This is a genomic window from Pilibacter termitis, assembly GCF_900167335.1.
Lineage (GTDB): Bacteria > Bacillota > Bacilli > Lactobacillales > Streptococcaceae > Pilibacter > Pilibacter termitis.
This window is the reverse complement of the sequence record NZ_FUXI01000008.1, coordinates 1-44,649: the sequence shown is the minus strand read 5'-3', so window position 1 is coordinate 44,649 and position 44,649 is coordinate 1. Positions and strand designations below refer to the sequence as shown.

43 protein-coding genes are annotated in these 44,649 nt (G+C 38.7%); 33 read left to right on the top strand and 10 right to left on the bottom strand.

Annotated features, from left to right (window positions below; genetic code table 11):
- The 3 genes from B5D30_RS13495 to B5D30_RS04660 all read right to left on the bottom strand — a co-directional run.
- Nucleotides 1–182 (bottom strand): hypothetical protein (locus B5D30_RS13495; RefSeq protein ID WP_159443206.1); only part of this gene is annotated, 182 nt, incomplete at its 3' end.
- Between the two features lie 33 nt (nucleotides 183–215).
- Nucleotides 216–500 carry a hypothetical protein gene (locus tag B5D30_RS04665; RefSeq protein ID WP_078806873.1) on the bottom strand — a complete coding sequence of 95 codons (285 nt, stop codon included), beginning with the start codon at nucleotides 498–500 and terminating at the stop codon, nucleotides 216–218.
- Nucleotides 500–1,606, bottom strand: coding sequence for an aminopeptidase P family protein (locus B5D30_RS04660; RefSeq protein WP_078806872.1), 1,107 nt, complete (start codon nucleotides 1,604–1,606; stop codon nucleotides 500–502). Before B5D30_RS04660 ends, B5D30_RS04665 begins: the two co-directional genes overlap by 1 nt.
- Nucleotides 1,607–1,989: 383 nt before the next feature.
- On the opposite strand from B5D30_RS04660, the gene ccpA reads away from it, so the two are divergent.
- From ccpA to ileS, 12 genes are all read left to right on the top strand, one after another.
- Entirely contained in the window at nucleotides 1,990–2,991 is a 1,002-nt protein-coding gene (gene ccpA / locus B5D30_RS04655) for a catabolite control protein A (RefSeq protein ID WP_078806871.1), read from the top strand.
- A 186-nt stretch (nucleotides 2,992–3,177) separates the two neighbouring features.
- Nucleotides 3,178–4,557: a UDP-N-acetylmuramoyl-L-alanine--D-glutamate ligase gene (gene murD / locus B5D30_RS04650; protein WP_078806923.1), complete on the top strand. Its 1,380-nt coding sequence runs from the start codon at nucleotides 3,178–3,180 to the stop codon at nucleotides 4,555–4,557.
- Nucleotides 4,557–5,657 (top strand): undecaprenyldiphospho-muramoylpentapeptide beta-N-acetylglucosaminyltransferase, encoded by a 1,101-nt coding sequence (murG, locus tag B5D30_RS04645; protein WP_078806870.1) that lies wholly within the window; start codon nucleotides 4,557–4,559, stop codon nucleotides 5,655–5,657. Before murD ends, murG begins: the two co-directional genes overlap by 1 nt.
- Nucleotides 5,658–6,695, top strand: a complete 1,038-nt coding sequence (locus tag B5D30_RS04640) for a cell division protein FtsQ/DivIB (protein WP_078806869.1) — start codon at nucleotides 5,658–5,660, stop codon at nucleotides 6,693–6,695.
- A 197-nt stretch (nucleotides 6,696–6,892) separates the two neighbouring features.
- Nucleotides 6,893–8,287, top strand: coding sequence for a cell division protein FtsA (ftsA, locus tag B5D30_RS04635; RefSeq protein WP_078806868.1), 1,395 nt, complete (start codon nucleotides 6,893–6,895; stop codon nucleotides 8,285–8,287).
- Nucleotides 8,288–8,307: 20 nt separating this feature from the next.
- Nucleotides 8,308–9,594, top strand: coding sequence for a cell division protein FtsZ (gene ftsZ / locus B5D30_RS04630; RefSeq protein WP_078806867.1), 1,287 nt, complete (start codon nucleotides 8,308–8,310; stop codon nucleotides 9,592–9,594).
- 1 nt (nucleotide 9,595) lies between these two features.
- Complete coding sequence (locus tag B5D30_RS04625) at nucleotides 9,596–10,294, top strand: YggS family pyridoxal phosphate-dependent enzyme (protein WP_078806866.1); 699 nt, start codon at nucleotides 9,596–9,598, stop codon at nucleotides 10,292–10,294.
- The gene (gene sepF / locus B5D30_RS04620; RefSeq protein ID WP_078806865.1) at nucleotides 10,278–10,970 is read left to right on the top strand and encodes a cell division protein SepF; all 693 of its coding nucleotides are present in this window, start codon (nucleotides 10,278–10,280) and stop codon (nucleotides 10,968–10,970) included. Before B5D30_RS04625 ends, sepF begins: the two co-directional genes overlap by 17 nt.
- 18 nt (nucleotides 10,971–10,988) lie before the next feature.
- Complete coding sequence (locus tag B5D30_RS04615) at nucleotides 10,989–11,267, top strand: YggT family protein (RefSeq protein WP_078806864.1); 279 nt, start codon at nucleotides 10,989–10,991, stop codon at nucleotides 11,265–11,267.
- A 33-nt stretch (nucleotides 11,268–11,300) separates the two neighbouring features.
- Complete coding sequence (locus tag B5D30_RS04610; RefSeq protein ID WP_078806863.1) at nucleotides 11,301–12,083, top strand: YlmH family RNA-binding protein; 783 nt, start codon at nucleotides 11,301–11,303, stop codon at nucleotides 12,081–12,083.
- A 16-nt stretch (nucleotides 12,084–12,099) separates the two neighbouring features.
- Complete coding sequence (locus B5D30_RS04605) at nucleotides 12,100–12,843, top strand: DivIVA domain-containing protein (protein WP_078806862.1); 744 nt, start codon at nucleotides 12,100–12,102, stop codon at nucleotides 12,841–12,843.
- Between the two features lie 619 nt (nucleotides 12,844–13,462).
- Nucleotides 13,463–16,249 (top strand): isoleucine--tRNA ligase, encoded by a 2,787-nt coding sequence (ileS, locus tag B5D30_RS04600; protein ID WP_078806861.1) that lies wholly within the window; start codon nucleotides 13,463–13,465, stop codon nucleotides 16,247–16,249.
- A gap of 52 nt (nucleotides 16,250–16,301) precedes the next feature.
- Here ileS and B5D30_RS04595 read toward each other — a convergent pair whose 3' ends face one another.
- Nucleotides 16,302–17,186 carry a PocR ligand-binding domain-containing protein gene (locus tag B5D30_RS04595; protein WP_078806860.1) on the bottom strand — a complete coding sequence of 295 codons (885 nt, stop codon included), beginning with the start codon at nucleotides 17,184–17,186 and terminating at the stop codon, nucleotides 16,302–16,304.
- 406 nt (nucleotides 17,187–17,592) lie between these two features.
- On the opposite strand from B5D30_RS04595, the gene B5D30_RS04590 reads away from it, so the two are divergent.
- The 6 genes from B5D30_RS04590 (at nucleotide 17,593) to B5D30_RS04565 (ending at nucleotide 24,252) form a co-directional block, all read left to right on the top strand.
- Nucleotides 17,593–18,357 (top strand): WxL domain-containing protein, encoded by a 765-nt coding sequence (locus tag B5D30_RS04590; RefSeq protein ID WP_078806859.1) that lies wholly within the window; start codon nucleotides 17,593–17,595, stop codon nucleotides 18,355–18,357.
- An 86-nt stretch (nucleotides 18,358–18,443) separates the two neighbouring features.
- Nucleotides 18,444–19,148: a WxL domain-containing protein gene (locus tag B5D30_RS04585; RefSeq protein WP_078806858.1), complete on the top strand. Its 705-nt coding sequence runs from the start codon at nucleotides 18,444–18,446 to the stop codon at nucleotides 19,146–19,148.
- An 83-nt stretch (nucleotides 19,149–19,231) separates the two neighbouring features.
- Complete coding sequence (locus tag B5D30_RS04580) at nucleotides 19,232–20,281, top strand: WxLIP family cell surface protein (RefSeq protein ID WP_078806857.1); 1,050 nt, start codon at nucleotides 19,232–19,234, stop codon at nucleotides 20,279–20,281.
- A gap of 1 nt (nucleotide 20,282) precedes the next feature.
- Nucleotides 20,283–20,624 (top strand): LPXTG cell wall anchor domain-containing protein, encoded by a 342-nt coding sequence (locus B5D30_RS04575; protein ID WP_078806856.1) that lies wholly within the window; start codon nucleotides 20,283–20,285, stop codon nucleotides 20,622–20,624.
- Nucleotides 20,615–21,703 carry a DUF916 domain-containing protein gene (locus tag B5D30_RS04570; protein ID WP_078806855.1) on the top strand — a complete coding sequence of 363 codons (1,089 nt, stop codon included), beginning with the start codon at nucleotides 20,615–20,617 and terminating at the stop codon, nucleotides 21,701–21,703. Before B5D30_RS04575 ends, B5D30_RS04570 begins: the two co-directional genes overlap by 10 nt.
- Nucleotides 21,649–24,252: an InlB B-repeat-containing protein gene (locus B5D30_RS04565; RefSeq protein WP_078806854.1), complete on the top strand. Its 2,604-nt coding sequence runs from the start codon at nucleotides 21,649–21,651 to the stop codon at nucleotides 24,250–24,252. Before B5D30_RS04570 ends, B5D30_RS04565 begins: the two co-directional genes overlap by 55 nt.
- A gap of 302 nt (nucleotides 24,253–24,554) precedes the next feature.
- Here the strand turns inward: B5D30_RS04565 and mscL are convergent, their stop codons facing one another.
- Nucleotides 24,555–24,962, bottom strand: coding sequence for a large conductance mechanosensitive channel protein MscL (gene mscL, locus B5D30_RS04560; protein ID WP_078806853.1), 408 nt, complete (start codon nucleotides 24,960–24,962; stop codon nucleotides 24,555–24,557).
- Between the two features lie 229 nt (nucleotides 24,963–25,191).
- On the opposite strand from mscL, the gene yfmF reads away from it, so the two are divergent.
- The 5 genes from yfmF (at nucleotide 25,192) to pgsA (ending at nucleotide 30,798) form a co-directional block, all read left to right on the top strand.
- A complete protein-coding gene (gene yfmF / locus B5D30_RS04555) occupies nucleotides 25,192–26,469 on the top strand; it encodes an EF-P 5-aminopentanol modification-associated protein YfmF (RefSeq protein WP_078806852.1) in 1,278 nt (425 codons plus the stop codon).
- Nucleotides 26,459–27,757 carry an EF-P 5-aminopentanol modification-associated protein YfmH gene (yfmH, locus tag B5D30_RS04550; RefSeq protein WP_078806851.1) on the top strand — a complete coding sequence of 433 codons (1,299 nt, stop codon included), beginning with the start codon at nucleotides 26,459–26,461 and terminating at the stop codon, nucleotides 27,755–27,757. The genes yfmF and yfmH overlap by 11 nt, the downstream gene beginning before the upstream one ends.
- A complete protein-coding gene (gene ymfI, locus B5D30_RS04545) occupies nucleotides 27,754–28,473 on the top strand; it encodes an elongation factor P 5-aminopentanone reductase (protein ID WP_078806850.1) in 720 nt (239 codons plus the stop codon). The genes yfmH and ymfI overlap by 4 nt, the downstream gene beginning before the upstream one ends.
- A gap of 39 nt (nucleotides 28,474–28,512) precedes the next feature.
- Complete coding sequence (locus B5D30_RS04540) at nucleotides 28,513–29,457, top strand: helix-turn-helix domain-containing protein (protein ID WP_078806849.1); 945 nt, start codon at nucleotides 28,513–28,515, stop codon at nucleotides 29,455–29,457.
- A 789-nt stretch (nucleotides 29,458–30,246) separates the two neighbouring features.
- The gene (pgsA, locus tag B5D30_RS04535; protein WP_078806848.1) at nucleotides 30,247–30,798 is read left to right on the top strand and encodes a CDP-diacylglycerol--glycerol-3-phosphate 3-phosphatidyltransferase; all 552 of its coding nucleotides are present in this window, start codon (nucleotides 30,247–30,249) and stop codon (nucleotides 30,796–30,798) included.
- A 142-nt stretch (nucleotides 30,799–30,940) separates the two neighbouring features.
- Here the strand turns inward: pgsA and B5D30_RS13490 are convergent, their stop codons facing one another.
- Nucleotides 30,941–31,078, bottom strand: coding sequence for a hypothetical protein (locus B5D30_RS13490; protein WP_159443205.1), 138 nt, complete (start codon nucleotides 31,076–31,078; stop codon nucleotides 30,941–30,943).
- 78 nt (nucleotides 31,079–31,156) lie between these two features.
- Entirely contained in the window at nucleotides 31,157–32,086 is a 930-nt protein-coding gene (locus B5D30_RS04530) for an alpha/beta hydrolase (RefSeq protein ID WP_078806847.1), read from the bottom strand.
- A gap of 209 nt (nucleotides 32,087–32,295) precedes the next feature.
- Here B5D30_RS04530 and B5D30_RS04525 point away from each other — a divergent pair, with 209 nt between their 5' ends.
- From B5D30_RS04525 to B5D30_RS04490, 8 genes are all read left to right on the top strand, one after another.
- Entirely contained in the window at nucleotides 32,296–32,445 is a 150-nt protein-coding gene (locus B5D30_RS04525) for a TetR family transcriptional regulator (RefSeq protein WP_078806846.1), read from the top strand.
- 12 nt (nucleotides 32,446–32,457) lie between these two features.
- On the top strand, nucleotides 32,458–33,123 hold the full coding sequence (locus B5D30_RS04520) for a TetR/AcrR family transcriptional regulator (protein ID WP_078806845.1): 666 nt from the start codon (nucleotides 32,458–32,460) through the stop codon (nucleotides 33,121–33,123).
- A complete protein-coding gene (locus tag B5D30_RS04515) occupies nucleotides 33,074–33,850 on the top strand; it encodes an SDR family NAD(P)-dependent oxidoreductase (RefSeq protein ID WP_078806844.1) in 777 nt (258 codons plus the stop codon). The genes B5D30_RS04520 and B5D30_RS04515 overlap by 50 nt, the downstream gene beginning before the upstream one ends.
- Before the next feature lie 41 nt (nucleotides 33,851–33,891).
- Nucleotides 33,892–34,539: a hypothetical protein gene (locus B5D30_RS14060; RefSeq protein ID WP_078806843.1), complete on the top strand. Its 648-nt coding sequence runs from the start codon at nucleotides 33,892–33,894 to the stop codon at nucleotides 34,537–34,539.
- Nucleotides 34,540–34,722: 183 nt separating this feature from the next.
- The gene (rplM, locus tag B5D30_RS04505) at nucleotides 34,723–35,169 is read left to right on the top strand and encodes a 50S ribosomal protein L13 (RefSeq protein WP_144399487.1); all 447 of its coding nucleotides are present in this window, start codon (nucleotides 34,723–34,725) and stop codon (nucleotides 35,167–35,169) included.
- A 16-nt stretch (nucleotides 35,170–35,185) separates the two neighbouring features.
- Nucleotides 35,186–35,578: a 30S ribosomal protein S9 gene (rpsI, locus tag B5D30_RS04500; RefSeq protein WP_078806842.1), complete on the top strand. Its 393-nt coding sequence runs from the start codon at nucleotides 35,186–35,188 to the stop codon at nucleotides 35,576–35,578.
- Between the two features lie 219 nt (nucleotides 35,579–35,797).
- Complete coding sequence (locus B5D30_RS04495; RefSeq protein ID WP_078806841.1) at nucleotides 35,798–36,586, top strand: TOTE conflict system archaeo-eukaryotic primase domain-containing protein; 789 nt, start codon at nucleotides 35,798–35,800, stop codon at nucleotides 36,584–36,586.
- Between the two features lie 32 nt (nucleotides 36,587–36,618).
- Nucleotides 36,619–38,580, top strand: a complete 1,962-nt coding sequence (locus B5D30_RS04490) for a DEAD/DEAH box helicase family protein (RefSeq protein ID WP_144399486.1) — start codon at nucleotides 36,619–36,621, stop codon at nucleotides 38,578–38,580.
- 79 nt (nucleotides 38,581–38,659) lie between these two features.
- On the opposite strand, the gene B5D30_RS04485 is transcribed toward B5D30_RS04490, so the two are convergent.
- Genes B5D30_RS04485 through B5D30_RS04475 form a run of 3 tightly spaced genes read right to left on the bottom strand, consistent with a single transcriptional unit; the run spans nucleotide 38,660 to nucleotide 42,335 of the window.
- Nucleotides 38,660–40,147, bottom strand: coding sequence for a PASTA domain-containing protein (locus tag B5D30_RS04485; RefSeq protein WP_078806839.1), 1,488 nt, complete (start codon nucleotides 40,145–40,147; stop codon nucleotides 38,660–38,662).
- Nucleotides 40,140–40,811, bottom strand: a complete 672-nt coding sequence (locus tag B5D30_RS04480) for an ABC transporter ATP-binding protein (RefSeq protein ID WP_078806838.1) — start codon at nucleotides 40,809–40,811, stop codon at nucleotides 40,140–40,142. Before B5D30_RS04480 ends, B5D30_RS04485 begins: the two co-directional genes overlap by 8 nt.
- Before the next feature lie 48 nt (nucleotides 40,812–40,859).
- Entirely contained in the window at nucleotides 40,860–42,335 is a 1,476-nt protein-coding gene (locus tag B5D30_RS04475) for an ABC transporter permease (RefSeq protein WP_078806837.1), read from the bottom strand.
- 753 nt (nucleotides 42,336–43,088) lie between these two features.
- Here B5D30_RS04475 and B5D30_RS14055 point away from each other — a divergent pair.
- A complete protein-coding gene (locus B5D30_RS14055) occupies nucleotides 43,089–43,844 on the top strand; it encodes a family 20 glycosylhydrolase (protein WP_159443204.1) in 756 nt (251 codons plus the stop codon).
- Nucleotides 43,747–44,499, top strand: a complete 753-nt coding sequence (locus B5D30_RS04465; protein ID WP_234984621.1) for a family 20 glycosylhydrolase — start codon at nucleotides 43,747–43,749, stop codon at nucleotides 44,497–44,499. The genes B5D30_RS14055 and B5D30_RS04465 overlap by 98 nt, the downstream gene beginning before the upstream one ends.
- The last annotated feature ends 150 nt before the right edge of the window (nucleotides 44,500–44,649 follow it).

The window sequence follows — 44,649 nt, the reverse complement described above, 5'->3', positions numbered from 1 at the left end:
GCAACTGTTCGCAATGCCACTTGAAACTTCGTTTCAAGCAAGTGAATGGCATGGCTCACTGTTGCAAACTTCAGACCGCCCCACTTCGCTTTTCTGTGTCTAGCTACGAAGTGCTGAAGTCTGGTCGCTGTTCGCAATGCCACCTGAAGCTCTGCTTCAGGCAAGTAAATGGCAAGGCTCACTGCGACAATCCCCTAACCGCCCTCTCCGCTTTTCTAATTCCCCAATATAAAGAGTGCCATTACTACCAAAATGCTCCCACTTCCAAGTAAAGAGATAAGGCAAATCAGAAAACGGATAGTAAAAACGTGTGTGTTGTCAAGGAAATACATTTTTGAAAATCGTTTTCCTTTATAGGAAAATACAGCCACTAGTGCAAATAAAAACATAACAATTTGAGCAATGAACAGTCCTAGATTTCCCAAAAGTTCTGGCACTTGCCAAAAACTGTAAATGAAAAATGACCCTATTCCTGCAAGGATTGCTAGTAAAACTGCCACTAAATAATCACCTGCAATTCTTTTGTTGTATTCGTAAACGGTAGACAGCCATTTTTCGTCACGTGAACGCAATCTTCGATACGCACGCCAACTTTTTCAGGAATATAAATTCCCGGTTCAATAGAAAAGCACATTCCTTCCTCAATCACCAAATCATTTCCCTCAACGAGCGACGGAAACTCATGAACGGTTGTGCCAATCCCATGCCCTAGGCGGTGATTGAAATATTCTCCGTAACCATAGCCAGTAATGACATCACGAGCCACTTTGTCAATTTCTTCTGCAGTTACCCCTGGTTTTACAAAATCCTGAGCAGCAAGTTGAGCCTCAAGGACAATTTGATAAATTTTTTCATCAAATTCAGTTGGTTGGTGGAAGGAAATTGTTCGAGTCGCATCAGAATTGTATCCATTCCAAACAACGCCAAGGTCAAAGAGTACAAGTTCGTGCTTTTGAATTTTGCTAAGTCCTGGCTCACCGTGCGGACTTGCAGCATTTTTCCCTGTAAGCACCATTGTGTCAAAACTCATTTGGCTAACGCCACGTTTTTTCAATTCATATTCGATTTCAGCGATGACTTCTTGCTCGCTTGCCCCCTCGTGAACGGCTTTAAAACCAGTTTCAAAAGCAACATCAGCCCACGTGCCAGCCTCATATAATTTCTTAATTTCGTCTTCCGTTTTGATAAGTTGCAAACGTTGAACGAGTGGTGTCAAATCTTTTGAAAACTCCATGTTTGGGAAAGCAGAACGCATTTCTTCCATACGTTCCACAACTAAATGTCCTTTTTCTACGGCAAAATTTTTCGCAGAAACAGGCAAACGTTTCTTCAAAATCTCAGCAATTTTCTCCCAAGGATTTTCGCTATCGAGATAGCCAAATACATCTCCGCTCCAAGAAGAATTTTGTGCATCCTCTACTTCAAGAGCAGGAGTGAAAAGAAACGCCTCCGCCTCAAGTGGAATAAATAACGCAAGCACACGCTCATGTGGGTCGCTCGCATATCCTGTAAAATAAGCGATATGTGTCGTGTCAGACAAATACGCACAATCTACTTGTTGAGTTTCCATCCATTTTTTTAGTTCAACTAATTTTGTTTTATTCATTCTTTTTTCCTCGTTTTCGTGAATTTCATTGATTTCGTACTTTGCTACAATTCTACACTTTTCCTAGGAAAAAGTCTAAGAGTGGAAGTAGAATTTTTTCGGTAAATTGTGTTTTTTTATAAAAATACGAGCATATTTTTTAAGTAAATGATAAGATAAAGTTAAGTAAGGGAGTCATTTTCAGAAAACAAAGCATTTCTCTTGAAAAGAAATTGAAAACTTGTTATCATATCAATGTTGAAAACGCTCTTTCAAAATGAAAGTATGAGAGACTGAAAAAAACGTTCGCAGTCACCATCATATAAGCAAAAGTGTATGGTGTGTCAAGGAGTTTGTCACTGAGTGAAACTTCGGCACTGTATAGCTAGAAAAAGGAGAAAAAAATGGACAAACAAACAATTACAATTTACGACGTGGCACGTGAGGCAAACGTGTCAATGGCAACTGTTTCACGTGTTGTCAATGGCAATCAAAATGTAAAGCCAGTTACACGAAAAAAAGTATTGGAAGTAATCGAACGCTTAGATTATCGCCCAAATGCCGTGGCACGAGGACTTGCCTCTAAGAAAACAACAACGGTTGGGGTAATTATACCCGACATTTCAAATGTTTACTTCTCAAGCCTTGCTCGTGGGATTGATGACGTGGCAACCATGTATAAATACAACATCATCTTGGCAAATTCAGACGGCGATGATGTGAAAGAAATCAATGTATTAAACACACTATTTGCGAAACAAGTTGACGGCGTTATTTTTATGGGGCATAGAATTACCGATCGAATCCGTGCGGAATTTTCACGTAGCAGAACACCGATTGTACTAGCTGGCTCTATTGATCCAGACGAACAAGTTGGGTCTGTAAATATCGACTACAAACAAGCAACAAAAGATGCAATCAATCTTTTAGCAAAAAATGGCAATAAAAAAATCGCCTTTTTAACAGGAGCATTGCTTGACCCAATCAACGGTCAAGCACGTTTGCAAGGGTACCGTGAAGCACTTGAAGAAAATGGGATTGAGTACAACGAAGGACTTGTGTTTGAGTCGCATTATAGCTTTGAAGAAGGGTTGAAAATTACAGAACGTGTGAAAACAAGTGGAGCAACCGCAGCATTTGTGGTTAATGATGATTTAGCGGTAGGTTTACTTGACGGTTTACTTGATTTAGGTGTCAAAGTGCCGAGCGAATTTGAAATCGTAACGAGCAACAATTCACAAATTACGAATATGGTTCGCCCACGTTTAACTTCTGTTTCTCAACCATTATACGATTTAGGGGCAGTTGCTATGCGTTTGCTTACGAAAATGATGAACCACGAAGAAATCGAAGAAAAAAACATCATCTTACCATTCGGGATTGATGAGAAAGATTCAACGAAATAAAAATGAAAGCCTCATGCACAAGTGTGAGGTTTTTTTGTGACAAATCGCTTACAAATATGTTGTCTATATGATTTTTTTTATAAAATTCAGCCTGAAAATTGAAATTTCCCTCCATAAGTGGTATTTTTAAAGAGTGTGTAGATATGGGCAACCATATACTGATAGAGAAGAAAATGGTGAATGAACTTGAAAAAGATTTCTGATTATGAGAATAAAAAGGTATTGGTGCTAGGTTTAGCACGAAGTGGGGTAAGTGCAGCACGTCTTTTGGACAAACTTGGTGCAATTGTTACAGTCAATGATTTTAAAAATTTCGATGAAAATCCTGAGGCACAACTTCTTTTAGATGAAGGGATTCGTGTGATTACAGGAGGACATCCTGTGGAACTTTTAGATGAAGATTTTGAGCTTATCGTGAAAAATCCCGGGATTTTGTATTCTAATCCAATGCTTGTAGCAGCTGTAAATAAACAAATTCCAATTATTACCGAAGTGGAGCTTGCTTATCAAATTAGTGAGGCGGATATTATCGGTATTACGGGAACAAATGGCAAGACGACCACGACAACAATGATTGCTGAAATGTTAAATTACACTCGTGAAAATAATGGAAAAGCCTATCTTGCAGGAAATATCGGATTTCCAGCAAGTAGCGTTGCTCAAGAGGCAACAAGCGAAGATGAGCTTGTAACGGAACTTTCGAGTTTTCAGCTTTTAGGCATTCGCACTTTCCGTCCAAAAATTGCGGTGATTACCAATATCTATTCCGCACATTTGGACTACCATGGCTCACGTGAGGAATATGTGAAGGCAAAATGGCGTATTCAGGAAAATATGACGAGCGAAGATATTTTAATTCTTAACGGAAACCAAGCGGAACTACGTGAATTAGCACAAAACACGAAAGCTCATGTAGTCACCTTTTCCACGGAAGAAAAAACAAATGGTGCTTACCTTTTGGAGAATACGATTTTTTATGGCGAAGAGATGATTCTTTCCATTGATGAAATGGCGATTGTGGGAATGCACAATGTGGAAAATGCGTTGGCAGCAGTGACCGCAGCGAAATTGCGTGGCGTAGAGAATGAGGCGATTTGCGAAGTGTTGAGGAATTTCCACGGTGTTGAACATCGGACACAATTTGTCGGAAGTATCAACGAGCGAAAATTTTATAACGACTCAAAAGCGACCAATATTTTGGCAACGAAAATGGCATTGTCTGGTTTTGAAAACGATCGTGTGATTTTATTAGCAGGTGGTTTGGATCGTGGCAATGATTTTGATGAATTGCTCCCTGCTATTTACGGACTAAAGGGCATGGTGACGTTTGGCGAAACAGCTGAAAAACTCATGCTGACTGCTGAAGAGGCGAACGTTGGTGAAGTGTTGATGACGGAAAACGCAGAAGTTGCGGTGCGTTTGGCATATGAAATGAGTAGTGCGGGAGATGTTATTTTACTTTCGCCAGCAAATGCCTCGTGGGATCAGTATCCAAATTTTGAAGTTCGTGGGGAAAAATTTGTGCAAGCGGTGAAACAGTTGGCTGAGGAAGTAGGTGCAGAGTAATGCGTGTTGTCGTAACAGGTGGTGGAACAGGCGGACATATCTACCCAGCTCTTGCGTTCGTCCGTTATTTAAAGGAAATTCAGCCAGATACTCAAGTGCTTTATATTGGAAGTAAAAGAGGTCTTGAGGGTAAAATAGTGCCACAGGCAAATATTCCATTTGAGGCAATTGAAATACAAGGTTTTAAACGTTCACTTTCGCTGGAGAATTTGAAAACAGTCAAATTGTTTTTACAATCTATTCGCAAGGCGAAACGATTACTCCGTGACTTTCAGCCGGATGTGGTGATTGGTACAGGCGGATATGTTTCTGGAAGTGTCGTTTATGCGGCAGCAAAGATGAACATTCCGACACTCGTTCACGAGCAAAATAGTGTGCCGGGTGTCACGAATAAATTTTTATCACGATATGCCAATGTGGTGGCAACGAGTTTTCACGGGGTGGAAAAATATTTCCCAAAAGCAAAAGTCGTCTATACAGGCAATCCACGAGCTCAAGAAGTAGCGGAAATCGAGCAAAGCGATATTTTATCAAATTATGGTTTGAAGTTGCACACTCCGACAGCTGTGGTATTTGGCGGTAGTCAAGGAGCGTTGAAAATTAATCAGGCAATGCTTGAGGCACTTCCATTGTTCAAGGAGAAAGACTATCAAGTATTGTATGCTTCAGGTGTGCGTTACTTTGAAAAATACGAGAAAGAATTTATCAAGGCACAAAAAGAAATGGAGAATGTTCGTGTTTTTCCATATATTAATGAAATGCCAGAAGTATTAGCAAGTGCAACATTATTGGTTGGAAGAAGTGGTGCCACGAGTTTGGCGGAAATGACGGCGTTAGGTTTGCCTGCTATTTTAATTCCAAGCCCGTATGTTACCAATGACCACCAAACGAAAAACGCTCAAACCCTTGTAGAAGTTGGAGCGGCAGAATTGGTTGCAGATGTTGATTTGACAGGCGAGTTGTTGGTGAAAAAAATGGATGAGATTTTACTCAACCGTAAGCACTTGAGCGAAATGAGTGCGGCATCTCTAAAAGAAGGCGTGCCAGATGCGAGCGTTCGCTTGTTGCATTTGGTTGAAGAAATCACAAGAGGAAAATAAATGAATAAAGACACAGAAGAAAAATTGACCCCTTGGGAGAAAAATAATCGAGCCTACTTGGCACAGCAAGAAGCGGAAACTCAGGCGAGCGAAGAGGTGCAAACAAGTGTGGACGCAGACGGCGACCCTGTTTTCCAAAATCATCGTCCGAGACAGGAAGATGAGGAGGAATATTTGGAAACTGAGCTAGAAGAGGCAGAAGAAGAATTTCCAGAGGTTGAATATAAAAGTTTTTCAACGGAATTACCAAAGTTGAAAAAGCAGCGAAATAAATTATTAATGCGTCGCCTTGCGGTGATTAGTGGGATTGCTTTAACAGCGATTTTGATATTGGTTTACTGGGTTTCTCCGCTAAGCAAATTAGAGGCAATCAAAATTGTCGGAGGAGAACATCTCAAAAAAGAAACCATTCTCAAGACAAGTGGATTGAAGTTGGGCGATACACTTTGGGAGCAATATTTTTCCCGTAAGACAAATGAAAAAAATATCATAACCAAAAATGAGCGGGTGAAAAGTGTGGATATTACCTTGAACGGGATCAATACTTTTCAAATTCAAATCAAAGAATTTCCGATTGTCGCCTATGAGCTAGAGGAGACGAAATATCTTCCTATTTTGGAAAGTGGCGTTTGTCTGACGAATGAAGAAGAAAAAAATCCGAACAAGAGTTTCCCGATTCTTGAAAAATTCACCAAGCATGAAAAGCAAATGATGAATTTGATTCAAGAATATGAAAAACTTGAAGAAGGAATGAAAAGTGCGATTACAAGATTTACGCTCACACCTAGTAAGAGCAATCCAGATTTGGTGACAATTGCGATGAACGACGGAAATTTTGTCAAAATTTCTATCGAAGATATACCAAGCAAACTTCCACTTTATCCACAAGTAAGCAAGGAAATGAAAGAAAAAGGAATTGTTGACATGGAAGTGGGTGTTTACAGCTATCCATTTTCACTAGAAAAAGAAGAACAGGAGAAAAAAGAGAAAGAAAAAACTTCTGAAACTTCTACAACAACGACTTCTTCTTCAGAGTAAAGAGTAGAAAAAACTAAATTTCCTTTAGATTTTCGTTTGAAAATGGTAGAAGGTTAAAGTTTTTTTGAAAAAGTTGTGAACGAATCAAAAAAATCGTTTATGAAATTCATGATTTGTGTTAGACTAAAATGAGTTGAAATATTTTATAAGCGAAATGAATGAAATAATAGAAAAAATATTAGGAGGGACTTCCTTTCATGGACAAAACAAAGACGAAAACAGGTCTTTACGCCGCCCTTGATATCGGAACGACATCAATAAAAGTCGTAGTAGCCGAGTATGTTGACGGTCAGATGAACGTTATTGGAGTAGGTAACGCAAAATCCGAAGGACTGAAAAAAGGATTTATCATTAATATTGACAAAGCAGTAGAATCAATCAAACGTGCCGTTTCGCAAGCAGAGGAGAAAGCAGGGATTCAAATTCGCAACGTGAATGTTGGGATTCCTGCCAATCAGCTTGACGTAGAAGTATGTCAAGGAATGATTGCGATTCATGCACAGGCAAAAGAAATCACAGATGAAGATGTGCATAATGTAGCAAGTGCTGCACTTGTGCGTGCAATCTTGCCAGAACGTCAAATTATTAGTGTCGTTCCGCAAAATTTTGTAGTGGACGGCTTTGATTCGATTCAAGACCCACGTGGTATGATCGGAGTGAGACTTGAAATGACAGGTCTTCTCTACACAGGACCAAAAACAATTATTCACAATATCCAATCAGCCGTTGAAAAAGCGGGACTTGTGATTGATGATTTTGTTGTTTTACCACTTGCACTTGGGGAAAACATTTTAGGTGAAGGGCAAAGTTCATTTGGAACAGTTGTCGTTGACCTTGGTGGAGGACAAACAACTACTTCTGTCTTTAGTAACGGAGAATTGCACTTGACATTTGTTGACCCTGAAGGTGGAGAAAATGTGACAGGTGACATTTCAAATTACTTGAAAACATCACAAAAAAATGCAGAGGCATTGAAAATTAACTACGGACTTGCAGATTCTACGAGAGCCAGCGAATATGAAAAATTCCCAGTAGACGTGATTGGACAAGCAGAGCCAGTAGAAGTTGACGAGCATTACCTTTCTCAAATCATCGAGGCAAGATACGCTCAAATTTTCCAAAACTCACGTGAATTTTTAGCCAATCATGATGCTCTTGATTTACAAGGTGGGATTGTGTTAACAGGCGGAGCATCAAGTGTTCCAAGTGTGAAAGATTTAGCAAGCGAAGTTTATGGAAACAATGTCCCAGTTGAGCAATATGTACCAAATCAAATGGGGTTGAGAAATCCAGTATTCTCAAATGTAATTGCTATTGCAGAATATGCAGCTGGACTTGATGAAATTTATGGCATTGCAAAAGGTGCAATTTATGGCGGAGAATATATGCCAAGCCGTATGCCAGAAGTGCCACAGCAATCGAGCGGGTTCTTTGGTGGTAAAACACAAGAGCTTCCGCCAATGCAACAAGTAGAAATGCAAAAACCAGATTATGAAGATGATTACTACTACGATGACGAGCCAAAAGCAAAAGGCAAAGGCAAGGGAATACTTGGCAAAGCACGTGGTCTAATCAATGAAATGTTCGATTAATTAGAGGAGGATACAAAGATATGACAACAAAGATGTCATTTGACACAAATTTTAAATCTGGTGCTGTGATTAAAGTAATCGGCGTCGGTGGCGGTGGTGGCAATGCAATCAACCGCATGATTGAAGAAGGCGTGCAAGGTGTGGAATTTATCGCTGCAAATACAGATGTTCAAGCACTTGAGGCAAGCCAAGCAGAAACGATTATTCAACTTGGACCTAAATTAACAGGTGGACTAGGTGCAGGTGCAAAACCAGAGATTGGAAAAAAAGCAGCTGAAGAAAGTGAACCAGAAATTACCGAGGCACTAAAAGGTGCAGATATGGTATTCGTTACCGCAGGTATGGGTGGCGGAACGGGTACTGGTGCGGCACCTGTTGTAGCAGGAATTTCTCGGAGCATGGGAGCATTGACCGTAGGTGTCGTGACTCGTCCATTCTCATTTGAAGGACCACAGCGTGGACTTTCTGCCAGCGAAGGAATTAGCGAATTAAAAGAAAATGTAGATACATTGCTCATTATTTCTAACAACAACTTATTGCAAATCGTTGACAAACGTACGCCGATGATTGAGGCATTACACGAGGCGGATAACGTCTTACGTCAAGGTGTACAAGGAATTACTGACTTGATTACTCGTCCGGGATTGATCAACCTTGACTTTGCGGATGTGAAAACAATCATGGAAAACCAAGGTGATGCTCTTATGGGTATCGGTACAGCAAGCGGTGAAGATCGTGTAATCGAGGCAACTCGTCGTGCAATTGCCTCCCCTCTTCTTGAAACACAAATTGAGGGAGCAAGCAATGTGCTATTAAACGTAACAGGTGGATACGACATGGGTCTTACAGAGGCACAAGATGCCTCAGAGATTGTTATGGCAGCAGCTGGAACAGATGTCAACATTATTCTTGGTACAAACTTTGATGAAAACATGGGAGACGAAATTCGTGTGACAGTCGTTGCAACAGGTTTGAGCAGCACTCAACAAGGGAAAAAATCGAACCGTGGTGGAAACCGTACTTCTGCACAATCTCGCACGACACAAACAAGTGTGAAACGTGATTTAATTCAACAACAAACACGTACGTTTGAGCCAGTAGAAGAAGCAACCCCTCAACCTGAAGAAAATGACGCATTTGGTAAATGGGATATTCGCCGTGAACCAAGCGTTCGTCAGCCGATTGAGGAGTCAACTCTAACTGCACCTGACAACGCACATTTGGATCGTTTCCAAAGAGTTGATACGTCAAAAGCGTTGGAAGACGAGCCACAAACGCCACCGTTCTTCCGCCGTTCAAAACGATAAGATGTTAGAGAAAAATATTCAACAAATTCAAGAGCAGGTAAAAAATGCTCTTGAAAAAGCTGGAAGAGAAGCAAATGAAGCAGTGATTGTTTGCGTAAGCAAATATGTGGATACAAAAACGGTCAAGGAATTAGTCGCAAGAGGCGTTCGACATTTTGGTGAAAATCGACTGCCAAGTTTTCTTGAAAAACATTCTGCGATAGAAGAAAAAGTAGTTTGGCACTTTATTGGCAATTTGCAAACGAAAAAAGTTCGGAAAGTAATCAACGAAATTGATTATTTTCACGCACTTGATAGTTTGAAATTGGCAAGCGAGATAGACAAACGTCGCACAAGTCCGTTAAAATGTTTTGTAGAAGTCAACATTACTGGTGAAGAAAGTAAACATGGACTTTTGCCAGAAGATGTGCTACCCTTTTTAAAGGAAATTAGCGACTTCAAAAATATTCTCGTGGTAGGACTTATGACAATGGCAGAAAAAAATGCCAACGAAGAAGAACTACACACCACATTTCGCAAACTTTATGAGCTTACACAGCAACTAAAAAAAGAAAATATTCCCAATGCCCCACTAAATGAAATGAGTGCGGGAATGAGTCAGGACTTTTCTATTGCCCTTGAAGAAGGCTCTACTTTTGTACGAATAGGTTCTGCTTTTTTCAAAGAACATGAGGAGGATTTCGATGGGCTTACTAGATAAAATAAATTTTTCAAGTTTTTTCGGCTTGAATGATGATGATTATGACGACTACGAGGATGGTGTCTCTACACAAGAGGCTCCTGCTATGCAAAAGCAAGCACCCGTACAGCAACAACCACAACAGCAATCACCATCCTCACAAACTCAAATGCGTGCAATGAGAAGCAACCCCGCACCAACGAGTAGTCAAATGCAACAAAGAGCACCACAAACAAGAACAAATTATTCACAACCAAGAGCATATGTAGCACCAACTGCCTCTTCGCCAACGGTAAACAATACTTACGCACGTGTGGAACGTCCGAAACAGGAACGACCAAGACCTACACAAACTCGCAAAGAGGAAAAAGTGGTGAGCATGAATCAAGGAATGCAAAAATCGCAAAAACGTCCACCGTCCTCACAAAAAATTGCCATTAAAGAGCCACGAGTGTACTCTGAGGCAATGGATATTGGTCGCTTATTGCTTGCAGGCGAAGCAGTATTGATTAACTTTCACCTAATGGAAGAATCTGCTGCACGTCGTGTGATTGATTTCTTGACAGGAATTGTCTTTGCAAGTGACGGAGACATTCAGCGTGTGGGAAATGAAATTTTCCTTTGCACACCGTCAAACTTAATTATTGACGGAGATACAGCACGCAGTCTATTACATCAGCACAATTTTGATTTTTAATGAAAGATAGGTGAATAAATGTTCTTACTCGTTTATCAAATAGGAGACAAGTTTTTTCAAATTTATTCGCTTGTCTGCTTGGTTTACTGTCTGCTAAGTTGGATGCCAAATGCCTACAACACGACATTTGGACGACTTATCATCAAACTGGCAGAGCCGTATATGTCAAAATTTAGCAAATTACCTCTACAATTTTTTGGCATTGATTTTTCTCCGTGGATTGCAATTTTCGTCTTGCAACTTGCACGCCAAGGATTTGAAATTGTAATAATGAATTTGTTATATATGATGTACTAACAGAAAAACTTTAGATTAAAGGAGCGAGGAATCATGAATGAAAATGTTTATCAACATTTCAGGAGGGAGGAACGCTCTTTTATTGACATGGTAAGTGAAAAAATGGAGCGAGCGGAAACCTACTATGCTCCAGAACTTACCGAATTTCTTGATCCAAGAGAGTGTTATATCCTAGAAGTGCTTGTCAGGAAAAATGGGGATTTAAATTATCAATTTTTTGGTGGCTACGAAACAGCTGAACGAAAACGAGCGATGATTTATCCTGCTTACTATTCTCCGAGACAAGAGGATTTTGAAATTTCGATTTTTGAGATTCACTATCCGATAAAATTTGCTACACTTTCACATAGTAAGATTTTAGGCACACTTCTTTCTATTGGTGTAAAACGTGAATACTTTGGAGATATTATAACAGACGGAGAACGTTGGCAAATTTTTCTTGCAAATGAAACAAAACATTATGTAGCAACGCAAATTGAACAAATCGGTAAAATTTCTGTTCGACTAACGGAGCAGGATTACACCCAACTTCTTCTTCCTAAGGAAGACTGGGAAGAAGAGATGACGACACTTAGTAGCTTACGTTTGGATAATTTTATTTCAAACGTGTATAATATTTCTAGGACACGTGCAAAGCAGTTGGTTGATTCAGGGAAGGTGAAACTCAACTGGAGCGAAGAGTCTCGAAGTGATACACAAATTGAGCTTATGGACGTGATAAGTGTACGTGGTCATGGTAGAATACAATTAAGAGGAATTGAGGGAAAGACGAAAAAAGAAAAAATTCGTGTGACGCTCGGAGTATTAAGAAAATAAGAGAGGATTGTGGAATATGACATTAACATCACTAGACATTCAAAACAAAACATTTCAAAAGAAAAAATTCGGAGGATTTGACCCTGATGAAGTAGATGACTTCTTGGATCAAATTGTTCATGATTATGAAGATGTAATACAAAAAAATCGTGAATTAGAGAAAGATTTAAAACACTCTCGTGAAAAATTGGGCTATTTTGATGAATTGAAAGATTCATTGAACGAGTCAATTATCGTTGCCCAAGATACAGCCAATAAAGTGAAATCAAATGCGTCAAACGAGGCAGAAGTCATTGTGAAATCAGCTAACCAGCACGCAGAAGAAACCATTACTGCCGCTCAAGCAAAAGCAGATAGAATTTTGGCTGACGCTAGAAGTAAGGCGACAGAAATGATTACAGAATCAGCAAATAATGCCAAGCAATTAGCACGTGAAACAGAAGATTTGAAGAAAAAAACACGTGGTTTCCACCAACGCTTGAGCTTAATGTTAGAAAGTCAACTTCAAACAGTCAAATCAAACGAATGGGACGACTTGCTCAAACCATTCTCAAGTTATGTTGACGAGCATACAGTTTTAAAAGAAGTCTTGAAAGAAAATGACACGCAAGAAACTGTTGAAAAAGAACTAGAGAGCATAGTAGAGCCAGAAATACAAGCAGAACCATTAGACCCAATTGCCAAAGCACAAGCAATTTTTGATGCGGCACCAAAATTGGAAGATGAAATCACTTCAGACGCACTTTCTACTGAAGGGTAAAAATACATTCATTAGTATAGACCAAAAAAGCCTTATGATATATTTCAAGCGAGCGAAAGACAGTGCAAGTTTCGCATTCCCTACCATAAGGAAAAATCAGCTATACTCATAATGAACGGTTGATGTCGATATTCATCTTAGAGGCATATTGTTTTTATGCAAAGCTAAGGTGGCACCACGAAAAAAATTCGTCCCTAGTCCTATGACTAGGGTTTTTGTTTATATTAGAAAAAAATAAAAGCGTAGAGGGGCGTTCAGGAGTTTGCGACAGCGAACCACGTCGTTTATTTACTCGAAACGTCAGTTTCGAGCGACGTTGAGAGCAGGCGCCCAACTCCTGCCCCTCATAGCTAGACAAATAAAAGCGTAATGGTGCGTTCTGAAGTCTGCAACAGTGAGCCACAGCATTTACTTGCTGGAAACGTAAGTTTCCAGTGCTGTTGCGAACAGTTGCCAGACTTCAGCACCATGTAGCTAGAAAAATAAAAGCGTAGAGGGGCGTTCAGGAGTTTGCGACAGCGAACTATGTCGTTCATTCACTTGAAGCGTTAGCTTCAAGCGACATTGCGAGCAGTCGCCCAACTCCTGCCCCTCGTAGCTAGAAAAAGGAGAACAAATCATGAAAATGAAAGAAACACTCAATCTAGGAAAAACAGCTTTTCCAATGCGTGCAAATTTACCAAATAGAGAAGTTGCATGGCAAGAGGAATGGGAAACGTCAGAAGTTTACGCGAAACGTCAACAATTAAACGAAGGGAAACCAACATTTATCCTGCATGACGGCCCTCCATACGCAAATGGGAATATTCATTTAGGTCATTCGTTGAACAAAATCTCAAAAGACATTATTGTTCGTAGCAAATCTATGTCAGGTTTCCGCACTCCTTACGTGCCGGGGTGGGATACACACGGTTTGCCAATTGAACAAGTGTTGACCAACAAAAAAATTAACCGCAAAGAAATGGAGCTTTCAGCGTATCTGGAAGAATGTAGAAAATACGCTCTTTCACAAGTTGACACACAACGTGCAGATTTTAAACGTCTAGGTGTGACAGGTGATTGGGAAAATCCATACATCACCCTCAACCCAGAATATGAGGCGGCTCAAATTCGTGTGTTTGGGAAAATGGCTGAAAATGGCTATATTTATAAAGGATTGAAACCAATTTATTGGTCGCCGTCATCTGAAAGTTCGCTTGCCGAGGCAGAGATCGAGTACAAGGACGTGAAAAGCCCAAGTATCTACGTTGCTTTCAAAGTGGTAGACGGAAAAGGCATTTTGTCTGATGATGTTGAAATGGTCATCTGGACGACAACACCGTGGACATTGCCTGCAAATCTTGGTATTTCAGTAAATCCTGATTTTGACTATGCCGTAGTTAAAGTAGACAACCGCAAATTCGTCATTGCACAAGTTATGCTAGAAAAAGTAGCAAACGAGATTGGCTGGACGGAATTTGAAATTGTTCAAACACTCAAAGGTCTTGACATGGAATACATGACAGCTCAACATCCGTTTTACGACCGTACAAGTCTTGTAATGGTGGGAGATCACGTGACAGACGAGGCAGGTACTGGACTTGTGCATACAGCACCGGGGCATGGTGAGGACGACTATCATGTAGGGAAAAAATATGGCTTAGCTATTCTTTCTCCTGTTGATTCACGTGGAGTTTACACCGATGAAGCACCATTGTTTACAGGAATGTTTTATGACAAAGCAAATCCAATGATTACAGAAATGCTAGAGAAGTCTGGAGCGTTGCTCAAGCTAGATTTCTTCACGCATAGCTATCCACACGATTGGCGGACGAAAAAACCTGTTATTTTTAGAGCGACACCGCAGTGGTTTGCCTCTATTGACAAATTCCGTCAAAATATTTTAGACGAAGTGGAAAAAGTGGACTGGATTATCCCTTGGGGGAAAACTCGCCTCTACAACATGGTACGTGACCGTGGTGATTGGGTGATTTCTCGTCAACGTGCGTGGGGTGTGCCACTTCCGATTTTTTACGCTGAAAATGGGGAAGAAATTATCACCCCAGAAACAATTGCTCACGTTGCACAACTGTTTAGCGAGCATGGTTCGATTATTTGGTGGAATCGTGAAGCGAAAGATTTATTGCCAGAAGGCTTTACTCACGCAGGTAGCCCAAATGGAATTTTTACCAAAGAAAAAGACATCATGGACGTTTGGTTTGACTCTGGAAGTAGTCATGAGGCAGTGTTACGTCAGCGTGAAGAATTAAGTTTCCCAGCTGATTTGTACCTTGAGGGAAGTGACCAATACCGTGGTTGGTTCAACTCAAGTATCACAACAAGTGTCGCAATTAACGGTGTGGCACCATACAAGGCAGTTCTTTCACAAGGATTTGTCCTTGACGGTGAAGGTCGCAAAATGAGTAAATCACTAGGCAACGTCATTTTGCCAGAAAAAGTGGTCAAACAATTTGGAGCAGACATTTTACGTCTTTGGGTGGCAAGTGTGGATAGCGAGGCAGATGTGCGTGTATCTATGGATATTTTGACACAAGTTGCTGAAGTTTACCGCAAAATCCGCAATACAATGCGTTTCTTGATTGCCAACACAAGTGACTTCACACCAAACACGAATGCCGTTCCTTTTGAAGAATTGCGTTCAGTTGACAAATACATGATGATTCGCTTAAACGAAGTTATTCGCTCCGTTCGTGAAAAAGGGTATGACAAATACAACTTTATTCACATTTACAAAACAATTGTCAACTTCCTCACCGTTGACTTGTCACAATTCTACTTGGATTTCGCAAAAGATGTGGTTTACATCGAGGCGGAAAACGCACATTCTCGCCGTGCAATGCAGACAGTCATGTACGAAACGTTGGTTGCCTTGACAAAATTACTTGCACCAATTTTGCCACACACCGCAGAGGAAATCTGGAAAGAGACGAAAGAAGAGGAAGAATTTGTTCAGCTTTCTGAATTTCCAACAGCTCGCTCGTTTGCAGATGAACAAGCAATTTTGGAACAATGGAATGCTTTCCTTGATTTTCGTGATGATGTCCTAAAAGGGCTAGAAAACGCACGAAACGAAAAAGTTATCGGGAAATCTCTTGAGGCGAAAGTGACAGTTTTTGCCACAGAAGCTCAAAAAGTCTTGCTTGAAAGTCTCAATGCTGATATTGCTCAATTATTGATTGTCTCAGAGTTTGAATTGTCAACAGATGCAAACAATGATACTCAAACATTTGGCGATACAAAACTAAGCGTTACACACGCAACAGGTGAAGTTTGTGTTCGCTGTCGTGCAACAAGTACAACAGTAGGAGACGACGAAAATCCGCATTTGAAAGACGTTTGCCATAAATGTGCAGAGATTTTAAAAGAAAACTTTGCAGAAGAAGTAATGTCTGGCTTTGAAGAATAATAGTTAAGAGTACCTAAAAAGCTCGCATGATGATTTCATGCGAGTTTTTTAGCTATGCAAATGGTCGATTCTTTTTCATACAATACTTACTCCGATAAGCACTCGGGGTCAATCCAGTTTCCTGCTTAAACACTTTACAAAAGCGAGCATTATCCACAAATCCCAAGTATTCGCTAATTTTCGTTACAGGATAATCCGTCGTCACAAGCAAATGATTTGCTTGCTGCACTTTTATCCTTTGATAATACGGCACAAAAGTCGAATTTCGATACTTCTTGATTACTCTGCTAATTTCTTTCTTTTTCCGTTTAAAAATTTGCTCAAGATCGTCCAAGTTAAAATAATATTTCGCTTCATTTTTTAGTTGTAAATCAATCAAATTCATCAATTCATCATCTGAAATATGATTTGTTACACTTTGATTGAGATTTTTTATCTCGTCTTCCGTGATTCTCTCGCCAATCGCCTCTGCAAATAATTCTAGTATCGGCATAATGTTGTCTATATGCTCTTGATCAACGATTGGCACTTTTTCATATAATTTTTCAAATTCCTTATCAGGAAAACCTCCCGCTTTTTTTGTAAGATACGGCAATTCACTCTCATATTCTTTTGACACACGTCGTTGCCCTGCAAATAAAATAGCAATCAAATGGTCATTTTGGTCCAAAATTGGAATAGCCACACTCACCATACCAAACGGACAAAGATAGCGAATCGGCGTGCGGTTAAAATGAAAATGGGTAATCGCAAGCAGTCGATTCCACTGACAGCCCAACCCAATATGGAGTTGCGACTGCATTTTCGTACAAAATTCTGTTGAAATTTCACCGGGCAACAAAATACTTCCGTCATTTAAAATAATAGAAATTGTCACCCCAGTGAGTTTTGATAATTCTTTTTCCCATTTTTCTAATAGTACAATTTTTTTATTCATCTCTTCTTTTTCTCCCAACTTAAAGTTAAATTGATTATATATATAAAATCAACAATTAATAATATAAATGAATAAACATTGATTATCAAGAGAAAAATTTGTTTTTATAATTTTTTTAACATCAAAATCAGAAAAAGACAATGGTTTCGGTAAAAAATGACAACTGAAAAACAAAAAAAACAACGGTACGACAAAAAATAGGCAATGTTTTTTCATGCATTTTGAATTATACTTATCACAAGTTAAGAAACACCTGTTCTTAGCGAAGTTATGGGGTTTAAAAGGGTTTCAATATCAAGGGTTATTAGGAAGAGGAGAAGCTAAAAATTTAGCTCATAGCTAAACCTTGAGTTTAAGCGTAAATTCAAGGTTTAGGTATGTACAAGTTAGGAGGACGTAAAAAGAGATGAAGAAAGTATTTTTGGGGCTACTAGTCCTTCCATTAATTCAAGCAACCGTTGTAAGTGCAAATACAGACGAAACAACGAATGAAGTAAATGTTAGCTTTGCAATTGATAGGACACCCACTAAGCCTGTAAATCCAGAAAATCCATCTCAGCCATTTGAGGACAATGGAAAAAAAGTCGAATTTTCTCCAGAAAGCGACAGAGGAAAAGCTGATAAAGACAAACCAATACTAATCGGCACAGGCAACAAAGGCCCTTTTGCTTTGGATCATGTCATCACAGAATTTGACTTTGGTGATGTTACAGAAAAGGACGGAATTGATACTTATACTGTAATCGGAAATCCAGCATTTTACGAGCAAGAGAAAATGTTCGTGCAATTGACTGACAATCGTAGCAGTCGTGATACAGGCTGGAAATTGCAAGCACAGTTTATAGACAAACTCGTCAGTACAGATGAGGAAAAACATCAATTAGTAGGTGTAAAACTTCTTTTGCCAAAAGGAATTGCAAGAAATTCCTTAACAGACAATCCAGCACAAGAAGATACAAAGAATATCGCAACATTTGCTCAAGGAATTAATGACGAAGCACCTACAACAATTGCTGAAACGATCGCAAGTGATCGCTTGCGAGGTAAAGGAGTCAGCACAATTACTTGGGCAACAAAAGATATTTCATTACAAGTGCCAGCTCAATTAGCCAAGGAAAAAAATTATTCCTTTGCGATTCGCTGGACATTGGTCACACAGCCCGACAAGTAGAGGGCGGAAAATTTATTATCCATTTGGTTTTCCCTAGATTGAATATCTAGTAGAAAATATAAAAAAACTTAGGAGGAGTAATCCAAATGAAAAAATCAACATTATTTTCAGCAGTCGCACTTCTTAGCTTAGGCGTAACACTTAGTGCGAGCGTAGCAAACGCAGCAGTAACTTCAACAGACTCACAAGTGAATGCGAAATTCACAACAAACAACGGTCCAGTAGTACCTCCTGGTCCTGGTCCTGGCCCTGGCCCAATCAACCCACCACTTGCAAATGAATTAGGATTTTACCGTGGATTGAACGACTTTGACTTTGAAGCTCAAATCGACGCTTCACATGACCGTAATGGTTTGAAAGTAAAAGCTACACCAAAAACTGGTGCTTTGGCTGAAGCAGACCGTTACCTTATCGTTTATGACGGACGTTTGTCAGCAACAGGTGAAAACTGGAAAGTATCAGCTCAAGCAACTCAACTTTCTGGTAACACAACAGCTACACCAAGCACTACAAAATCTTACGTTGGTGCACAGCTTAACTTGCCAGCAGCAACTATTGCTTTAGATGATACAGCACCTAACGCAAAAGTTACTGACAAAAACCAAACAATTAAAATGGACGGCGTAGCAGCAGACTTAATCGGTGTAGAAGCAGGGAACGTTGCGAAATTGTTCTCAACTTACCAAATTAAAGAAGCTGACGTTGAGTTAGAAGTACCTGCTCAATCATTTGAAGAAGGAACTTACAGCTCTACTATTACGTTCACTTTATCACCAAGCGTATTACCGTAACAAAAAAATAGACAACATTAGTGGAGGCGACTTCCCCTTTTGGCTCCACTAATGTTGTTGATTACATAATCGGAGGAAGAAAATTGAAACTACTGAAAATCGGCGTTATTTTTACACTATTATTTGGGAGTGCTTTGACGGCTCAAGGAACACGAGCAGATGAAAAGCAAATGGGTGGCTACTCAGTAACGAAAGGGAAAGCTGGCGAAGAAATCAATCCGAAAACAGGATATTATGATTTAAAAATGACACCGGGTGAAACGAGAGAAATTACGGTAATCTTAAAAAACAATACCGACAAGGAAATCGGCGTAAATCAGTCAATTTTCACCTCTCACACGAATACAAATGGTGAGGCAGATTATACCTCACTTGCAAAAGAATATGATAAAAGTTTGAAAGTGAAATTGCATGAAATCATCACTTTGAAAGAAGAGGGAAAAGTTAAACTTGACAAACAAAGTGAGAAAGAATTGACAGCAACAATAAAATTACCAAAAGATGTGCCAACAGGTATTCTACTTGGCTCATGGTATTTTCTAAAAGACGATCAAGTAGCGAAATCTACTAAAAAAGGAATGGGTGTAAAAACACAAATCGCTTTTTCATTGCCAATCAAAATCACGGTAGGAAATGAAATTCCCGAACCCAATCTGAATTTAGTTGACATACAAGCGGGTATGGATTACTTTAAAAAGTCTTATCTAGGACGAGTACAAAATGATCAACCTGCATTGATGACGAAGTTGACCTTTTTAGCGAAAGTAACGAAAAAAGGGAGCGACGAGGTGCTATTTAAAAACGAAATGTCTGGAAGAAGCATGGCACCTAATTCTAACTACCAATTTCCAGTACATCTAAACGAAAAGCAAGCCCAAGCAGGTGAGTACACGTATAGTTTAGAAGTGATAAGCGAAGATCCTAAATGGGAAAGCAAAAATTGGCGTTGGGAAAAGGACTTCACCATTACAAAAGAGGAAGCGGAGAAGATAAACAAAGAAAGTTTGAATGATCCAAAACCAGAGGAAACGATTCCGGTGTGGCTGATTGTACTATTAACCGTATTTGGTTTAGGATTTGTTTCTTTACTTGTTTACATTATAGTATCCAAGAAACGAAAACGGAGGGAATAAAATGAAAAAAGTGTTGAAAACCATAGGTTTGATTGGACTTGCATTTTGTTTATTTTGGGGTGTAACACAAACAAATGCAGAAACGACACCGGGGAATATCACATTTAAAAGCACGTTAAAACCGGACAAACCAAAACTTCCACAAACAAACAATTCCGGAGGAAATACGTCAAGCTCGAGTAGCACCACATCAAGTGGAGGAAACACAGCGTCATCTGGAAAAAATTTACCTAGCACAGGTGAAACGAGAAGATTGGTCTTAACAATTGTCGGTGTGGTGATTCTCTTTATTGTCTTTTTAGTTTATATAAGTAGGAAGAAGAACAAGGAAAAATGTTTATAAAACGAAAGTCTTCGTTTATGCTGGTGCTAGTGTTTCTTATATTCGGGTCGATGATTTTTCGCCCGAGTATCACACTAGCCAATAAACAAGCAATGTTCACCATTCGCAAAGCGGAAGCAGGCGAAGAGGTAAATGAAGAAGAAGGGTATTTTGATTTATTAATGTCTCCGGAGGAGAAAAGAGAAATTAAGCTAGAATTATTCAATCCCGCAAAGGAAGACCTTCATTTAACGAGTGAATTTTTCACCGCCTACACCAATCGCAATGGTGAAATAGAATACAATGCGAACGCAGAAAGTTATGATGAAAGTTTAAAGGTTAAGCTGACGGACGTTATAAAAACTTCTTCAAAAGAAGTCAAAATTCCTAAAGAATCTAAGGTGGTTGTAGCTGCTGAAATTACTTTGCCAAAAGACATTCCAAGCGGAGAAATTTTGGGGAGCTGGCAGTTTAAAGTTCGCTCGAAAAAGAAACAAGAAGGCATTGGCTCGATCTATACGATTACACAAGGAATCAAGATTACCGTTGACGAGAAATGCGAAGAAGTGAATGTAAACTTGCTAGACGTTTGGTTAAATCCTACTTATCCAGAAGGTGTGATTGCAAAGGTTCAAAATGACCAGCCTATGATAGTCGAAGACGTGGAATATGAGGGGTATATAACGAAAAAAGATAGCCAAGAGCCTCTCTATCAGATTAGCCAAAAGAAAAAACGACTTGCCCCTAATTCATATTATGATTTATTGCTCAAGCTAGATGAACAGCTAACTGAGGGGGTTTACACGTATAACCTCAAAGTAACAACACCTAGCAATGAGGAAGAAAGAAAAGAATGGACATTTACAAAGGATTTTGTAGTTTATAAGAAAAAAGAAAAAACAAAAAAGGAGGTGGACGAACGTAAATCTCCGAATAAAACGAAAAAAAGTCAAATTCTTTATCCAATTGTTTTAGGAATAGGGATATTTTCTTTCCTGCTATTCATAGTAGGAAGAATAAAAAAACGTAAGGAGAGTGAAAGAAAATGTGGAGCTACAAAAGGGAAAGGGAAAAGAAGATACAAACGGGAAAGAAGATAGGAGCAGTTCTGTTCTTCTCACTGTTGTTGAATATCTTTTTATTCGCAAAATCAACGAGCGTACAAGCTGACGATTTAGCCACTCCGCCAGTGCAAGAAATTGGTCAAACAGAACAGCTAACGCTTGCTGAGCAGTTAATGGCTCAAGAAGAACCGCAAATAATTGGACCAAAGAAAGACAGAGCCATGCGACCTCGTCCGAGAGCGATGAGTGGAGATTTTTGGGTACTTTACTATGCAGAAGATAGAAATGGGAATGTCTTGCACCGTGCTGAGCAACATGAACAATTGAGTATAAATGGTGTTACTCCTGCTATCGGATCAAGTTATGTCTTACAAACTTACCCTAGTAATAAGGCTCCAGCAGGTCAAAAATTCTCTCATTGGTCATTGCCTTCTGGACTTGCTTCATGGGTTAAACTTCAGGACGGGGAAACCATTTACTATGACTACAATATGGATAGAGGTAGAGGGGTAGACTTCTATATTGATAAACAAATGTTTCACCCAGATTCATTTAAAGGTTATACCAACGGTAGTACGGCTGCACAATTGGTAAATCCTCATAATCGTCAAAGTGTTATTGTTCTTATGGCGAAATTTAGAGGGATAAACGACCCGACTCGAATTACCTATGATGCCAATGGTGGTTCAGGAAATGGGCCGACAGGACCGACAACGGCAAACTATGGTCAAAACTTTACTCCACCGATGAATACTTTCACCCCACCAGCTGGGAAATATTTCAAACGTTGGGCGACTGAAAGTAACGATAGAGGATATTATTTTGAGCAAAACCAAACGGTAAGTTTCCCAATGACACAGGATACGGTAACGCTCTATGCGATTTGGAGTAACAATCCACCGCCAACGACTAGAGTAACTTTTGACGGAAATGGACAGACTTCTGGGAATGCACCGTCTGCTCAAACGGCAACGCTCAATTCATCCTTTACTTTCCCAAATCAAGGGAGTCTAGTGAAAGATGGCTATCAATTTGACGGCTGGAATACAAATAATGCTGGAACAGGAACAAATTATTCTGCTGGTAGCTCGATTATATGGACAAATAGTAGTTCTGCCGTTACACTTTATGCGAAGTGGAAACCAGTAGTAAGTAATATCACGTATGACCTCAACGGCGGGACAGGAAGGACACCGACCGCTCCAAGTTCAGCGACATATGGTTCAATCTTTGTGTCGCCAAATAGCAACAATATCAGTAAGACAGGTTATACTCTCACCGGTTGGAATACGGCAAGAGACGGTAGCGGTAGAAACTATCAAGCTGCTCAACAAGCGACATGGCAAGAGAAAGCAGGAAATGTAACGCTCTATGCCCAGTGGGCACCAGTGAGAAGTGCTATCACGTATGACCTCAACGGTGGTTCAGGAAACGCACCGACCAATCCAAACACAGCGACATTTGGCTCAATCTTTGTTTCACCAAGTGGTTCACCAAGTTGGAGTAAAACAGGTTACAATTTCACTGGTTGGAATACGGCAAGAGACGGCAGTGGTAGAAGTTATCAAGCAGGTCAACAAGCGACATGGCAAGAGACTGCGACAAATGTAACACTTTATGCAGTCTGGACACCAATTCAAGTGCTGATTAAGTATCACGGAAATAATGCAACTTCAGGAAATGCTCCTGCAGATCAGCAAATAAGCTATGGAACGACTTATACTATGGCAGGTCAAGGGACTTTGCAAAGAACAGGATACACATTCGTTTGTTGGAACACTCAAGCTAACGGGTCAGGTCAAGACTATCTTCCAAATCAGCAATACACCATGAACAATAGCACTCCCGGGACAATGGATCTTTATGCAAAATGGAAAGTGACAACGGGTGAAGTTAGAGTACACTTTATTGATGAATTAGGAAATGACTTGCACGCTCCAATTAAGATTACTCATAAAGTTGGGGATAGAATCAGCATGAAGAATGCCAACAATGATTCCAATGTTGATATTTCTCAAACTGTAAACCGCATTGTCAATCAATATTACAGAGTGCCAGTCTTTAAAGACGGAGCAAATCTTTCTGCCAACACCTTAGATGAAAATCTAGTAGAAGTCTTACCAAATTATAGAGACGTTTATTACATTTTCCAAGGGGCATTGACGATTAAAGAAGTACCGACTTTTGACTTTGGGACAGTTGAAGTAAGTGCGGCGAAAGTGAAAGCACCAATTGATACAATCAAAGATAACTTAATTATTAGTGATACACAAATTAATACACGAGGATGGAATTTGACCGTTTCGTTGAGCAAGAAATTTACCAATAATAGAGGGAAAGAACTATCTCCAACGCTCGTTTTAACGAATAGTTCAAATCAGGAAGTAGACATTCAGTATGGAAATTCTAAAGTGCTAGAAAGCACTAGATGGAGCACAACTACTCCGCCACAAAATGAATGGAACTTATCAAATCTTTGGAAGAACAACAAAAACACTTTCCGTATGGAATTTGACGGTAGAACTCTACCTGAATACGGAGATTATCAAGGAGAGCTTGAGTGGCATTTGAATATAGTGCCGTAAGGTATAAATGCCAGTGACAAGCTGGGTATTGTGTTGGGCAATAAAATGGGGTTAGAGAGCAGATGAAAGTCTGCTCTCTATGTATTTGAAAAGAAAGTAGGAACCGTTTGTTTTTTCATGCTCTGCTAAAAAAGAAAATGCAAGAAATTCATTGAGAGGTAGCATTCGGAAATCGAAAAGAGCATGATTACCCATGCTCCGATGAAAAAAGAAAACGCAGGAAGTTCTGCGTTTTTCCTTGTATACTGCAATTGCTCCACAATTTGCAGAACTTCAAGATATTCTTAGTTTTAGAAGTATCCTTAATCTTTTTTCTCTATATTTTGTGCGAGTAAATCACGAATTTCTTCTAAGTAGTCTAGTTCATTGCGAGCAAGTGTTGCCTCTTCTTCTTCCTTGCTTGAGAGAGCTTTGAGTTTGTTGATAGATTTCACAATGAAAAATAAAACAATTCCTGTAATCAAAAATGTAAGAATGGCACTTACCACACTTCCAAAATTAAAATCAATTCCATTTATTTTCACATTCAAACCAGTAAAATTCGTATCTTTACTACCTGTAAATGCTTTGATAACAAGAGCGACAAGCGGTGTAATCAATCCGTCCACAATAGATTTCACAATGGCTGTAAAAGCACCACCAATGACCACCCCAATTGCCAAGTCAACGACATTTCCACGCATAATAAATTCTTTAAACTCTTTAATCATTTGAATACCTCCAAAATATTGGTAGAGAAGGATTAAAAACCCTCCGTTTATTTTCTAGCTAATTCTATTATATAAAACATTTTCCTCAGAGAAAAATATTATGAATTTCTTCCCCTTAGAATGTGTTTTTTGAGGAAAAAACAGTATAATGAATAAAGAGGTTCTCTAAAAAATTATTTCAGAAGAACCATATGAAAAGGACAAGAGCATTCTTGAGAGGCGTGAAATTATGAGTATTCAATTAAGAAATGGAATTTATTTATCGGTTGTGCCGACACAAAAATTTAAAACGATTCGTATTTTACTTCGTTTTCAAACGAAATTGACGGAAGAAGTGGTGAGCAAGCGTGCGTTATTGACAAGTTTGCTTGAAACGAATAGCAAAAATTACCCTACACAGACGGCGATTGCTCAAAAGTTATCATCGCTATACGGTGCGAGTATCAATATGTACGTGACTAGAAAAGGTCAATTGCATTTTTTCAACGTAGCATTATCTGTTGTCAATGATAAATATTTGGAAGAAAAAGGTGTATTGGAAGATGCTCTTGCATTTTTGCAAGAATTACTTTTCAAACCGAACGCATATAATGGAAAATTTGACGAAAAAACTTTTGAAATTGAAAAGCAAAACTTAATGCAATATTTGGATTCCATGCGTGAGGACAAGCAATATTTCGCCAGTCTCAAACTTAACGAGCTATTTTTTCACAATGCAGGCGAGCAGGCAATGTCAAGTATTGGCAGAAGTGAAGATTTGGAAAAATTGACGAGTGAGGAGATGTTTTCTTACTATCGTGAAATGCTCTCCACAGATGAGGTGGATATTATTGTCGCAGGTGACGTCGAAGAAAATGAGATGATTCAAGCATTTTCCAAAATGCCTTTTGTTGACCGTTTGCTCACACCAGTGTCTCTTTATTTTTCGCCAGAAGAGAGCAATATCATACGTGAAGGGGCAAAGCAAGAAAAACTTTCACAAAGCAAACTCAATCTTGCCTATCGTATGCCTGTCAAATTTGACAGCAAGGAGTATTATGCTCTACAAGTGTTTAACGGGATTTTTGGCGGTTTCGCACATTCTAGGTTGTTTTTAAATATTCGTGAAAAAGAGAGCATGGCGTACTATGCAAGCTCGAGTTTTGACAGTTTCCGTGGTTTATTTACCATTCAAACGGGAATTGACGGGAAAAATCGGAAAAAGGTGCTACATCTCATTCACAAAGAACTTGAGAGCATCAAACTTGGAAATGTTGGCGACCTTGAATTATTGCAGACAAAGGAAATGCTAAAAAATGCCTTTTTACTCAGTCAAGACTCGTCTTCAACATTGATAGAAGAAGCATTTATGAAGAGAAAAATGCCGTTTGTCAATCGAGAGAAAGAACAATGGCTAACGCAAATTGATGCGGTAAGTAAAGAAATGGTTGTTGAAATCGCAAGAGCATTGAAATTATCAGCGATATTCTTTTTAGAAGGAAGTGAGGGCGAAGGACTTGGAGAGTAAGAGTTATAAAAAAATTAATGAGGTATTATTCGTAGAAAAATTTGAGAATGGGTTGCAAGTGTATTTCTTGCCAAAACGTGATTTTCACAAGGTTTATGCGGTATTCACGACAAATTATGGATCAATTGACAATGAATTTGTGCCACTTACTTCAACGGAAATGGAACGTGTACCAGACGGAATTGCACATTTTTTGGAGCATAAGTTATTTGAAAAAGAGGACGGAGATGTTTTCCAAAAATTTTCCATGCAAGGAGCGAGCAGCAATGCGTTTACAACGTTCTCAAAAACGAGCTATTTGTTCCATGCTACGAGCAATGTCTATGAAAATTTGAAGCTATTGTTGGATTTTGTGCAAACTCCTTATTTTACGAAAGAAAGTGTGGATAAGGAAAAAGGAATTATTGCACAAGAAATTCAAATGTATCAAGATGATGCAAACTGGCGATTATTTTTTGGCTTATTGCAAAATCTTTATCCAGAAACGTCGATTTCCATTGATATTGCAGGAACCGTTGCAAGTATTCAAGAAATTACAGCTGATGATTTGTATAAATGCTATGAAACATTTTACCACCCAAGCAACATGACGTTGTTTGTCGTAGGGAATTTTGATGAAAACGAAATGCTCCATTTCATTCGTGAAAATCAAGCGGAAAAATCATTTATTCAGCAGAAAGAAATTTTGCGTAGTGAGATAAATGAAACGAGCGAAGTTCTTTCTCATCGTGAAATTGAAATGGAAGTCGTTCGTCCTAAGTTTATTTTCGGGCAAAAAGGTGTGGATAATCTGCCAGAATGTGAACGAGAACTTTTGAAGTACAAACTTTCGATTTCAGCGATTGGGCAATTGCTTTTCAGCCATTCTTCCGAGCATTATTTACATCTTTACGAGGCGGGGATTATTGATGATACGTTTGATGAAGAATTTAGCCTAGATAGAGGGTTTCATTTCTTTTCTGTATCAGGCGATAGCGAAAATTATCACAAAGCAATCCAAGAAGTGCAGAGAATTTTTGAGCATTTTGACGAAAGTCCAGAATTTACCGAGGAAAAATTGGCTCTTTTGAAGAAAAGGATGTTAGGGAAATATTTCCAATCACTTAATTCGCTTGAGTTTATCGCCAACCAATTTTCACAAAGCCTTTTTGGTGAAATTACGCTTTTTGATTTGCCAGAAGTTATCGAAGAATTGACGCTTGCAGACGTGGAAAAATATGGAAAAGCCTTTTTAAATCCAGAGTATTTCACGAGTTTTGTAATATTGCCACGAGGTGATAGAAAATGAAAACAGCACTCGTCATGGGGGCAAGTGGAGACATAGGAAGTGCGATTGTTCGTAAATTTGCTCACCAAGGATACTCGGTTGTTCTGCATTATCGTCGTAACGAAAAAAAAGTTTTAAAAATCATTGAAGAAGTTCAAAAGAAGTACCCCAAACAAGACTTTTTTATGGTATGCTTAGATATGTGTAATGAAGAAGAAATAGCAGGATTTTTAAGCCACCTTTTTCAAGTGGATGTACTTGTATTTGCAAGTGGATGCACGCATTACAATTTGTTGCAAAATGTGACAAGTGACCAAATGAATGAGTTGTGGCAGGTGCATTTGAAAACACCTATGCTACTATGCCAAAAGTTAGAGGACAAACTTGCTCAAAATGGGTCGGGAAGAATTGTTTTCATCGGGAGTATTTACGGCAGCAAGGGAAGTGCAATGGAGACGGTATATAGTGCGATGAAAGCGGGACAGTCTGGATTTGCCAAAAGCTATGCCAAAGAAATTGCCTCACGGAATATTACCGTAAATGTTGTGGCAGCTGGTGCAGTTGCAACGAAGATGAATGAAGAATTTACAGAAGAAGAAATACATGAGTTGAAAATGGAAATCCCAAAGGGGCGATTAGCAAAAGCAGAAGAAATTGCCTCGTTGGTCTATTTTTTAACGACAGATGATGCCGAGTATATTACAGGAGCGACATTGGACATCAATGGTGGATGGTAATGTTCCCTGTGTGGAAAATAGATAAGAGAGTGTGAGAACGTGAGAAATAATCTTACTGTGGGAGAAAGATTACAACAAGCACGCTTAGAGCGTGGTATGTCGCTGATGGAAGTTCAGCAAATTTCAAAAGTACAAGTACGCTTTTTAGAGGCGTTGGAAATAGATGATTATGATGCGTTGCCGGGGTTGTTTTATGCCAAGGCATTTATCCGACAATACGCCAATGCCGTAGGGCTTAACGCTCAAGAAATGGTAGATATTTTTGAAGGAAAAGCTCCAGAGAGAGAAGTAGAAGAAATAGCTGAGGAAGAGCCTGTTTTCCAAGAAGTAACCACAAAACGTGGAGGGAAACATGAGGGAAAATCGAATTTTTTACCGTTGATTATTTTGTCCTTTTTGGCAATTTCAATCTTGGGTGGCGTGATTTATATCATGGTGTCTAGCAACAATAATTCCTCCTCGTTTACAAATTCCTCTTTTAAAGTGGATAATTTGATTTCGACTTCTTCATCGAGTAGCGAAACTTCAAGCGAGACAACGGAAAGTACATCATCAAGCAGTTCGACAACATCCTCAACACAAGCAGAGCCTTTTTCATTGAATGTTGACAATGTAACGCCTCTTGAGATGGATATGACTGCGAAAAACGTCAAACTTCCATTGAAACTTTCGATTGAAACGAAACAAGGCGTTGCCTTAGCCTATGTGGCAAGTCCACCAAGTACAAGTGTGGCAAACTATCCAAATGGTAGCACAGCAATCAAAGGAACAACAGGAGAGCTTGTGCTGAATAAGGAACAACTTGAAAAAAGCAAAGTCTTTTCGATTAAATTTGAAGTCTACAACTCTGCTACGAGGTATTATGTAGAACACAGTGAAGACAATGTAAAAATGACATTGAACGGCGAAAAAATTGATTTAACGCAAATTACACAATTAGGTCAAATGACGGTAAATGTGACCATAGAGAATATTTTAGAGTAAGCGTGTGGCGAGATATGGAGACGAAGTGAGGTAGAAACTCACGAATGCTCCCGCTTGTCTGTATCGATAGCGTAAGTCAAGTTTCAAGAAATCCTGAAGTGATTTCGCAGAAAAGACTTCGAGCGGACTTAAGTTCGCGAGTGACCCCGCTTGGCTGGAGCGAAGCGTAAGTCAAGTTTCAAGAAATCACGAAGTGATTTCGCAGAAAGGACTTTGAGCGGACTTTAGTTCGCAAATGACCCCGCTTGGCTGGAGCGAAGCGTAAGTCAAGTTTCAAGAAATCCCGAAGAGATTTCGCAGAAAAGACTTTGAGCGGACTTTAGTTCGCGAATGACCCCGCTTGGCTGGAGCGATAGTGGAAGTCAAGTTTCAAGAAATCCCGAAGTGATTTCGCAGAAAAGACTTCGAGCGGACTTAAGTTCGCGAGTGACCTCGCTTGGCTGGAGCGATAGCGTAAGTCAAGTTTCAAGAAATCCCGAAGAGATTTCGCAGAAAAGACTTTGAGCGGACTTAAGTTCGCGAATGACCCCGCTTGGCTGGAGCGAAGCGTAAGTCAAGTTTCAAGAAATCCCGAAGAGATTTCGCAGAAAAGACTTTGAGCGGACTTAAGTTCGCGAATGACCCCGCTTGGCTGGAGCGAAGCGTAAGTCAAGTTTCAAGAAATCCCGAAGAGATTTCGCAGAAAAGACTTTGAGCGGACTTAAGTTCGCGAATGACCCCGCTTGGCTGGAGCGAAGCGTAAGTCAAGTTTCAAGAAATCACAAAGTGATTTCGAAGAAAGGACAGAAAATGAATTTACCCAACAAACTAACAGTATTAAGAATCTTTATGATTCCACTTTTCTTGCTCATTGTTTCACTTCCAACGAATAGTTGGGGGAATGTGGGCGATATTCCACTCGTTCATCTTGTGGGTGCAGTTGTTTTTGCACTTGCAAGCGTGACAGATTGGTTAGACGGTTTTCTTGCGAGAAAATGGAAAATGGTCACAAATTTTGGCAAATTTGCCGATCCTCTTGCGGATAAAATGCTTGTAATGGCAGCTTTTGTGGTGCTTGTTGCACTTGATTTTTCTCCTGCTTGGGTGGTGGCGATTATCATTTGTCGTGAGCTTGCAGTAACAGGTTTACGCTTGCTGCTTGTCGAAGAAAACGGTGAAGTTTTAGCAGCCGCTTGGCCCGGCAAAATAAAAACAGCTACTCAAATGCTTGCGATTATTTTCCTCTTTTTACATTTTGAGATAATTGGTGCGATTTTGCTCTACATTTGCTTGATTGCGACAGTTTACTCGGGAGTGGATTATTTTGCGAAAAATGCTGATGTGTTTAAAGGGAGTATGTGATTTTATTCTCAACTCTTTTGCAAATAAACAAGCATGGGAAACGACTCTCATGCTTGTTTGCTTATAGGTACCTTTATGGGCACCTATAAAAACTCACGCTTATCCAAAATTGCTAGTTTCCCGATTTTCTTCGTCAGTCTCCTCAACCTTGTCTAGCTACGAGGGGCAGGAGTTGGGTCGCAGTTCGCAATGCTACTTGAAACTTCGTTTCCAGTAAATAAATGCTGTGGCTCACTACGACAAACTCCTGACCGCCCCTCTTAGCTTTTCTATGAACCACATAGCTTTCGTCGATTTCCTCGAAAATCGAAAAACTATCTAATTTTGGCTTAACCGGAGTTTTTAGAGGTGCCCTTATTTAATCAAAATACTTACTTAAAAACTTCTCAATACTTTCTTTATATAATTTTTTATCCGTTTGAAAACTTTCAGCGTGCTTGGCTCCTTTGACGATTAAAAGTTCTTTCTCGCCTTTTGTAGCCTCGTAGTTTTTATAGACCATGCTCGTTGGGACGAAGTCGTCTTTATCTCCGTGAATGAAGAGCATTGGACGTTTATTTTTTGCAAGTTGGGTGATGCTTGATGCCTCTTTGTAATTCCACCCTGCACGAAGTTGGCTAATGAAACTGACTTCGTAAAGAATTGGAAAAGCGGGCAGATTATACATATCTTTTGCTTGGTAGACTAGCTCGTTCCAAACAGTGTCATATCCGCAATCTTCAATGATTGCTTTTACATTTTCAGGTAAATTTTCACCACTTGTCATCATAACCGTCGCAGCTCCCATGGAAAGCCCAAAGAGAGCGATTTTTTCATTTTTCCCGTTTTTTTCGATGACTTGCTGAATCCATTTGACATAATCGTCTTTATCTTTCCAGCCAAAGCCAATCAAATCCCCCTCGCTTTCACCATGAGCCCTGTCATCTGGGACTAGCACATTGTAGCCCAATTCGTGGAACAGCCAAGCATATTGTGCCATGCCCTCCTTACTATTGGCAAAACCATGTGCCACAATAACAGTTTTATCCGTCTTTTTCTCTGCAGATAAATAGTAAGCATCAAGTTTTAACCCGTCATTGCTTGTCAAATACCATTTTTCTTTTTTAGCTTTTAAAAATGATTCTCTTTCTGGATAAATCGGATTCGTTTTGGCAATCGGTTCGCTATTGACAAAGTCTTTTTTGCTCCGCACTTGTGCAACATGGAAAAAATAACAGCCCGCTGCAATGAGTGTGATAATGATAACAGAGAGAATTGCGGTTAACGCAATTAATATTTTTTTCTTCATATATGGTTGTCCTCGTTTACATAATATTTTGATTCTCAAACTATCCAAAAGGAAGTGTAACAGTTTTTGTGGAGGGGTGCAAACTTTTTTCATGAAAATTCTTTCGTATGATAACACTTGACAAGTAAACGTTCGTTTACTAAAATAAAATTAAAAGTGAACGTTCGTTTACTTTGTTTATCAATAAATACAAAGAAAGAGGGAATGTTATGAGGATAAAAAAGCGATTATTTCATGAAAACATGATACTTTTTGCACATGAAGAGCAGGTTGCAGTTGGAGAGTTTGCAATTTTTGCAGGTTTAATGAAAGGAACAGTTTATCGGCATTTTCCTAATAAACAAGCGATATTTGAATAATTGGAGGCTACCATGGGAACGAAAGAGAGAATATTACAAGAGGCGTTACTGCTGTTTGCTCATGACGGCTATGAAGGGGTGTCAATTAGGGAAATTGCCTCTTCTGTTGGTGTAACGAAAGGAGCGATTTACAGGCATTATCCAAACAAACAGGCGATATTCGATAGTATTGTCAGTAGAATGGAGGAAGTAGCAAATGAAGAGGCGGAAAAATTTGAGGTTTCAATTGAAGATTTAAATAGAAATGAAATGATAAAGACAATCAAAGATTTCACGATTTCTCAATTTGTTTTTTGGACGGAAAATGAATTTGCCTCGAATTTTAAGAAAATGCTTATCATTGAGCAATTTAGAAACACAAAAATGGCAGATTTACTTTGGCAATATTTGACAGGTGGAGTTGTCGATTATACGCAAATGTTCATTCAAGAACTTGCACGCATGAGCAATCATCAAGAAGTAGATGTAGAAGTATTAGCTTTAGAATATATTGCTCCATTGCATTTGATAATGAATTTATACACAAACAAACAAGACAAACAACGTGCGGTGAATCTATTGGAAAAGCATATCCATTCATTTTTGTCGGTGTATTTGTCTTGGGAAGAAGAAACAGGAGGAGATGAAAATGAGACAGTACGCATTGATTACAGGAGCAACAAGCGGGATAGGGCGTGAGTTAACTTATGAATTTGCTAAAAATCAGCATGATATAGTCATTGTTGGTCGAAATGAAGACAAATTACAAGCGTTAGAGCATGAATTATTGTCGAAATACAACGTTGATGTGAAAAGTATTCGGGTGGATTTGCTTGAAAAAAATGCTGTTGAGCAAATAAAAGAACAGCTGAGAAAGTGGAAAATTGTGATTTCCTTTCTCGTCAATAATGCTGGGTTTAATGAAGTTGGAGAGTTTGCAAAGACGGATATTGCAAAGGAGTTGGATATGATACAACTACATATTGTATTCACAACAGAATTGACCAAGTTACTTTTAATAGAAATGCAAGAGAGAAAATACGGGAAAATCTTGAACATTTGTTCAACAGGCTCTTACATTCCTTGTCCGTATAATGTGGTCTATGCGGCAACGAAAAGTTATCTTTTGTCGTTTTCAAAGGCTCTTGACATTGAATTAAAAGGGAGTGGAATTACTGTTACAGCAATTTCTCCGGGAGCAGTGAAAACGTCTTTTGCAGAAAAAGCAAATCTTGAAGAGGCGTTATTATTTAAAATTGGTGTAATGGAAGCAAAGAAAGTCGCACAAGTTGCCTATCGTGATTTGATGAAAGGTAAGTCTACTCATATTATCGGTTTGTATAACAAACTATTAGTCATATTTACAAAAATATTGCCAAAAAAAGTTGTTCAAATGGCGAGCAAGAAAATGATGAATGTAGAGTAAAAGGATTTTATTAAAAATTACAAATTATGGAGGGATTTTATATGAAAAGAGGAGTATCATTTTTATTATTATCAGTATTAGTTTTTTTCGGACTAGCATTAGAGGCAGTAGTTGGTTTTGGAGTAGAACCACCTCTGTATGGTAGAGCAATGGACGAGTGGAGTATTGTTCAGATGATTTTGCACTGGCTGATAACATCTTTCCTTTGGGGAATGGTAAGTTTCTTACTGTTACGCTATTCCCTCAAAAAATGGGGGTTAGATTTATTGAACCAAAGAGAGAGGTTATCAAAATCACAATGGATTTTTGCGTTGGTCGCTCTTGCGATTTGCATAGTTGTGGGATTTTGGGATTGGCAAGGATTTAAACCCGCAATTGAATTAGCACATAATGGAGGAGTAAAATTTATTTTTCAATATGTTTATTATGTCTTTGAAACAGTTCTTGTATTGCTAATGGTAGCGTTCGGACAAGAGGCAGGCGAAAGTATTTTTTCAAAAACAGGAAAAATTCCATGGGGCGGAATTGTCACTGCAATTCTTTGGGGTTTACCTCACATTTTGACAAAAGGCAGTATTTCTGCTGGAATTGTAGCCGTCGATGCACTTCTCTTTGGTGTTATTTATCTCTTTACACGGAAAAATACTTATGTTTCTTACTTGTTAATTTTTTTAGGTTTTGTTATTTAAGGGGTGTTTTTTTGTTTTGTTGGAGGATAGGGGGAGTTAAATGATATAAAAAAGAAATAAGTTTTCATTGACAACCGTGTAAAAAACAAGTAATATAGTAGTCGGTATTGTTTACCCCATTTTAAGGCCCCGGAAACCGAAAAATGAAATGTAAACAGGAAAACTAAAGGAGATTAAAGACTCATGATGCGTACAACGTATATGGCTAAGCCAAATGAAGTAGAACGTAAATGGTATGTAATTGATGCAACAGATATTCCGCTTGGACGTTTGTCAGCGGTAGTAGCGTCAATTTTACGTGGAAAAAACAAACCAACTTTCACACCGCACGTAGATACAGGTGATTTTGTAGTTGTGATCAATGCAGGTAAAATCAAGCTTACTGGTAAAAAAGCAAGTGATAAAATTTACTACCGTCATTCAATGTATCCAGGTGGTTTGAAATCTATCTCTGCTGGTGAATTGCGTGAGAAAAATGCAGTTCGCTTAATCGAAACTTCTGTAAAAGGTATGCTTCCTAAAAACACTTTGGGTCGCAAACAAGGAATGAAGTTGCATGTTTACTCAGGTAGCGAGCATAAACATGAAGCTCAACAACCAGAAGTATTAGATATTACAGGATTAATTTAAGGAGGAGATTTCACACATGGCTAAAGTACAATACCTTGGAACTGGTCGTCGTAAAAATGCCGTAGCACGCGTATTTTTAACACCGGGAACAGGAAAAATTACTGTAAATACAAAACCAGTGGAAGAATACATTCCACACGCTGATTTGCGTTTAGTTATCAACCAACCTTTCGCTGTAACAGAAACAGCTGGTAGCTACGATGTAATGGTCAACGTAAACGGTGGAGGATATGCTGGTCAAGCAGGTGCTATCCGTCATGGTATCGCACGTGCCCTACTTCAAGTAGATCCAGACTTCCGTCTTTCACTTAAACGTGCAGGACTTCTTACACGTGATGCACGTATGGTTGAACGTAAAAAACCAGGTCTTAAAAAAGCCCGTAAAGCTAGTCAGTTTTCAAAACGTTAATATTATTGTTTATCAACGTTTCAAGCACTTTTCGAGATTGTTCGAGAGGTGCTTTTTTTTCTCAAGGTTAAATCTGCAAACTTATAAAACTTTCTATTTCCCAAACATCTATAAAAATATATTATGTTTTCTTCGCTTTTTCATAGACAATTCTTTTAAAAAACGTTATATTTTTAATTAAGAACGGAAATTGTGAAAAATAATGAAAAGGAGAGAGATATGAGTGAATATATTTTGTTAAAAAATAACCGAAAAGTAAAAATTGTAGAGTATATACGAAATTTAGCGACGAATCATCAAGATCTTATCGTGCAAGAAAGTTCAGGAGAGAAGTATGTGGTGAGTAAAGTTCAGCTTGATGAATTGCGTGTGAAAGAAAAATTTACAAAAAATGAGAAATTGGCACTTTTTATGCGTTATTTTCAAGGGCGAAAGGATGTTTTTGCAAAACGTTGGAATAATGGAAAAGGATATAGTCCGTATTGTGCGATTGAATGGAATATGGCAGCTCATTGTCCGAAAACGGTGAATAGTAAGTTTAAGTGTGAGGATTGTAGCGTTCGGCAGTTTGTTCCTTTTACGTCAGAGAATGTGCGTGAACACATCACAAAAGATGAAAAGTATTTTTATGGTATTTATCCACTTTTGGCAGATGATACGACGCATTTGCTCGTGCTTGATTTTGATAAGGAGTTTGCCAGGGAAGAGGCTCAATCGGTGATTGCTTCTTGTAAAAACTTTGGAGTTCAGCCGTTGATTGAATGTTCGCAATCGGGGAAAGGGATTCATGTTTGGTTATTCTTTTCTCAAGCAATTCCTGCACATTTAGCAAGAAAATTAGGTTTTTATTTGTTGACGTTTGCTATGACGTTGAGCGAGAAAATGAATTTTACAGCTTATGACCGTATGATTCCAGCACAAGATAGACATTTGAAAAAAGGTTTTGGGAATTTGATTGCATTGCCGTTGAAATATCAGAATGTTCAAAACGGGGCTCTACTTTTTTAGATGAACAGCTAAATGAGGTTTCTCCGTCGTTATTGTGGCAACATTTATCGCTCATTCCAAGGTATTCACTGGACGAAGTAACGGGATTTTTAGAGGTGCTAAGTAAAGAAATAGTGCTTGAAGAATATCAAAAACATTCGAAAACCTCGCTTTATTTTCCGAAAAAAATCAAAGTGGAAAGAGGAAGTGAGCTAAAAATTTCAAAGAAAAATTTGACTAGGAAAGAACAAATTCAGCTAATGTACTTGGCGACTTTTCATAATCCCGAGTATTTTAAGAAACAAAAAATGCGTGCAAGACTTTGGAATACACCTAGAATGATTTCTTGTGCAAACGAGGATAGTGAATTTCTCTACCTTCCACGTGGTGTGGAGAAAAAATTACAGTCGAAAATCGAAGAAATTGAGTGGGTTGAGAAAACAATAAAGGGTCATAAAATAGAAGTGGAGTTTTTAGGTACGTTAAAACAAGAGCAAAAAGAGGCGTTAAAGGCTATTCAAAAGCATGAAATGAGTGTGCTTTCAGCAAGAACTGCATTTGGAAAAACAGTTGTTGGAGCAAATTATATTGCGAAAAGGAAAGTAAGCACACTTGTTTTGGTTGAAAAACAAACGCTTGTAGAACAATGGCATGAGTCGTTGAGTCGATTTTTAGCGATTCAAAGTGAACCGTTTAAGGAGTGGACGAAAACAGGGAGGGTGAAGAAAAAAGGAAAAATTGGGAAAATCACAGGCTCTAGTGTGCAACAGACAAAGTTGGTTGATGTTGTGACCATTCAAAAACTTTCCAAAATGTCCGCAGAAGATTTGACTTCGTTTTTGGAAGATTATGGTTTGGTGATTGTTGATGAGGTGCATCACGTGGCAGCAAGTAGTTTTGAGCGTGTGATGAAAAATGTGACGAGCAGGTATATTTTAGGATTGAGTGCAACGCCAGAGCGAAAAGACGGGCTTTCACCGATTATTTTCATGAGATGTGGCGAAATTTCTTTTACAAGTAATGCTCAGCAGAGTGAAAATGTGTTGTTGCATCGTTATTTATATCCGAGATTTACCTCTATCGGTGAGTTAGAAGAAAATTTTGAGGAGCTGACATATGCAGGGAAATTGGCGAAGTTATCACTTTCACAAGAGCGGAATACTCAAATTGCACATGATGTAGTAGAAAATTTTCAGATTGGCAGAACAAGTTTGGTATTGAGTGAAAGAGTGGAACATCTTCACGCTTTATTTGAGCAAGTAAAGGAGAAAATTTCAGAGCAACAGCTGTTTGTTTTGACAGGGAAAGGAAAAAGAAAGTCGAATAAGGAAATGATTTCATCTTTGAAAAAAAGTGAGCAAGCGTTTGTTTTATTTGCAACGTCTAAATATGTAGGTGAGGGGTTTGATTTGCCACAGTTAGACACATTGTTTTTCACGTTGCCATTTTCATGGAAAGGCAATCAAAAGCAATATTTAGGTCGTTTGGAGAGGAATATTGAGGAAAAAGATGAGTTGCGAGTGTATGATTATGTGGACATTGCAGATAATTCGTTTGCCCAAATGTATCAAAAACGTTTTCGAGTGTATAAAAATAACCATTATGAACTCGCTGAAGATGCGGAAACTAGAAAATATCAAGCCTATTTATACGATGGAAAAACTTATCTTGCGAGGTTTAAGCAAGATTTGCAAGAGATGAAAGAAACACTATTTTTACAAGTGCCAAAAATCACAAAAGAAATCGTTCATGTACTTTTACCATTGAAAGAAAAAGGGGTAGAAATCGAAATTTTGACGAAAAAAGGAGAAGTAGATAAGCAGTTGCTTGCAGAATTAACGAAAGGGCAAGTGGAAATTTCTTATGCTGAGGTCATTCGACAGAGTATTTGTGTGATAGATAATCGAAGTTGTTGGTATGGAAGTTTAGTTTTCTTTGACTCTGCTGGAGTGGAGGAGAGTAGTTTGAGATTGGTGAGTGAACGCTTGGCGAGGAGACTGAGAGGGAGTGAATAAAAAGGCTGTGGCAAATTCTGACGTTTTTCATGCAATGATTGCACAAAGAGCATCCAGAGTTTTGCCACAGCCTCCATTTTTAATTTTTAATATTTCCCAAACTAATGCCAATGCTCACATTGTATTTTGTTGGGATAAATTCGCTAAATCGGCTCATTGCAACGACAGTTCCTTTTGGCTTGTCAGAGTTGACATAGTAGGTTGAGAACGTCACGTTTGCACCTTTGGATTCAAATTCCTCGTAGAAGAATTTGGCAAGGTCGCCTTCTTGTGTGCTTTCACGCAAATCTTTCAAATAAGGTTTGCCTAGTGAGTAGCTAAGCGTGATTTTTGGTTTTCCTTGTCCTTCGTAATATTCTTTGTCTGCCTCGACAGATTGCGAGATTAAGTGACCGTAGGCTACGTTATCATGATAGACACGCTTGATAACAGTCTCAAAAGCACCTTGGTATTCTTCCGCTTCTGCAACGGTAAGTCCAGAGAAGTCAGGAACTTTGACCGCTTTTCCTAGTGAAAGGGTAATGGTCAATTTTTCTTTTTTCGCCATTTTTTCGTTGGCGGCAACAGATTGTGAAATTACTTTCTTGACTTCGACTTTATCGGACGGTTTTTCTTCTTTTGCTACAACGATTTCGTTTTTCTTCGCCCAATCATCGACTTCCTCGACAGGTTTTCCTGCAAAATTTGGCACCGTAATGTCTTTTTGATACACTTCTTTTCCTTTGGAATAGTAGACGTTTAATCGATCACGGCGACGATAATTTTCTGCAGTTACTTCCTTATCTGGAAAATCCATTCTCAAATATTTGTTCTTTTCGACTGTTTCACTATAATTTTCGACAATCGTCACATTATCGGCTTTTTGCTTTTCAATCCATTTTTTCGCATCACTAAGTGTTAAAATTGCAAAATCTGGTAGTTTGATTTTTTCTTTTTCATCTGGCCCAAGACTTGCAGTGACGTTTAGCGTGTTCCCTTTTTTTATTTTCTTTTCTTTTATGCTTTGCGAAATGACTTTGTTGACCTCAATATCAAAGTCGTATTTTTGTTTGACGTCAATTTTTACACCGTTTTCCACCGCCCACTCTCTTGCAGTAGAAAGGTCTTTTCCTGTAAAATTTGGCACGTTGACGTGAGTCATGTTGTAAATCGCAATGCTAAGTAGAAGAATAAGTAGTGCAGAGACAACACCGATGAGTATGAATTTTTTCTTCCGTTTGTTATGATAATCGGGGTCTTTTTCATACAATTCATCTGGTGAAGTGAACTCTTTTTCCTCCTCTGCAACGTGTTTTTTAGCGAGTTGTTTTTTTGGCTCAACCGTTTTTTCTTGTGTTTGTGCCTCTTGGTGTTCGAACTCTTCGATAGAAGAAGAAATCTTATTTCTGATTTGCTCAAGACGACTTCCTTTTTGAACGGGAAGTTTTTCTTCTTTTGTAGTTTCTTTCTTTTCTTCTTTTACAGGCTCAGGTTTAGGCTCAGGCGTTTTTTTCTTCTCGCTCGTATTTGGTTTTGGTTGAGACTTTTGATATTTATCACCGCTAAAATTGGATAAAAAATCACTCATGCTTGACTAACGCCCCCTTTTTCAGAAGATAAACCTCCTCAGATTGACTTGCGATTTCTTGTGAGTGGGTAACAACAATCACACATTTATTGTATTCGTCTGCAAGTCGTTTAAAAATGTCTACGATTTCTTGTTCACGCTCTTCATCCAGATTTCCAGTTGGTTCATCTGCTAGGATGATGTCAACGTTTGTCGCCAAAGCTCGTGCAATCGCCACACGCTGTTGCTCTCCACCAGAAAGCTGATTGACCAAACGATTTGCCTTTTCTTGAGTAATTCCGATGAAATCAAGTAAGTTATAGGCAACTTTTTCATGGTCGCTTGGAATTTCATTATCCGTCACGTTCATTGCCACCAGCACGTTTTCAACGGCTGTCAAGTATGGAACGAGGTTGTAACTTTGGAAAATCATTCCGATATTGTTTCGGCGATAGTTTTCAAAACCAATTGCTTGAATATCTTGTTCATCAAGTAACACTTGCCCTTCTTTTGCTTTATCCAAAGCACCAAGAATAGAAAGTAGCGTTGTTTTTCCAGAACCAGATTGTCCTAAAATGGTATAAAACTTCCCTTTTTCAAATGAAACATTGACATCTTTTAAAATATATCGGCGAGAGTCACCGTCTTGGTAATAATAACTTAAATCTTTTGTTTGTAGACTCATATTTCTTCTCCGTTCGTAAATTTTAGCATAACTTTAGTCAAACCACTCTTATAACATGATTTTCTTAGGGTTTAGTCTAAGAATATAGACAAGCGGTAAAATGGCAGAAAGTAGCACCGTGCCAAGACCGATTGTTAGGAAACTCAAGATATAAGTAGAGGAGAATGTGATTTTATATGCTTTTTGTACTTCCTCACTTGTAAGTGTCGTTCGCTGCCATGCTTGAGATAAAGTATATCCAAAGTCGTTCAAACTTTTTTGTTGTTCAAGTAAGTCGCTTCTTAATAATACATCAGACACACCGCTACCGATAAAGTTTCCTGTTATCAAGGAAAGAATGAGTGCAACTGCACTAATCGTTAAAATCTCAAGAATCACTTGTCCGATAATTTTCGTACGTTTTTCACCGATAGAAAGATAGATACCCAGTTCTTTTTTTCTGTCACGTGTGAAGAGTAGAACAAGGAGTGAGACAATCAAGACTGTTGAGGCAACAGCGATGATGACTACATAGCCAGAAATTTTGTTCAAAGTTTTCAAAGAGCCACCGATAGAATCATATTGGTCAGTTGATGCCATAATCGCATAGTATTTTGGTAAAAGTGGTTTTGCTTCTTGTTTGAATGCCTCCACTTCATCAGGAGAGTTCAAGACAAAAGTAGGAACATAATAATCCTCCATACTTCCGGGAGCAGCTGCACCTGCCGCTTTGTTCGCTTCTTGAAATTGCTCCATCATTTTCGTCACATGTGCTTTAACTGAATTATTTGGCATATAGAACGTATTGTTTTGCTCGTTCATTTGCATCATTTGATTAAAATCTTGTTCTTTGGATTTTTTGTTTGTTTCTAGTTTCGCAGGTTCAAAAATACCTACGATTTCCACAGGAATATCATTTGTTTTCTTTTCTCCGCCATCAGAACCAAGCATAAGTGTATTGTCAATAATCATTTGTTTGCCGACAGATAAATTATTGAGTTCAGCAAATTTTGCAGAAACAACCGCAACGTCTTTTCCTTTTTCTAATTCTTCTGCAGTGAATACACGTCCACTTTTAAGTGAAATTTCCTTTTGTTGAACAGGAAGGAATTTTTCACTTCCAATTCCACGAACAAAGAAGAAGTTTGACGGCATATCTCCACCGACAGAATTGATCACTTCTTCACCCTCTGGTTGTTCTTCAGGGACAGATTTGAGTTTTTCCGTCATAAAGTTTCCGGGGAATGAATAATCATAGTATTTTACATATTTTAATTCCCCGATTTTTTTGATAGTATCCACTTTTAACGGTTTCACATCGACTTCTGAACTATTCAGTTTGTCTGCATATTTTTCATAGTCAATTTCAGCCGTAGCAGTTGCCCCTAATTTTCGTTTTGTTTCTTTTTCGACATTTCCAGTCGCCTGCTGAATAGATGTTGCTCCAGCAATTAAATTTCCAAGGACAAACAATATCGCAAACAAGATAATTGTTTTCCCTTTCTGTCGTGTTACGCTACGTAACGCACGTTTTGCAAAGTTCATTTACTTCTCCTCCGTTTTGTTTAATTTAAGGGTACCTCTAAAAATTCACACTTATCCTAAACTGCTAGTTTTCTGTTTTTCTTCGTCAATTGCCTCGAAAAACGAAAAACTATCTAATTTGGTATTAATCGGAGTTTTTAGAGATGCCTTTAAGCATATGCTCTCCTTATTAATTTTCTCTTACTTCTTAAATTTGTCAAGTTCCCTTACAACAACGTCACAAAAACAAGTACAAACGTCTATTTCTTCGTTCAAAAATTAATAAGTACATAATTCAATCACTTTATATGATACCGTTTTAAGTGGAAAGATACTAGAATTATTTTCTTAAAAATTCTTAAATTCAGCAATAGGATAGGCTTAGAACACCTATATTATATAATACCCTTTTTCATAGAAAAAGTCCAGAAAATTCTTGAATTCTTTATCGCCTCACAAACTTGTTCCGTCACTCCCTCTAAGAAGTTAAAAATCCGCTCTCTCTTATTTTCGCCCACACTTGTTCAATCGGATTCATCTCAGGTGTATATGGTAGAATAAATAAAATTTTGATGTTTTCTGGAACGTCCGATTTTTTGGTATTTATGCTAAATTGCATTGTTGCAAATTTTATTTGAGAGTTGGCTTTTTTTCGTTTTTACACCAAACAAAACCTAAAGAAATCATTAAGCGATAGGAAAGTTTTGTAAACTAATATTTACATTAGATTAAAATGTGTATATAATGAAATTAAAGATAGAAAAGAGGGAAGTTATGGCTTTTAGTAGAAAAAAATTGTTTGCGTTGCTTGCGTTCCTGATGTTGTTGGGATTGGGTGTGACACTTTTTCAGACGTATGCGGAAGAAATGAGAAAATCTGGTGTGAAAATGAGTGAAAAGAGTGGAGTAGTCGGGAAAATTATTTTCCGAGATGAGAATACGTGGGATTGGATTGCTGACCCTATTGAAATTGGTGAGGTGGAAGTTGGCATGAAGATTGATACAGAGCAATATGCACCAGAATATTGGCGTTATGTGAATGAAAAATTGAAAAATTATCAAGTAGTGCTTGATGATTTGAAATATCTTAAAGAGAACGGAAAAACGTGGGTGTTGGACGTGCCGATGAAACGTGTGGCGACAGAGAAAATTGAAAATGGTGTAATGCTAGATATAGCACGGAAATTTTATTCGCCAGATGTGATAAAGCAGTACATAGATCTTTTGAGTGGAAAAGAACATTCTTTTTTGCAATTACATATTTCTGATGATGAGAATTTTGCTGTTGAGAGTGAATTGCTTGGGCAAATGGTGGAAAATGCTACATTTTTAAATGGAGTGTATAAAAATATTGCGACAGGGAAGTCGTTTTTGAGTAAAGAGCAACTTCGTGAGTTAGTGAGTTATGCTAAGGAAAAAAGGTGTCGCACTTGTGCCAGAGATAGATGTGCCAAGTCATGCGACAGCTTTGCTCAATCTTTATCGAAAAAAAGAGTCGTCTGTTGCGGAAGCTCTTGCGTTGTCGGGTGAAAAAGGGCATAATACGCTTGATTATACGAATAAAAATACGCTTGATTTTGTGGAAAAATTGTATCAAGAGTATTTGCCGATTTTTGCGGAGCAGGAGCGAAAGATTTTCCATATTGGAGGCGATGAATTTTACGTTTTGCCTGAGAAGTCAAATGTTGAATTTGTAAATTTTATGAATCAGCTCAATCGTTTTTTGAATAAAAAAGGATTTACTACAAGAATTTGGAATGACGGGTTTACTAAAGCGGATTTGTCGAGTTTTGATAAGAATTTGGAAGTTACTTATTGGAGTTTGACAGGGATTGCGGATAAGGATGATGTGAGCGAAAAATCGTTGCGTTCAAAGGAATATAAAGCGACCGCTCAGGAAATTTCAAATGCAGGGTTTCGATTGTTGAATTTCAATGCTTACTATAATTACCTTGTGCCGAGCGAGAAAGTGTTGAGTGATGAGGCGTTGCATTATACGATAAATGATCTTTTGACCCATTGGGAGATAGATGAATTTGAGTTAAATACTAACGAGAAATTGAACAGTCTTGACAATGTAGTTGGGAGTGCCGTTTCAATTTGGGGAGAGGAGGCAAAAGAGTTTTCGGATAGTGAGATTTTCGAGCAAACAAAACGTGTGGTGAGTGCGTTTTTGGAAAAATAAAAACAACAAAGAACGTACAATGTAACGGTTGTACGTTCTTTTGGTGTATGGAAAGTTTTCTTTGTCTAGCTACGAAGTGCTGAGGTCTGGTGGCTGTTCGCAGTGCCACCTGAAGCTCTGCTTCAGGCAAGTAAATGGCACGGCTCACTG

Bases quoted from the DNA above. Each gene is read 5' to 3' on its own strand.
- B5D30_RS04660 (WP_078806872.1), bottom strand. From the start codon at position 1,606: ATGAATAAAACAAAATTAGTTGAACTAAAAAAATGGATGGAAACTCAA.
- ccpA (WP_078806871.1), top strand. From the start codon at position 1,990: ATGGACAAACAAACAATTACAATTTACGACGTGGCACGTGAGGCAAAC.
- murG (WP_078806870.1), top strand. From the start codon at position 4,557: ATGCGTGTTGTCGTAACAGGTGGTGGAACAGGCGGACATATCTACCCA.
- B5D30_RS04640 (WP_078806869.1), top strand. From the start codon at position 5,658: ATGAATAAAGACACAGAAGAAAAATTGACCCCTTGGGAGAAAAATAAT.
- ftsA (WP_078806868.1), top strand. From the start codon at position 6,893: ATGGACAAAACAAAGACGAAAACAGGTCTTTACGCCGCCCTTGATATC.
- ftsZ (WP_078806867.1), top strand. From the start codon at position 8,308: ATGACAACAAAGATGTCATTTGACACAAATTTTAAATCTGGTGCTGTG.
- B5D30_RS04625 (WP_078806866.1), top strand. From the start codon at position 9,596: ATGTTAGAGAAAAATATTCAACAAATTCAAGAGCAGGTAAAAAATGCT.
- sepF (WP_078806865.1), top strand. From the start codon at position 10,278: ATGGGCTTACTAGATAAAATAAATTTTTCAAGTTTTTTCGGCTTGAAT.
- B5D30_RS04615 (WP_078806864.1), top strand. From the start codon at position 10,989: ATGTTCTTACTCGTTTATCAAATAGGAGACAAGTTTTTTCAAATTTAT.
- B5D30_RS04610 (WP_078806863.1), top strand. From the start codon at position 11,301: ATGAATGAAAATGTTTATCAACATTTCAGGAGGGAGGAACGCTCTTTT.
- B5D30_RS04605 (WP_078806862.1), top strand. From the start codon at position 12,100: ATGACATTAACATCACTAGACATTCAAAACAAAACATTTCAAAAGAAA.
- ileS (WP_078806861.1), top strand. From the start codon at position 13,463: ATGAAAATGAAAGAAACACTCAATCTAGGAAAAACAGCTTTTCCAATG.
- B5D30_RS04595 (WP_078806860.1), bottom strand. From the start codon at position 17,186: ATGAATAAAAAAATTGTACTATTAGAAAAATGGGAAAAAGAATTATCA.
- B5D30_RS04590 (WP_078806859.1), top strand. From the start codon at position 17,593: ATGAAGAAAGTATTTTTGGGGCTACTAGTCCTTCCATTAATTCAAGCA.
- B5D30_RS04585 (WP_078806858.1), top strand. From the start codon at position 18,444: ATGAAAAAATCAACATTATTTTCAGCAGTCGCACTTCTTAGCTTAGGC.
- B5D30_RS04575 (WP_078806856.1), top strand. From the start codon at position 20,283: ATGAAAAAAGTGTTGAAAACCATAGGTTTGATTGGACTTGCATTTTGT.
- B5D30_RS04570 (WP_078806855.1), top strand. From the start codon at position 20,615: ATGTTTATAAAACGAAAGTCTTCGTTTATGCTGGTGCTAGTGTTTCTT.
- B5D30_RS04565 (WP_078806854.1), top strand. From the start codon at position 21,649: ATGTGGAGCTACAAAAGGGAAAGGGAAAAGAAGATACAAACGGGAAAG.
- mscL (WP_078806853.1), bottom strand. From the start codon at position 24,962: ATGATTAAAGAGTTTAAAGAATTTATTATGCGTGGAAATGTCGTTGAC.
- yfmF (WP_078806852.1), top strand. From the start codon at position 25,192: ATGAGTATTCAATTAAGAAATGGAATTTATTTATCGGTTGTGCCGACA.
- ymfI (WP_078806850.1), top strand. From the start codon at position 27,754: ATGAAAACAGCACTCGTCATGGGGGCAAGTGGAGACATAGGAAGTGCG.
- pgsA (WP_078806848.1), top strand. From the start codon at position 30,247: ATGAATTTACCCAACAAACTAACAGTATTAAGAATCTTTATGATTCCA.
- B5D30_RS04530 (WP_078806847.1), bottom strand. From the start codon at position 32,086: ATGAAGAAAAAAATATTAATTGCGTTAACCGCAATTCTCTCTGTTATC.
- B5D30_RS04525 (WP_078806846.1), top strand. From the start codon at position 32,296: ATGAGGATAAAAAAGCGATTATTTCATGAAAACATGATACTTTTTGCA.
- B5D30_RS04520 (WP_078806845.1), top strand. From the start codon at position 32,458: ATGGGAACGAAAGAGAGAATATTACAAGAGGCGTTACTGCTGTTTGCT.
- B5D30_RS04515 (WP_078806844.1), top strand. From the start codon at position 33,074: ATGAGACAGTACGCATTGATTACAGGAGCAACAAGCGGGATAGGGCGT.
- B5D30_RS14060 (WP_078806843.1), top strand. From the start codon at position 33,892: ATGAAAAGAGGAGTATCATTTTTATTATTATCAGTATTAGTTTTTTTC.
- rplM (WP_144399487.1), top strand. From the start codon at position 34,723: ATGATGCGTACAACGTATATGGCTAAGCCAAATGAAGTAGAACGTAAA.
- rpsI (WP_078806842.1), top strand. From the start codon at position 35,186: ATGGCTAAAGTACAATACCTTGGAACTGGTCGTCGTAAAAATGCCGTA.
- B5D30_RS04495 (WP_078806841.1), top strand. From the start codon at position 35,798: ATGAGTGAATATATTTTGTTAAAAAATAACCGAAAAGTAAAAATTGTA.
- B5D30_RS04485 (WP_078806839.1), bottom strand. From the start codon at position 40,147: ATGAGTGATTTTTTATCCAATTTTAGCGGTGATAAATATCAAAAGTCT.
- B5D30_RS04480 (WP_078806838.1), bottom strand. From the start codon at position 40,811: ATGAGTCTACAAACAAAAGATTTAAGTTATTATTACCAAGACGGTGAC.
- B5D30_RS04475 (WP_078806837.1), bottom strand. From the start codon at position 42,335: ATGAACTTTGCAAAACGTGCGTTACGTAGCGTAACACGACAGAAAGGG.
- B5D30_RS14055 (WP_159443204.1), top strand. From the start codon at position 43,089: ATGGCTTTTAGTAGAAAAAAATTGTTTGCGTTGCTTGCGTTCCTGATG.